The sequence below is a fragment of the Bradyrhizobium guangdongense genome (assembly GCF_006483445.1).
In the GTDB taxonomy this organism is placed as follows: Bacteria; Pseudomonadota; Alphaproteobacteria; order Rhizobiales; family Xanthobacteraceae; genus Bradyrhizobium; species Bradyrhizobium guangdongense_A.
In genome coordinates this window covers 1-52,440 of the sequence record NZ_PPPT01000034.1, presented here as the reverse complement: position 1 = coordinate 52,440, position 52,440 = coordinate 1, and the positions used below count along the sequence as shown (strand labels likewise).

The following is a 52,440-nucleotide window of genomic DNA, read 5'->3' as shown; positions in this document are numbered from 1 at the left end:
ACGGCCCGTTGCAAAAGGTGGACTTTGAAGCCACCGGCAATTGGGACATCGTCGCCAAGGATTTTGGCGGCATTGCCGACAAGCTGGGGTGCTAGACCGAAGGATGGGTCTTGCGAAGAGCTCAACCCATCCGGGCTGCTCTTAGGACTGACAGTCACTCCCTATGGAGCCGCGCTCCCGCGTAAGCCAGATCGACCGGCGCGCCCGAGGAGCCCGTCGCAAAGTAGCGCTCGACCATGTGTCGATCGGCCGGAAATGCAAATGCCGGCAGTTCTCCTCCGAGCGAAAACCACCCCAAGCGGTCGACGTCATCGCCGGCGCGCATCACGCCGCCGCGGATCTCGGCGAGTAACGCAATTGCAAGCGTATGAATGTCCGGGCGCAGGAAGTTGGATGCGACACTGAGCAGTCCGGTGATCTCGACGTCGAGCCCGGTCTCCTCCTTCACCTCGCGTCGGCCTGCGGTCAGGAAGTCTTCGTGATAATCCATGTAGCCGCAGGGCAGGCACCATTTGCCGCCCTCGAAGGTATCAGGCTTCCGCCGGCACAGAAGAAACCTGTCGCCGTCGACGATGAGGACCGCGACGATCGGAACCGGGTTTCGATAAAGCACGAAGTCGCAGTTGATCCTGGAGCATTTCCTCTCGGCCTCCCGGCCCGGTGCAAGCAGGGCTGATCCGCATGCCGGGCAGAACGTCCAGCTCTGCTTCGGCGCCAAGTCGTTGGGCGCCAGGTCCTTGGACGCCAGGTCGCGATCATAGGCGGTAAAGACTTGGCGGGCTTGCATCGAAGACCTCGTCAGCGCGCAAAGATGCAACAACCTATGCGAGAGACGTGCGACGCACAATCGCCCTTGCGCATCTAACCCATGCGCTGGACGAAGTGTCTGCGCGAAAAGGCAGGCTCGAAAGGATCGGCGAAATATTGGGTTTCGTGGCGGTAGATCTCATACTCCATCTCGAAATTGCTCGCGTCGGAAGCAGTCCAATAACGCTCGGGCGCCGACCTCGCGACCAACACGGTCGCCTCCTACCTTGGTCCCATATGCCCGGCCACACTTCCGGGGCTCAATTTGCTCTCGTCGCCTCCGCATTCGCAGAACGCCGGATGGCGCATGCGTGATGTCGGACGTTGTGTCAGCGGCCGCGCCCACAATGGAAGATCTGAGGTGCAAGATGGCCATGCTGTATTTGCCCGCACTGATCCTCGATACGGTTCTGAGCGCATTTGAACTGTTCATCAACTCGTCGGAGCCGCCCGTGCCGAGGCGCAATCCCGGCAAGCCGACCGTGATCATTCTGGAATAATGCATGCGCCGCAACTTCGCGGCCGCGCGCGAACAAGACCGGGCTCGCCGCTTTCGAACGGCAATGTCGCGCTGCTCACCAACATGGCGAAGTTCGCAGGGTTGCCCTGGGACCTCGTGATGTCGGCGGAGCTGTTCGAGCACTATAAGCCCGATGCCGAAACCTATCTCGGCGCCGCGCGTCTCCTGGGCTTGAAGCCCGAGGAAGTCATGATGGTCGCCGCCCACAACGGCGATCTCGCTGCCGCCCAGAAGAACGGCCTCAAGACCGCCTTCGTCGCGCGCCCGACCGAATACGGCCCGCTGCAGAAGGTGGACTTTGACGCCACCGGCAATTGGGACATCGTCGCGAAGGATTTTGGCGGGATCGCCGACCGGCTGGGATGTTAGAGCGCGATGAGTTCAGGTCGAACCGTCATCGCGCTTTGGCTCCTTGTCTGAGCAAGATCTCCGCGCAAACGCGTGCCGCGTTTGTCGCGCGGGAAAGTCGCTGCGCACTTTTCCGGAACATGCTTGAGCGCGGGCGACACATCGAAGGTCGCCCGCGCGACGTCCCGGCAAACCCCGCGGACGCCGCCAGGGCTTCACGCAATCGATCGGGTTCAGTACTTGGCGACGACGGGACCGCCGAAGAAATAGTTCACGCCCACGCGGACGGTATGGAAGGCGTCGTCTGCGGTGTTGAGATTCCGCGTGGTCGCGAAATTGACGCCCGTGGGATCGTACAAATCGTTCCGGCGCAGGTTGATGTATTGGTACTCGGCCTTCACCGACCAGGACGGCGTGAACTTGTACTCGAGGCCCGCGCCCGCAACGTAGCCGGTCGCGGTGCTGTTGTAGGTGAAATCGGTGGGAACGCCGCCGGTTGTGTACTTGTTCAGGCCGCCATAGGCGAAACCGCCGGTCGCGTAGAACAGTGCGTCTTGCACGGCGAAGCCGAGCCGCCCCCGCACGGTTCCGAACCAGTTCAACTTGTAGAACTGCGAACGTCCCCCGGTTGAGATGCCGCTGTCGGTGATGTTGCTGCCCTCGATATCCGTCTCCAGGCCGACGACGACGCTGTTGAACTGCCAGTTGTAGCCAAGCTGCCCGCCGCCGAAGCCGCCCTTTGGCGCCACACCGTTGAACACGCCGACATTGTTGTAGGAGAGCAGGCTGTCGTCCACGCTCCACGCGTAACCGCCATTCGCACCCAGGTAAAAGCCGGCCCAGTTATTGACCGGCGCTGCAACCGGTGGTGCCTTGGCGTAAGTGCGGGGCGCCATGTCGGCGGCCATCGCCGAGGTGCCGAAGATAACTGCAATGCCAAGAGCAGCGACGAACCGCTTCATCGAATGTCTCCGTCAAAATCAATTGTCCCTGCGTTCTTATAGAGCATTGCGGCCGGTCAGGCTGTTGCGCCGACGTCACAGATCGCCTCGCAAAGCTGGACAACGCCGCGCGATGGGCAGCCAACAACGGTAATCGGGTCTGTTGGAGTCCGAGCGAAAACCGTCCCGGCGGATCGGCATCATCGCCGGCCCGCATCACGCTGTCGCGGAATCGTTTCTAGCCCATGTGCTCGACAAGATGCGCGCGAGAGGGCCCGGGCTCGAACGGATCGGCAAAGTATTGGGTTTCGTGCGCCACGCGTCCGTCGCGAAATTCCATGATGCTGACCGCGTAGGAGGGGATGCCGTCATAGGCCAGCACGAATTCCGTGATCCAGAGATTGCCGCTGCCGATCATGCGTCGGACCGCAAAGCGCTTCTTGTTCGGCTGCAGGAAGCGGCTCGCCTGAATGTTTCGCCGGCCGCGTATCCGCTCGCCGGATTGCGGATATTCCAGCACGGCATCGTCGTGGTAGATCTCGTGCTCGCTCTCGAAATCGCTTGCATCCGAGGCGCTCCAATGGCGCTCCAGCGCCAGCCGCAGGGTTCGGTCGTCCATCTCGATCTCCCACTTTCGTGGTGCCGGCATACGATACCGGTCTCAGACTATATGGCCGAAGCGATGTTCGGGAAGCCCCTGCGCGATGCCGTGAATGGCGAGGAGATGACCTGCCTGCGGTTCCAAATCCAGTTGCTCGCGCGCCAGGAACTTTCGCGCCGTCGTCACGAACATCGTCTTCAGATCGTCGCCGCCGAAGCAGACGCAGGTCGGATTGGTCACCGGCAACGAGATAATCGTGTCGATCTCGCCATCCGGCCGATAGCGCACCACGCGGCCATGCGAGAAGAACGCCGTCCAGAGGCCGCCTTGATTATCGACGCAGGCGCCGTCCGGTCGTTGCTGCGCGGCCCGGTAATCCGCAAACAGCTGCCTGTTGGAAATCGTGCCGTCATCGAGATCGAAGTCGAACCGCCAGGTGCAATAACGCCGCGTATCCGTGAAATAGAGCGTGCGGTTGTCGGGTGAGAACGCGATGCCGTTGCTGACGATGACGTCGTCGAACAGGCGCGTCACCCCTCCGTCTCCGTCCACGCGATACAGCGATCCGTTCGGACGATGGAGCTGGTTGTCCATGGTGCCGATCCACAGGCGGCCGCGCGCGTCCACACGCCCGTCGTTGAGGCGGTTGTCGAGGCCGGCTTCGACCTCACAGAGCTGCCCCAGGAGGTCGCCATCGGGCGCGCGACGATGGATGGTCAGATCGCGCGCGAGCAGGTGGGAGCCGTCCGCAGTCAGAGCCTGGCTGCCGAGGAAATGGCAGTCATAGGAGCGGACCTCGTGCGCGCCCGTCGCGGGGTCAAGGGATTGATGCAGGTGCCCGTCGATGTCGACCCACCACAGCTTTCGGGAGCGGTCGCACCACAGCGGCGTCTCGCCGAGAATGTCGGCAGACGCAACCGCGGTCTCGACCTTGTGCGGGGGGATCGTGTTCGGCGTCATCCCAAAATCCGATTCCAGCCGCGCAAGCGATCAGCCGTCATTCCAGGAGGAGAGGGCGTAGGCGACGCAGCCATTGATGTGCTCGGTGAGCACGGCTCTCGCGCGCGTGATGTCGCGCGTCAGCGCGCAGTCCAGCAGCGCCTTGTGCTGGTTGACCGTCTCCGAGCCGCGATAGCGCAGCGCATAGCGGAAATATTTGTCGAACACGACGGCGTGGGCGTGCATCAACTCGCGCGAGCCGCAGCTCGAGATCAGCGCCTGGTGGAACTCGCCGTCATAGCGCTTGCGCAATTCGGGGTCGTCGCCTTCCGTGCGGATGGTGCGTTCGGTCGCCGCCAGCTTGTGATGCGCCGACACCACGCGGCCCTCCCACTCGACATCGCCGGCACGGAACGACTCGGTCATCGCGTGGTGTTCGAGCAGGATGCGCAAGTCCGCGAGCTCGCGCAGGTTCTGGATCGAGACCGGCGCCACCTCAAAACCGCGCTGGCCTTCGGCCACCACAAATCCTTCCGACGCGAGCCGGTTGAGGATCTCGCGCAGCGTCGAGATGCTGACGCCGTAATCCTCCTTCATCGCATCGAGCTTGAGGCGCACCGACGGCGTCAGCACGCCAAAGATGATGTCGGACCTGATGCGCTGATAGCCGCTGTCGCCCGCCGACAGGGGCCGTCCCTCCAGTGACGTCATGCCTTTTCGATCCCTTGGTCGGCCCGGCGCCATGGGCGGCCGAACCATCAATGATGCCAGCAATATAGCAGAGACGTTCGTCCTATGTATGCGAAAATATCATATGAAATTGTAATCCTCATTTGACTTGGAAATATATGTATGATTTTTGGTTAAGCTGAGGGTGCTGAAAATAATGGCTTAAGCCGCCGTTCGTGCCCGATCGAACAGGGAGGTAACAAATGAGCTTGTTGGTACGGGCGCTGTCTGCGACGGCGATCTTCGTGGCGCTGACGGTCGGCGCATCGGCCGCTGACGATGTTCAGGAGCGGACGATCAGGTGGGGCCACCTGAACAACACCGATCACCCCGTAAGCATGGGCGTGAAAAAATTCGCCGAGATCCTGCTGGCGAAGAGCGACGGCAAGATGAAGGTCCGCGAGTTTCCGGCCTCCCAGCTCGGCAACGAGCTGCAGCAGCAGTCCGCGCTGCGCGGCGGCACCCAGGAAATGCTGTCGGCCTCGACGACGTCGCTGGCGACCGTCGTTCCCGAATTCGGGCTGATCGACTTCCCGTTCCTCTTCAACACGGTCGAGCAGGCCGATGCGCTCGGCACCGGCGCCTACGGCAAGGCGATGATCGACACGCTGCCGTCGAAGGGGCTGGTCGCGCTCGGCTATTGGGGCCTGGGCTTCCGCAACGTCACCAACAGCACACGCCCGATCACGAAGCTCGAGGATTTCAGCGGCCTCAAGCTGCGCGTGATTCCGAACCCCGTCTATCTCGAGACCTTCGGCGCGTTCAAAGCCAATCCGGTCCCGATGGCGTTCGGCGAACTGTATTCGGCGCTGGAGACGCGCACCGTGGACGGGCAGGAGAATCCCTACACGGTGATCCTCTCCAACAAATTCTACGAGGTGCAGAAATACGTCTCGGCCACCAACCACACCTTCACGCTCAACATCATCCTGGTGAGCAAGGCGTTCTGGGACAAGCTGTCGCCGACCGAGCAGAAGCTGATGCGCGAGGCCTATGAGGAGAGCCGCGGCTACCAGAAAGACCAGACGCGCGTCCAGACCGAGAAGGCGCTTGCCGAATTGCAGGCCAAGGGCATGCAGTTCAACACGATTGCGCCTGAAGAGACCGACCGTTTGCGCAAGGCGGCCCAGCCCGTCGTCGACAAGATTTCGGCCAATCTGCGTCCGGAGACGGTAAAACTCTTCAACGAAGAGATCGAGCGCATCCGCAAGGATGTGAAGTAGCAGACCTTCGTCGTGACGCAGACGGCGGAGCCGGCCCATCGGGGGCCATGGGCCGGCTCTCGCCCTTCATTTGCCTGGACGGCTCGCTCACATGGCGCGATTTCTCGATCTCTATTGCTCGCTTCTCAAGGCCGTCATTGCCGCCTGTCTCCTGGTCATGGTGGTGCTAGTCTTCGGCAACGTGGTCTTGCGTTACGGCTTCAACTCCGGCATCGCGATCTCGGAGGAGCTGTCGCGCTGGCTGCTGGTCTGGCTGACCTTCCTCGGCGCCATCGTCGCGTTGCGCGGGCACGCCCATCTCGGCGTCGATACCCTGGTCCGCATGCTTCCGGCCACCGGCAAGCGAATCTGCTTCATCATCAACTACTGCCTGATGCTGTTCGCCGACTGGCTGCTGCTCTCGGGAAGCTGGCGCCAGACCATCATCAACCTGGGGGATCGGGCGCCGGCCACCGGTCTTTCGATGGCCATCTTCTACGCTGTCGGCGTGATCTTCGGCGTCTCCGCCGGGGTCATCCTGCTCTACGACCTGTACCGGGTGATCAGCGGGCAGGCGAGCGAAGACGATCTGGTGGCGGTCCGGGAATCGGAGGAGGTCTGATGTCCTCTGCCACAACAGCGCTCATGTCCTCCCTCCGCGCCATCAAGGTCACGCCATGACGATCGCCGTCTTCACCTTCTCGCTGCTCGGCGCCATGGCGCTGGGCATGCCGATCGCCTTCGCGCTGATCGTCTGCGGCGTCGCGCTGATGAGCACGATCGACATGTTCGATTCCCAGATCGTGGCGCAGAACGTGATCAACGGGGCGGACTCCTTTCCGCTGATGGCCATTCCCTTCTTCATGCTCGCCGGCGAGATCATGAACAAGGGTGGGCTTGCCAAGCGCATCGTCAACGTCGCCCTCGTCGCGGTCGGGCATTTCCGCGGCGGGCTTGGCTATGTCACGATCCTGGCCTCCTGCATCCTGGCATCGCTCTCGGGCTCTGCTGCCGCGGATGCCGCCGCACTCGCAGCCCTGCTGGTGCCGATGATGGTGGCGGCCGGCCACAAGAAGAAATATGCGGCCGGGCTGGTTGCGGCCGGCGGCATCATCGCGCCCGTCATTCCGCCCAGCATCGGGTTCGTGATCTTCGGCGTCGCCGCCGGCGTGTCGATCTCAAAACTGTTTCTGGCGGGCATCGTGCCGGGGCTGCTGCTGGGCGCCGGCCTCTGCATCGCGTGGTGGTGGGTGGTGCGGCTGGAGAACCTGACGCCGCCACCGCGGGCGTCGATGAAGGAGGTCCTGACGGCCGTGGTCGATGGCTTCTGGGCCTTGATGCTGCCCGTCATCATCATCGTCGGCCTTCGCTTCGGCATCTTTACCCCGACCGAGGCCGCCGTCGTCGTCGCCGTCTACTCGCTGTTCGTTGCGACCTGCATCTACCGGGAATTGAAGCCGTCTCAGCTCTACGACGTCTTCGTCTCCTCCGCCGTGACGACGAGCGTGGTCATGTTCCTGGTGGCCGCGGCGCTGGTGTCGTCCTGGCTGATCACGGTCTCCGAAATCTCGGCCCAGGTCGTCACCCTGCTAAAACCCTTCATGGGCAACCAGACGCTCCTGATGCTGGCGATCATGGTCGTCGTGGTGATCGTGGGCACCGCGCTCGACATGACGCCGACGATCCTCATTCTCACGCCGATCCTGATGCCGATCATCAAGGCGGCCGGCATCGATCCCGTCTATTTCGGCGTCCTCTTCATCATCAATAACGCCATCGGCCTGATCACGCCGCCGGTCGGCATCGTGCTCAACGTCGTCTGCGGCGTCTCCAGGATCAGCATGGAGGACATCATCAAGGGCGTCTGGCCGTTCATGATCGCGCAACTGATTGTGCTGTTTGCCATGGTACTGTTCCCGGGACTGGTGACGGTCCCGGCCAAATGGTTCGGCGGCTGATTGCCCCGCGTCGCGTCAGGAAGAACGGAAGGGAAGGGCGAAATGGCCGCAAGGATCATGATCCTCAATGGACCCAATCTCAATTTCCTCGGCATCCGCGAGCCGCACATCTACGGCACGACGACGCTGAAGCAGATCGAGGACAGTTGCCAGGCGCTGGCCAACCAGCTCGGCATATCTGTTACCTTCCATCAGTCCAACATGGAAGGCGAGCTCGTCAGCCTGATCCAGTCCGCTCACGGCAAGGCGGATGCGATCATCATGAACCCCGCGGCCTATTCCTTCACCTCGATCGCCCTGATCGACGCGCTGAAGATCTTTGACGGTATCAAGATCGAGGTCCACATCTCGAATATCCACGCGCGCGACGAGCTGCACCGCCACTCCATCACCTCGAGTGCCTGCACCTCCGTCATTTGCGGCATGGGCCCGTACGGCTATCTCGCCGCGATGTTGGCGGTCGTGCAGAAGCTCGGACAATTGCCTGCAACGATCCCGGCGGCGCTGCACGGGATCCCGGTGGGAAAAGCGTAAGCAGGAGGGTGGGATGCGCGGAGCGGGATTTCTCGCCATCTGGAGCGACGTCGAAACGTCCGACCTGACCGACTATCGGCACTGGCTGACGCGCGAGCACACGACCGAGCGCGTCACGACCAAGGGGTTCCTGGCGTCGCGCGTGTTCCGCGCCGCGCGGGACGACGTCAACCGCTTCTTCATCCTCTACGAGTTGGAGGCGCCCGAAGTGCTCGACGGCGAGGCCTATCTGGCGCGCCTCAACGCACCGACGCCGTGGTCGCAGCGCATCATGCCGAAGCTCGGCAATTTCATCCGCGGCGGTGGCGTCATGGCCGCGCGCGCCGGGCGCGGCGAGGGCGCCACGATCGCGGCGCTGCGGATTGAAAAGCTTCCCGATGATCGCGGGCAGTTGGCGAATGCGCTGGTGGCATGCGACGGCATCGCCGCCGTGCAGATCGGCGTAACCGACGAGGCGCGCACGTCGGTGCGGACGGCGGAAAAGGGCATGCGGAGGAACGAGGGGTTTTTCGCAGGCCTCCTGTTGATCGAGGCGCTCGATGTCGCCGCGCTGCGATCGGCCTTGCGCAAGGCCGACGAAATCGCGCCTGACGTCCTGGCGCTGGCGAGCGAGCCGGAGATCTATCAGGCGATGTTCGCGCTCGACGCGCGCATTGCGGATTTCGAGTGATGTCTGGTTTTTCGCTGGCCGCATTGACCGTGCTCGATCTCGCACCGCCCGCGATGATCGAGGTCGCGGCCCGCGTCGGCTACGGCAAGGTCGGCCTCAGGCTGCTGCCGGCAACGCCTGATGGCATTGCCTATCGCCTGATGGACGACGAACCGCTGCTCCGGGAGACGCTGGGGCGGATGCAGGCCACGGGCGTGACGGTTGCCGATCTCGAAGTCGTTGCCTTCAGGCCGGACACGGACGTCGCCGCATTCACCCCGTTCTTCGAAGCAGGCGCGCGGCTCGGCGCCAAGCACATTCTCGTTGCGGCCTACGATCCCGATCTGGCGCGGTTCTCCGATCGCTACCGGCAGTTTTGCGAGGCCGCGGCGAGATATGGCCTGACATCCGATCTCGAATTCATGCCCTGGACCAGCGTTCCCGACCTGAGGACCGCCATGCGCATCGTCGACGAGGTCGATCATCCCTGCGCCGGCATTTTGGTCGACGCGCTGCATTTCGACCGGTCGCGAAGCTCGCTTGCGGATATCGGCACCATCCCGGCAAAACGCCTGCACTACTGGCAGATCTGCGACGGCCCGGCCGAGCGCCCGGCGACGACGGAGGCGCTCATCCATGCCGCACGCGAGGAACGGATGCTTCCGGGCGAGGGCGGTATCGACCTCATTGGCCTGGCGCGTGCATTGCCTGATGACCTAACGATCAGCATCGAGGTCCCGACCGTTCAACTGGCAAAAACCGTTGACGCACAGACCCGGGCGCGCCGCGCGCTGGAGGCGGCGAAAGCCGTCGTCGCGAGGGCGCGCAGGTCGGCGTAAGGGGGCTCGCCGATGCCGGACGTCGATCGCGCCTTCGATATCGAGACCGATCTCCTGGTGATCGGTGCCGGCGCGGCCGGCATGACCGCCGCGCTGGTCGGCGCCCTCGAAGGCTTGCAGGTCACCCTCTGCGAAAAGTCCGATGTGGTCGGCGGCACCACCGCGACGTCAGCCGGGACCGTCTGGATCCCCGGCAGCCGGCAGAGCCAGCGTGCGGGCACGCCTGACACGCTCGAAACGGCCAAAACCTATCTCGCCGCGATCCTCGGCGCGCACGCGACCGACGAGCGCCTGGAGACGTTCCTCAAAGCCGGTCCGATCGTGCTCGATTATCTCGAGCAGAAGACGAGCGTGCAGTTCGCCGCGCCGCCTGTGCATCCCGATTACAAGAACCTGCCGGGCGCCTCGATCGGTGGCCGCGCCCTCGGCGCCAAGCCCTATGACGGCCGCAAGCTCGGCGCAGACTTCGGTCGCATCCGGCCGCCGCGCCGGGAGTTCATGGTTCTCGGTGGCATGATGGTCGGAAAGACCGACATCCCGGCGCTGCTCGCTCCGTTCCGCACCTGGACGAACTTCACGCATGTCCTCGGCCTTCTCGCCCGGCATGCGCTGGATCGCACCAGCTACCGGCGCGGGACGCGTCTGCTGATGGGCAACGCACTCGTCGCACGGCTGTTTGCCGATATCATCGGCGCCGGCGTCGACCTGCGGTTCGAGACAGCGCTCCGCGAGCTCGTCCGCGAGGGCGATGCGGTCATCGGCGCCGTTCTCAAGACTTCGGCCGGAGAGCTGGCGGTCCGCACCCGCAAGGGCGTCGTGCTGGCCACGGGTGGCATCGGCTGGAGCAGCGAGCTTCGCGAAAGACTGTTTCCGGATGCCGCGCGCCGCTATTCGCTCGCACCGCCGTCCAACAGCGGCGACGGCATTTTGGCAGGCGAACGTGCCGATGCCGTCATCACGCGCGATCTCGAAAGCCCGGGCCTCTGGATGCCCGTCTCGGTCATGACGCAGGACGACGGCCATGTCGCGGTCTTCCCCCACATCATGCTCGACCGCGCCAAGCCGGGACTGCTTGCGGTCAACAAGTCGGGCCGCCGCTTCGTCAACGAAGCCGATTCCTACCATGACTTCGTCGCCGCGATGCTGCGCTCGAACGCCTTGGCCGCGTCAACGGCGCCGGCGCATCTGGTCTGCGATCGCAGCTTCATCAGGGATTTTGGCATCGGGCTGGTTCATCCCGGCACCAGGAATCTGGAGCGGTTCCTTCAGGCCAAATATCTCATCGAAGGCGAGACGATCGAGGCGCTCGCAAAAAAGATCGGCGTCGATGGCGACGAGCTCCCCCAGACAATCGCGCGCTACAACCGCTACGCCGAGACCGGCGTGGACGAAGACTTTGGCCGCGGCTCCAGCGAACTCAACCGCTTCAACGGCGACCCCGACACGAAGCCCAACCCCTGCCTGCGCTCCGTCGGCCCCGGCCCATACTACGCCGTGGCGGTCTGGCCATCCGATCTCGCCAGCAGCGCCGGCTTGCGCACGGATGCCGCGGCGCGCGTGCTGGCCCGCGACGGGACAGTCATCCCGGGCCTGTATGCCGTCGGCACCGACGCCTCCTCGATCTTCCGCGGCACCTATCCGGGACCCGGCACGATGATCGGCCCGGCCATCGTGTTTGGCTGGTGCGCGGCGATGGATGCTGCGGGAGGCTTGCGCACGTATCTCGGCTAGGCGTCGCGAAAAGGCCCCGCCGAAGCGAGGCCTGCCGACTTACCGTGTGTTGTTCCCTCGCGGAGAATAAAGAATCGCGCCAGCGCCATCGCGGCGTAACCACCAGCGCTACTTCACCAGGGTTTCACCGCGGCGAGCCCGCTTGCCTGCCCGTCCGCGATTGAAGAATTGGACCCCCACGAATTCACCGTTCACCCAGGAGAGTTCGCAATGCCGGTAGGCAAGGCCGGTCTCCGAGAGCACGAGGAAGAACTCCTTTTGAATATCCGTGATCGAACCATCGACTACCAACTTTGCGCTCGTCTCGGATACATCGTGGATCTTGCACGCGCGTTGCCACGTTCCGTCGATCGCCATCAAGCGCGCCTCGAGAGGCCGCTCGAATACGACGCGCTTGCCATCCTGTTCTGGTGCTTCACTCATGAATCCACCCCGGCTTCAGGAGCAGGGCTAAAAGGCTAAGCGCAGAAAATTGATACTTGGTGAATGCAGCGGCCCCGGCCACAATGGAATTCCCAGGGCGTCGGAACCTCGTTGCTGCTGTCTCGCTGAACGGTTCGAACGCAGCGAGGGAGGTTCTCGTTCCCTGCAACTCAGGCGCGCTTTCCTCCGTGCCGTGCCATAGGTGCCTTCCGCCGCTGGCGCTTGCCTCGGGCGATTTCCGTTGCCAGTGCATCCAGCTTCGGCTCCCAAAAATCGCGGAACCGGGCCACCCATTCGTTGACGACCAGGAATCCCGCAGGATCGATCGAATATAGCCGCCGCTGCGCGTCGGGCCGGACTTTTGCAAATCCGGCCTCGCGCAAGACTTTCAGATGCTGCGATACCGCAGCCTGCGTGATGCCGAACTCGGCGCCGATCGCGTTCACGACATCGCCGGAGGCGATCTCGCCTCGAGCGAGCAATTCGACAATGCGCCGGCGAACCGGATCGCCAAGAACATCGAAATGATGCATCAGCTCCCCGTACCCGGATGCGCGATGTCTGGCGGCGGTTCGCCGCGGAAGAATGCGATCGTGCGGTCCGAGCGCTCCTTGGCCGAAGCCGGATCTTCTCCGCTGGCCACATGCGCCGCACGCCAGCGCTCGCCGCTCTCACCCATGAAGTCCTTGCCGTTCGCCGAGCCCATCCAGGCCATGGCCTCCGCCTGATCGACCGCCGCCCGCGACGCCAGATGTAGCTCGAGCCCGGCAAGCGCGAGGTCCCAGCCGATGCCGACTGCGCCGGGGCCGAACTGCTTCCAATGGTCCTCGATGATCGCCGTGTGCTCAAGGGTCAATCTGGCCTGCGCGCCCACGGCAGCCACACTCACATCGATCCAGCTTACGCCGCCGCCGAATTCCCAGGTCGCGGCAAAATGCTTTGGCGGCGTGCAGGCGGTGATCGTTCCGCCGGCATTACCTTTGAGCTGGTACCTGCCGCCCAGCTTCAGCTCGCCCTCGACAGGGAGGAACCAGCGCGGAATACGCTCGGCGCTCGTCACGGCATCCCAGAGATCGTCGACATCGGTATCGTAGAGGCGACTCAGCGTCACCGTGCTCGCAGGCTTGCCGTCTTTTTCGAAGTTTTTCACCGCGCGCGTGACCAGGCCGAGCACCTTTGCGACGTCGAATTCCATGCGCATTCTCCCAACGGCTATCGGGAGTAATTTAAGTTATTACTTATATAAGTCAATACTTGATATTCGAGTGCGTCAAATGCAGCCGCGGAACCCTACCTGGCTTCGACGATCTCGCCGTCTTCCTTGACGAAGCGGCCCACGGGACCATCCAGCAGGTCGATCACGTCTTCCGAGGGCCGGCACAGGCGCACGCCCTTTGGTGTGACCACGATCGGACGGTTGATGAGGATGGGATGCGCCAACATAAAATCCAGCAGCTCGTCGTCGGTCCATTTGGGATCGCCCAAACCCAGGTCCTTGTACGGCGTTCCCTTCTCGCGCAGCAGCGCGCGGGGCGTGATCCCCATTGCGGCGATCAACTCTCTCAGCTTCTCGCGCGATGGTGGCGTCTTGAGGTATTCGATGACGACGGGCTCGACGCCGCTCTGGCGGATCATCGCGAGCGTGTTGCGCGAGGTTCCGCAAGCCGGATTGTGATAGATCGTGACGCTCATGATCGGGTCTCCGCAATGGCGACGGAGTCGCGCGCATCGGCACGCCCCAGCAGCCAGTTCATCAGCACCATGCCGGCGATCGCCCCGCAAAACTCCGCGAGAATGAAGCCGGGAAGGTCAGCCGGCCGAATGCCGGAAAAGCTGTTCGTCAGCGAGCGCGCAATCGCGACCGCCGGATTGGCAAATGAGGTCGACGCGGTGAACCAGTACGCAGCGGTGATGTAGAGCCCGACCAGCCAGGGAACGGCCGCGCGCTGAAAGCGAATGCCGGCAAGGATGGTAGCGACCAGTCCGAAGGCGGCGACGGCTTCTGCGAACCATTGCGCTCCGCCGGTCCGGACCTTCATCGACAGCTCGATCAGGGGGAGCGCAAACATCAGGTGGGCCACCATCGTTCCGATCGCGCCGCCGGCGATCTGGGCGATGATGTAGAGGACGGCCTCGTTCACCGGCAACTCCCGCCTGCCGGTGAAGACCAGCGTCACGGCTGGGTTGAAATGCGCACCCGAGATCGGGCCGAACACGGTGATCAGGACGACCAGGATGGCCCCGGTCGGCAAGGTATTGCAGAGAAGCGCAAGCGCGACATCCTTGGTCAGCGTTTCCGCCATGATGCCGGAGCCGACGACAGTGGCGACCAGAATGGCCGTGCCGAGGGCCTCGGCCGCCAGCCGTCGCGGAAGGTCGAAAATATCCATTAGCCGGCCTTCGGCGCGGGGCGTGTCGCACCATCGGAGCGGCCGATCTCCCGCAGCCTGGTGCCAAGCGAAAGCTGGTCGATGCTTCGGAGCGGCAGGCTGACGAAGGTGTCGATCCGATTCTTGAGGTAGCGGAACGCGGTGACAAACGCCGCCTGCTTCTCCAGATCGGTGCCTTCGGCGGAGGCGGGGTCCTCGATCCCCCAATGTGCGGTCATCGGCTGTCCCGGCCAGATCGGACAGGCCTCGCCGGCCGCGTTGTCGCAAACAGTGAAGACGAAATCCATCACCGGCGCATCGGGCGCAGCGAACTCGAGCCAGCTCTTCGAACGCATCCCGTCGGCGGGATAGTCCATGCTTTCCAGCGTGCGCAGCGCCAGCGGGTGGACCGCGCCTTTCGGGGTGCTGCCGGCGGAGAAAGACTGAAATCGGCCGGCGCCGTCCTTGCGCAGGATCGACTCGGCGAGGATCGAGCGCGCCGAATTGCCGGTGCACAGGAAGAGCACGTTGTAGATCTGATCAGGCACGGACGCGCCCCTTTCGTTTTGGAGTGCAACGGCTTTGGAGGCTCTCGACGACAGGCGCGCAAACCTCCGGCCGCCCGCCGCAGCAATCTCTCAGCAGGAAGACCGCGACGTCGCGGAATTCGGCGAGGTTGGCGCGATACACGATCGAGCGGCTGTGCCGCTCGGACGTCACGAGGCGCGCCCGCGTCAGGATCGACAGATGGGCCGACAGGGTGTTCGACGGCACCTCCAGCAGGCGCGCAAGGTCGCCCGCCGCAAGCCCATCGGGCTCGTGCCTGACCAGCGTCCGGAACGCCTCCAGACGGGTCGATTGGGACAGCGCGGCGAGCGCGAGAACGGCTTCTTCAGTTTCCATATATCCAGATTTATGGAATTATGAGAAGCCCGTCAATATGAAATCGAGAGAGGCCGCCTCGCGTCAGAGACCATGGCGAGTTGGCGCCAATGGTGGCCAGAGAAGCGCGCGAACCAGCAGCGGAAGGCCGATCGCGAACGGTACCAACCAATACGTGAAGTGAGGCAGATCCTTCCAAACCGGAAGCTGCTTTCCGTTGTCGACGTAGAAGGCAACCAGCATCAGAATATACGACAGACCCATCCCCGCGATATGGCAGCGGAGCCAATGCCACCAGCGCCGGCGCAGCGCAGCGCGCCCGAGCCAGGCACAGGTGAATGACAATGCGCCGAGAACGAACAGGTGACTGTTTTCGGTCCAGCGCAAGAGCGACAGCAACGTTGCCGAGGCGAAGAGCCCCAGCAGGCACCAGAAATAGGTCGTTCCAAGCATCGAATGATATCCGCGACGTTTCTGACTCAACATCGCGATTGCGCCGATCGTAACGCAGGCAAGACCCAGGGGAATATGCACCCCGAAGACCACCGCCAGAAAGAACGGGTTGGACGACGGGACTTCGATGCCCGCCACGATGGTCGTTTCTCCGCCTGTCATCGCATCACTCCCGGCTTGTGGCCGGCGAGGACGGTCGACTGACGGCAAAAGCTCCGGCGCCGCCGACGAGGCAAAGCGCGCAGCAGCCGGTCAGGACGGCCGCATAACCTCCGGTCCAGTCGGCGCTCGCCGCAAACGGCAACGGGCCGAACGCTGCGCCGGCAATTCCGAAGACAAACGATGCGCCCCTGATCGCGCCGAGATGGTCGCGGCCGAAATACTGCGCGTAGCCCGCAGCGTTGATCGCCTGCTGGGTGCCGTACGCCCCGCCCACGTTCAGTGCATACAGCACGCTGATGGCGCTGCCGTTGCCGAACGCCGGGAGGGCTGACGCCAGCGCAAGCATGAACATCGACAGCGGCACCAGGTGCCGCGGTTCGTAACGATCGACCAGAAATCCGGTCCCGAGCGTGGCAATAGCTTGAACGCCGGCAAGGAGTGACAGGAGCAACAAGGCGTCGCCGTGTCCGATGCTTGCGGTCCGCATGATCGAGAAGTGATTGAGCAAGAGTGCGGTGCCGATGGCGTTGGTCAGAAAGCCTGCCGCGCACAGCAGCCAGAACACGCCGGTGCGGAGTGCTTGCGCACGCGTAAACGAGGGTTCCTCCCTGAGAGGTTCTGCCATCGGCAGCAACCCCGCATCCGGAGTGAGGCCGAACTTCTCCGGCCGATCGCGAAACAGCGCGGCCGCGATCGGAAGGATGGTGAGTGCGACGAATCCGGCGAGGGCGAGATAGGCGCCGCGCCAACCGTAGAGCGAGATGAGGGCGTCGATGCACTTCGGAAAGATCATCGAACCGGCCGCGAGCCCCAGACTGGCCGCCGCCGCGGCGATCCCGCGCCGGCGCACGAACCAGAGATTGACGACCTGCTGACTGACGAGGCTGAGGCCGCCGATAGCCGCGCCGCGCAGGAGCGCGAAACCGATGAGCAGCATCATGACGGATTGAACCGTCGCCATCAGAGCGCAAGCCACAGCGAGAGCGCCGGCGATGATGGTCGCCGTCAGTCGGGGTCCGCGCCGGTCGATCCAGCGACCGATGATCGGGGCCGGCAGAATTCCCGCAAGAGTTCCGATTGCATAAGCGATCGAGGCCGCTGTGCGCGAGATACCGAGGTCGGCGGTGATGGGATCGAAGAAAACCGAAACGCCTGCCGTTTGGCCGGGCAGGGTCATGAAAGAACCGAAGGTGCCTGCGCCCAGAATGATCCAGCCATAGTGGAGAGCCGACGTTTTGGGGCTCACCATCCGCAAGGGATCAACTCGCGCGCCGCGCTAGTGGCGCTACGAGGTCGCTGTCAAATCCCTCGCAACAATGTTCGCGCAGGAATGTGACGACTCCGTCCATTCGCTCATACTGAGCGCGGCAGATCACCGTGCGGCCCTTCTTCTCCTGGGTGACCAGCCCTGCGCCGACCAGCCCGCGCAGATGAAAGGCGAGGGTGGAGGCCGGCACATCGAGACGGGTCTGGATGTCGGTGATGTTGAGGCCGGGCGGCCCGGCCCGCACCAGCAGCCGATAAATGTCCAGGCGGGTTAAATTGCCCAATTCGGCCAGGCAGCGTGCAGCGATCTTGCGGTTCATGGTTCCCACATGCGGCAATCTCACAATACAACTATAAATCTAGTTTTCTGGTTGTAAAGGCAATCCGGTGGCGATCGCCGGCCGGCACTCGCCGGTGATACTATTTCGAATATTCTAGAAATACCGTTGACAGAGGGGGCGGGCGGGGGCAATATGTCGGCCATGAAAATCGACGATGCAGCAGCCCGTTTGGAAGCACTCGGTAACCGGACGCGGCTTCAGATCTATCGGGCCCTGGTCCGGGCCGGACATGCCGGCATGCCCGTCGGTCGGTTGCAGGAGAAGCTGAAAATCCCGGCATCGACGCTGTCCCATCACATCAAGTCTCTGGTCGCGGTCGGGCTCGTGAGTCAGGTCCGCGAATCCACGACGCTGATGTGCCATGCGAATTTCGACGCGATGCGGGGCCTGGTCGCTTTCCTGGCGGCGGAGTGCTGCGCGGACGAAACTGAATGCAAGGCCGCGCAATCGGCGGCCTGATTTTTTGGGTCAATTATTCGATGATTCTAGAATGATGGGAGTAGTGGAATGAGCGACGGAAAGACAGTTGCCATCATCGGGGCAGGGCCCGTCGGCCTCGCAGCCGCTGCCCATGTGCTGGAGCGCGGCATGTCGCCCGTCGTGCTGGAGGCGGGGCCGGAGGCCGGACACGCCATCCGTCAATGGCAGCACGTCCAGCTCTTCTCCCCCTGGGAATACAATATCGACAAGGCCGCAGCTCGCCTGCTCGCGCCGACGGGATGGAATTCGCCGGATCCCCAGTCCTATCCGACCGGCGGCGAACTGCGCGAGCGATATCTCACCCCGCTCGCAATGAAGACGCCGTTGCGCGAGGCGATCCGAACCAACAGCCGCGTCTCGGCCATCAGCCGTGTCGGCTTCGACAAGGCGAAGACGAAAGGACGCGAGCAGGCGCCGTTCGAAATCCGCTACCAGAACGGCAAGGGACCCGAGGTTCTGCGCGCCGACGCGGTGATCGATACATCAGGCACATGGTTCTCCCCCAATCCGGCCGGCAGCAATGGCCTGCCGGCGATCGGCGAGCCCGACTGTGCTGACCGGATCGCCTACGGCATGCCCGACGTGCGGGGCGCCGCTCGGTCCAGATATGCCGGCAAGACCGTTGCTGTCCTGGGTGCCGGCCATTCCGCAATGGGCACGCTGATCGATCTCGTGCATCTCGCCGGGGAGGTGCCGGGCACGCAACCCGTCTGGCTGTTGCGCGGCGCCGACCCGACCAGGGCTTTCGGCGGTGGCCGCAACGACAAGCTCGCTGCGCGCGGTGAGCTTGGCGCTGTCTTCGCCGCGCTCGTTGCCTCCGGGAAGATCAAGGTCGAGACCGAATTCGGCGTCACGCATCTTTCGAAGTCCGAAGGTCGCCTCAAAATCGCAACGGGCGCAGGTTGCGGTGCCCGAAGTGTTGTCGCCGACGAATTGATCGTGGCGACGGGTTTCCGTCCCGACTTTTCGTTCCTCTCGGAGCTGCGCTTGCGGCTCGATCCCGCCATCGAGGCGCCGGTCGCGTTGGCGCCGCTCATCGACCCGAACGAACATAGCTGCGGGACGGTCCGCCCGCACGGCGCGCGCGAGCTCGCGCATGACGAGCCGGGCTTCTACCTCGCCGGCATGAAGTCCTACGGTCGTGCTCCGACCTTCCTCATGATGACCGGCTATGAGCAGGTCCGCTCGATCGCAGCCGATATCGCCGGCGACAAGAAGGCCGCGGCGAGGGTTGAGCTTGTGCTGCCTGAGACCGGCGTCTGCACGCGCAGCGCGGTTCAACCTGCCGGGGCCTCAGGGTGCTGCGGCGGGCCGGCCAAGGAAGATGTCTCGGCCTGCTGCGCTGCCGATGAGACCGCCAAGAAGGCCGGCGCTTCAGGGTGCGGATGTTCATGAGGCTGCTTCCTGCGAGCTGGGCTTCGGGCCCGCTCGCCGTCGTCATTGGGCTCGGCACCACGCAAACTATTGCGTGGGCGTCGAGCTACTATCTTCCGGCTGTCCTCGCCGCTCCCATCGCGCGGGATCTCGATCTTGCGCCGACCTATGTGTTCGCGGCGCTGTCAGGTGCGCTCATCCTTTCCGGTCTCCTCGGACCACGTGTCGGTCATGCCATCGACAGGTTCGGCGGGCGTAGCCTGCTCGCAAGCTCCAACATCGTCTTTGCCGCAGGCTTGTTGCTGCTGTCCGCTGCTCACGGTGCGGCGTTGTTAATTGCCGCGTGGATGCTGCTCGGGATCGGCATGGGCCTGGGTCTTTACGAAGCGGCGTTCGCGACGCTCACGCGCATCTACGGCACGGGCGCGCGACGGTCGATCACCGGCATCACCCTGATCGCCGGCTTTGCGAGCACCGTTGGCTGGCCGCTCACGACCTGGTTGGATGCCGAATATGGCTGGCGGGCGGCGTGCCAGATATGGGCAGTCATCCACGTCTGCCTCGCTTTGCCGCTCAATCTCTTACTGCCGCGCGCCACGCCACTCGATCAGGTCTCCCAACCGGCGTCTGGCGCGAGCCTGCATTCCGCAGGCCAGAGCGAGACGTTCGCGATGGGGGTGCTGGCCTACATGTTTGCGGCAGCAAGCTTCGTCAGTTCGGGCGTTTCGGCCATTCTGCCGTCGATGCTGGTCGCGTTCGGAGCGACACCGGCGCAGGCTTTGCTCGCGGGAACGTTGGTCGGCCCTGCCCAGGTCGGCGCGCGTCTGCTCGAAGCTGGCTTTCTCGCCCGGTTTCATCCGCTGCTATCGGCGCGGCTCGCCATGCTCTTGAACCCGATCGGGGTGGTCACGTTGATCGCAGGGGGCTCGCTCTTTGCACCGGTGTTCGCCGTTCTCTACGGAGCCGGCAACGGCATCATCACGATCGCGCGTGGTACGCTGCCACTGGTGTTGTTTGGACCGGTCGGATTCGGCAAACGGGTCGGCATGATTTCGCTTCCGTCCCGGCTGACGGGCGCCGCCGCGCCGCTGGTGCTGGGGCTGATGGTGGAGCATATCGGGCGCGGTGCGCTGTGGATCTGCGCGCTCACCTCGGTCTCCGCCTTCTTCGCGCTTCTGCTTCTTCATGCGACCCCGTCGCCAATTAGGCCGCTCCCGGTGGGAGGACAAAATTCATAGCCTGAGCGGACGTTCCCTGATTGCGGTGATGTGCATCGGCCAGGTCGGCAACCTGCTGCCGCATGTCACGCTATCCGCAAACCTGGCGCAGCATCTGATGCCGGCGTGGGGGCTGTCTGCTGCGGAAGGTGGGCTGATGGCGAGCGGCTATGCGTTCGGCTACATGCTTGCAGTGCCTCTCTTGACGACGCTGACCGACCGCATCGATGCGCGACTGGTCCTGCTCTGCGGCTCGATCGTCAGTGGGCTTGCGACGGTGGCCTTCGGGATCTTCGCGCAAGGCTTCTGGTCGGGGACATTGATCTGGTCGCTGGCAGGATTGGGATTTGCCGGCGCCTACATGCCCGGCCTGAAGGCGCTGACGGACCGGTTGCCTGCCGGCGATACCTCCCGGGCCGTCACGCTCTACACCTCGAGCTTCTCGGTCGGCGTCGGCCTCTCGTTTCTGGTCGCGCAGGTCATTGCTGATCGTTGGGGATGGCGGTCCGCCTTCCTCGTGACCGGCCTTGGCCCCATCGCGATGGTGGCGGCGTGTCTTCTGATCGAGGTGCGAAAACCTGCACCGAAATGCACTCATTTGCTGAATTTTGCACCGGTTTTCGCCAATCGCGAGGCTCTCGGCTACATCCTGGGTTACGGCGCTCACTGCTTCGAGCTCTACGGTATTCGGACCTGGCTGGTCGGATTCTGGACGTTCGTCGTCGCACATCAAGGCGCACCTTCCTGGCTGACCCCGGTCGTGTTGAGCTTCTGCTTTGCGGTCATCTCGATGCCGGCCAGCATCCTCGGCAACGAGGCGGCGCTGAAGTTCGGCCGCCACCGGGCGATCACGGTCGTGATGATTGCGTCCGCCTGCGTGGCGCTGGTCATCGGCCTCAATGCGACCGCCCCGGCATGGGTGCTGGCGCTGCTGCTGGTCGTCTATGGCCTGACCGTGCCGGCAGATTCAGGCGCGCTGACCGCGGGCATGTCGGGCGCGGCTGTGTCTGACCACCGTGGCGCGACGCTCGCCCTGCATTCCACTGTGGGCTTTGGCTTGTCGGCGGTCGGGGCCTGGGGGACGGGCGTGGCACTGGATATTGCGGGCGGACCGCAGAGCGCGAGCGGCTGGCTGCTGGTGTTCATCGTGCTCGCGGCCGGGATCGCGCTGGGTCCGCTCGCGCTGCTGTGGGCGAGGAACACGCGAGCGTAACGCGTGTAGCCCTCGGGGCGCGCCAGCCAACCCCGCCTACTGTGCATGGGGTTGTTTTCGACGCTTTTTACGGGAGGCCGGTTTCAGGCCCCGCAGACGATCACGCCGTACCAGCCCAGCCCCCGATAGGTCTCGTAGCCGGGGGTGGCGTGGAAGGCCACGAGGGCGCCGCTGCGGTCGTGGTAGAAGCCCGAGCGCTGGCCGTTGGCGGCGAGCGTCAGGCGTTCGCTGAGGATGCCCTGGCCGTCGGAGGCGGCGATGACGCGGAAATTGGAGTCGACCAGCAGCACGCGCGCCTTGTCGCTGTCGCCGACGCGTACGCCCTGGACGATGGCGCGGGCCTGCGGCTCCCAGTCGAAATGGATCGCGAGCACGCCGATCGGGGCACCATTGGCCTGGCCGCCGGCGCGCACGCTGGCGCAATAGGTCGCGACCTGGGCATTGCCGAGCAGCGGCTGGTTCTCGACGTCGCCGGCGACATAGTCGTCGCCGGAACGGAGCGTCTTGGCCTCGCGAAACCATTTCGTGTTGGCGACATTCTGGCCAACCACGCGAAACCGGTCGGCGCGGCCGTTGGCGATGACGTTGCCGTCGAGATCGCAGAGCCAGAGATCGAGATAGACCGTGTAGGCGCCGAGGATAACGGCAAGTCGCTCCGACGCATGGGTGACCGCGGCAGCGCCGGGGGAGGCCGCGCAATCGACCACGGCGGAATCGGTCGCCCACCAGCGCACGTCGCAGGTGCGCTCATAGAGGTTACGGTCGATCAGCTCGATGGCGTTGAGCGACATGTCGACCATGCGCTCGCCGCGCGAGCGCTGGCTCATGCGCTCGATCGAGGAGACGAGATCGCCGGTGCGCTTGGTCAATTGTGTTTCCAGCTCGCGCGCGATGGTCTCGACCTGCTGGCCGACGCCGCGCACCTCCTGCGCCACGAGCGCGAAGCCCGCGCCTTGCGCGCCGGCGCGCGACGATTCGATCAGCGCGTTCAGCGCCAGCATCTTCATCTGGTTGGTGATCTGCTGGATCGACTTGGTCTTGTCGACCGCGATCTGGTTGACCTCGGCGGTGAGCCGGTTGATCAGTGCGGAGATATCGGATTCGTCGTCGGCCTCGGGATTAGCAGTTTCGTTTGCAATCGGCCTGGCCTTCAGACCCAACGCAGCAGACATCGAGGGGCTTCCCATGCAAGAGGTCTGATCTGCAATGACGCGGAACCAAAAAACTACAGATCGAATACGATTCTTTTTCGAGGATTCCGCCTAACGCCCACTTAATTTGCTGTCTTGCCGACTGCTCAAATGGTAGTCAGGTCGCACACGAAAACGGCAATCCACTGCTTTGTTCTGTCAGGACATTGCAATCAGCGCAGCTTTCCCGCCGAATCCGACCTTGTGCGACCGCCCGCCGCGGGATGTCTGCCTCGTGCGAGTTAAGCCCAGCGAATCGAACATGAGCCCGCCCGCCATCGCCTTGCCCGTCGAAACGCCCCAAGCGTTTCTCGGCGTTGCGCAATCCCTGACCGGCAAGCGCTGGCGCGACCGGCTGGACGGGCGCGGCGCGGCCAAGGCGCTCGCCATCGTGCAGCGCTATCAATTGCCGGAACTTCTGGCGCGGGTGCTGGCCGGACGCGGCGTCGAGAGCGACGCGGTCGAGGATTTTCTTGACCCGACCATCCGCAAGCTGATGCCGGACCCCTTTACGGTGACGCAGATGGAGGCCGCCGCCAAGCGGATCGCGGATGCGGCCGTGCGCGGCGAGAAGGTCGCGATCTTCGGCGACTATGACGTCGACGGCGCGACCTCGGCCGCGCTGCTCGCCTGGCACCTGCGCCATTGCGGGCTCGATCCGCTGATCCACATCCCCGACCGGATTTTTGAGGGCTACGGCCCCAACACGGAAGCCGTCCGGGCGCTGGCCGGGAAGGGCGCGACGCTGCTCGTCACCGTTGACTGCGGCACCACCAGCATCGAGCCGCTGGCTGAGGCCAAGCGGCTCGGCATGTCCGTGGTCGTGATCGACCATCACCAGGCCGGCACGGACCTTCCCGAGGTCGATGCGCTGGTCAACCCGAACCGGCTCGACGACATCTCCGGCCTCGGCCATCTCGCCGCCGTCGGCCTCGTGCTGGTGACGCTGGTTGCCGTCAACCGTGAGCTGCGCCAGCGCGGCTTCTGGACCGGTGAAATGCCCGAGCCCGATCTGCTCGGCATGCTGCACCACGTGGCGCTCGGCACGGTTGCCGACGTCGCACCTCTGATCGGCCTCAATCGCGCCTTCGTTGCAAAGGGGTTGATCGCGATGCGCCGGCGCGACCATGTCGGCCACACCGCACTGATGGACGTGGCGCGGCTCAACGGGCCGCCGGAAGCCTGGCACCTCGGCTTCATGCTGGGGCCGCGTATCAATGCGGGTGGCCGCATCGGCCGCGCCGATCTCGGCGTGCGGCTGCTGCTCGAAGGCGACCCGGTCGAGGCCGCACGCATCGCTGCCGAGCTCGACCGCCTCAACGCGGAGCGCCGTGTCATCGAGCAGGCCGCCGAAGCCCAGGCCGAAGCCGAGGCGCTGGCCTCGATTGGCCTTGAGGACAAGCTCGGCGTCATCGTCACGGCCTCCGAAGGCTGGCATCCCGGCGTGGTCGGGCTCGTCGCTTCCAGGCTGAAGGAAAAGTTCTCGCGGCCAGCCTTTGCCATTGCGCTCGAGCCCGGCGGAATCGGCACGGGATCGGGCCGTTCGATCGCCGGCGTCGATCTCGGCAAGGCGGTCCGGCAAGCGGTTGCCGACGGCATTCTGCTCAAAGGCGGCGGGCATGCGATGGCGGCCGGCGTGACGCTGCGCAAGGAAAAGCTCGCCGAGTTCCGCGCCTATCTCGAAAACGCACTGGCCCGCGATGTCAGCGAAGCGCGGCACGTCAACGAGCTCTTCATCGACGGCGCGGTCGCCGCACGCGCGGTGACGCCGGAGCTCGCGACCACGCTCAACCGCGCCGGTCCTTTCGGCAGCGGCAATCCCGAGCCGGTGCTGGCGCTGCCGTCGCACCAGCTCGTCTATGCCGACGAGGTCGGCCAGGCGCATCTGCGGCTGCGCTTCAAGTCGGGCGATGGTGCGATCGTCAACGGCATCGCGTTCCGCTCGATCGGCCAAAAGCTCGGCAATGCGCTGGTCGCCAATCGCGGCCAGGCTCTGCATGTGGCGGGATCGCTGTCGGTCGATCGCTACCAGGGCGCCGAGCGCGTGCAATTGCGCGTCATCGATGTCGCATTGCCTGATCAGGGCCCATCGGTCATCAGATAAGTTCAAAACAAGAAAAGGGAGTCGAAATGGCAGGGCAGGTTGAAGGCAAGGTCGTGCTCGTGACCGGTGGAGCCTCAGGCATCGGCGAGGCGATCGTCGAATTGCTGGCGAAGGAGGGCGCGACCGTGATCGCGACCGACGTCGACGATCTCCGCGGCCCAGAAGTGGTGGCGCGCGTTACCAAGGCCGGCGGCAAGGCGATCTTCCTGGAGCAGGACGTCACCAGCGAGGAGCGCTGGGCCGAAATCGTCGCCGAGATCACAAAGCGCTATGGCAGGCTCGACGTGATGGTGTCGAATGCCGGCATCGGTATCGCCGTGCCCCTGATATCAGACATGACGCTCGCCGACTGGCGCAAGCAGAACGCCATCAATCTCGACGGCGTGTTTCTCTCCGTGAAATACAGTCTGCCGCTGATGCGCAAGCATGGCGGCGGCTCGATCATCATGATGTCCTCGCTGGCAGGCCTGCGGGGCGCGGCAGGACTTGCCGGCTATTCGGCGACCAAGGGCGGCGTGCGGCTGTTCGCAAAGTCCATTGCGATGGAATGTGCGGCGGTCGGTGACGGCATCCGCGTCAACTCCGTGCATCCCGGCATCATCGACACGCCGATCTGGGGCAAGATCCCGACGGGTGCGACCGGCGCCGGCCAGAACGCGCCGATCGATCCCGAGGAGCGCGCGAAGATGGCCACGCCGCTCGGCCGTGCCGGTCAGGCCGCGGAGATCGCCTCCGGCGTGCTCTATCTGGCGTCCGACGCCTCACGCTACGTCACCGGCACCGAGCTCGTGATCGATGGCGGCATGAACGCGGGCCAGGTACCGCGGCGAGTGTGACCCGGCGCCGCGCAGCGGGAAGGGCAGGGTGGCGATCGCAGGGGCTGACGCGCTGGCGTCGCCCCTGTAAAACGCGAGCCATCAGCTCAAGAGGTTCTTCGCCATGGCGCACAGCCTGTCTCACGCCACGTCATCTGCGTCCGCATCGGCTTCAGCGGGCTCGAACCGCCCGGATCTCGCCACCGACGCGATCCGCACGGCGCGCGAAGACCTTGCCGCCTGCTTCCGCATGGCTGCGCGCAATGGCTTTGAGGAAGGCATCTGCAATCACTTCTCGGCCGTGGTGCCCGGGCATGACGATCTCTTCCTGGTCAACCCCTATGGCTACGCCTTCCGCGAGCTCACCGCATCAAAGCTCCTGATCTGCGACTTCCACGGCAACGTGCGCGATGGCGCCGGCGTGCCCGAGGCGACCGCGTTCTACATCCACGCCGAGATCCACAAACGTGTGCCGCGCGCGAAGGTCGCGTTCCACACGCACATGCCGAACGCCACGGCGCTGTCGATGACCGAAGGCGATCCCCTGATCTGGGCCGGCCAGACCGCGCTCAAATTCTACGGCCGCACTGCCGTTGACCGCGACTACAACGGCCTGGCGCTCGACAACCGCGAAGGCGCCCGCATCGCCTCTGCCGTCGGCGATGCCGACATTGTCTTCATGAAGCATCATGGCGTGATGGTGCTGGCCCCGACCATCGCGGAAGCCTGGGACGATCTCTACTATCTCGAACGGGCCGCCGAGGTGCAGATGCTGGCGATGTCGACGGGGCGCAAGGTGCTGCCGGTAGACAAGGCGATTGCGGAAGCAACCTACAGGCAGATGCGCGAGGGCGATTCCGAATCCGCCCGGCTGCATCTCGCCGCGATCCGCCGCCAGCTCGATGCGGAGGAGCCGCAGTATCGGCACTGACTGGCGCTACCCGCCCTGCCGCAGCTTCGCCAGCACCTTCAAACCGCCATAGCCATCGGCAGGTGCGATCCCGGCCTTCTGCTGAAAATCCTTGATCGCCTTCATGGTGTCGTTGCCGACGCGGCCGTCGGTGCCGCCGGTGTCGAAGCCGGCTTTGGTCAGCCGCGTCTGCATCTCCTGCACTTCGGCAAGGGTCAGCGCGCGCTCGGATCCGGGGAAGGGCTGGATGAAGGGCGGCATGCCGAGGCAGCGGTCGCCGAGGTGGCAGATCGCGAGTGCGTAGTTCATCGACGGGTTGTAGCTCTTCACCGAGTAGAAGTTCGGCCCGAGCAGGAATGTCGGCCCGCCCGCAACCGGCGTCCACATCTGTGCTGATGCGTTGGGCTGTGGAAACGGTTGGCCGTCGGCGCGCGTGACGCCGGCCGCCTGCCAGGCCGCATAGGTCTTGCTGCCGCTCATATTGCCGCTCGCGCGCACTTCGTAGCCCCAGTGCTCGCCGCGATGCCATTTGCCGCGATTGACGAGGTATTTTGCCGTCGAGCCCAGCGCGTCGTCGGGGCGGCCGAACGGCGAGACCTTGCCGTCGCCGTCATAGTCGATGCCGACATTGAGCCAGACCTCCGGCATCCATTGCGAATGCCCCATCGCGCCGGCCCAGGATCCCCGCATCTCGTCCGGCGTGCCCCAGCCCTTGTCGACGATCTTGAGCGCGTTGATCAGCTCGGTCTCCCAATAGGCTTTCCGGCGCGGCTCGTTCCAGGCGAGCGCCGCAAGCGAGGGGAAGATCGGCTTCATGTGGTTCTGCTGCACCAGGGGATCGCCGTAGGCCGATTCCACGCCCCACAGCGCCAGCAGCGTGCCGCGCTCGACCCCAAAATCCTTCTCGATGCGCGCAAACAACTGCTCGTTGTTCTTCAGCGCGATCTTGCCGTTGACGACGCGCCAGTCCGAGACGCGGCGGTTGATGTACTGCCAAACCTGCTCGTTGAACTCCGGCTGGTTGCGCATCTGCTTGAACACGCTCATGTCGGGCTCGACGCGCCCCATCGCCCGCGTCCAGGTTGCGGCCGAAATGCCCTTGGCCATTGCGCGAGCGCGAAACGTCTCACGCCACTCGTCGAAGCCGGGCGGCGCTGCGGCAAGTGCCGGGATCGGCGCGGCGATCAGGGCGGCGCCGAGAGCGGATTGAACGACGGCGCGGCGGGTTGGGCGTGCGGAGGAATCAGGCTGGGTCATAGGGTTAATCTACCCTGAAGCGGGCATGCCTTGCATTGGCGAAAGCTGTCCGCCGTAACGCGGCTTTTGGCCCCCCGGATTTACGGAACTTTCGCAGCTCTGTGTGCAGAGTGGGGCCATGCAGGAGCTTCTCGACCTCATCCGCACCAATCCCTGGCCGTTTGCAGCCGGGCTCATCGCCGTGGTCGTAGCGATCCTCGCGGAGAACTTTGGCAGCGCACGTCGGGACGGCGCGTCCGGCGGCGATTTTCCGGACTTCGGCAGTTGGGATTCGTCGGACTGCGGCGGCGACTAGCCGTCCTGCATCTCCGTTGCGATTTGAGCTAGCCAACGCCGGATGGCGGCTTCGGTCTTGCCATCGAGCCCCGCGCTGAGGCGCGCCTCCACGTCCAAGACCCGTTGCCGGCATCCCCGGAGCAGCGTTGCGCCATGCGGTGTCAGCGACCATTGCAAAATGCGGCCGTGCACGGGATGGCGCGCTTTTCGGATTGCGCCGTCGCGTTCGAGGTTACGAATGATCAGGCCGACCGTCTGCGGCGTCAGAAAGGTGAGGCGGGCGACGTCCGCGCCCGACAGCCCGGGATAGGCTTTCAGCATCGTCAGCACCGCAAATTGCGGTGGCGTAACCCCGAGCTCGGTCAGCGAGCGGTCCATGGTCAGCCGCACCGCGGCCTGGGCCTGGCGCAGGAGATAACCGAGATAGCCCTTTTCACCACGTTTGCCTTCGCCCACCGAAGGGGGACGGGCGGGAAGACCGCCGGCTCCGCCGTCGCTGGTTGCCGCCCGGCGGCCCGGCGGGTTCTGCATTGCTGCCTTCCGGTCCGGTCGTGGGTTTGTGATGCCTTCAGCCTTGCGCGCCATATCAGAGCTCTTATACGGTATAAGTGCTCTTATAATAACACGAGGTGAAGGCATGTCACATGCCCGCAGCGAATATGAAGACTTCAAGGCATTGGCCCCCGATGTCTTCGATACGGTGCTCACGCTCGGCCAGCTTGCCGCCAAGGCCGGCCTCGACAAGCAGCTTGTCGAGCTGATCAAGCTGCGGGCGTCGCAGATCAACGGTTGCGCCTTCTGCGTGCAGCACCATATCCTGCTGTCCGAGCGCATCGGCGTGCCCGTGGACAAGCTCAATCTGGTCGCGGTGTGGCGGGAGGCGCCGATCTTCTCTGCGCGCGAACGGGCGGCCCTAGCCTGGACCGAGGCGCTCACGCATCTGCCAGATGGCGTCAGCGACGAGGTCTATGCGGAGGTGTCCCGCGAATTCTCCGAGAAGGAGCTAACCTATCTGACGTCGGCCATCGCCTCGATCAACGTCTGGAACCGCTTTGGCGCTGCCTTCCGCTGGACGCCGACCAAGCGCCCCGCGGCCGCCAACGCAGCGGCGTCGTAAGACAACGTTACTCCGGGAGAATTTTACGATGATTTCGGTTGCTGCATTTCCACAATCCCGTTCGCAGACATTTGCGCTCGCCGTGGTGGGCGGGCTGGTTTGTGCGCTCGCCATCGGCAAGGCGTTGCCGCCGACGATGGACGCGATCTCTGCTGCAATGGCGCCGGTCTGCGCGTCGGCGGCCGAGGGATCACCGCTCGACAAGGTCGAGCCGATCGGCTCCTACGCGCTGCCCAACGTGCCGGGCAAGCGCGTCACCATCGTACGGGTGTTTTATGGTCCGGGTGGCTTTACACGCCCGCACAAGCACGCGGGATCGGTGACCGCCTACATCACCAAGGGCGAGATCCGCTCCCAGCTCGGCGGCGGGCCGGTCGAGACCTTCAAGGTCGGCCAGTCCTTCTTCGAGCCGCCGGGCTCGACGCATCTGGTGTCGGCCAATGCGAGCGCGACGGAGCCCGCAGAATTGATCGCGGTGTTCGTGGCGGATGAAGGCGCCCAGCTCACGACATTCATCGATTAACGCGAGAGCGGCCGTGTTCGGGGAACGCGGCCGCTCCCATATTGATCAAGCTCGGTCAGCCGCCGTAGGAGGCTGGGTCCGGGTTGTCGGACGGGCTCTGGAAGGACTTCTTCATCGAAGCCGGCATCGGCACGTGGAAGTTCAGGCCGCGCGGCGGCACCGGCTCCATGAACCATTTGTCGTAGATCTTATCGATGTCGGGGCTCTTGTAGAGCTTTGCAGTTGCGCGGTCGACCACTGCCTTGAACGGTGCATCGTCCTTGCGCAACATGATGCCGTAAGGTTCGGGATCGGAGAAGGCGCCAGAGCTGATTGCGTAGAGCGACGGATCCTTGGCGGAAGCGATCATGGCCGCGAGCTGAATGTCGTCCATGACGAAGGCCTGGGCGCGGTCGGTCTCAACCATCAGGAACGCCTCGGGGGTGTCCTTGGCATTCATCACGGTGATGCCGAGCGAGCGGGCGGCGTTGACCTTGTTGAGCTGGACCAGATTGGTCGAGCCCGAGACGGACACGACGGCCTTGCCCTTGAGATCATCGATCTGATCGAGCTTCTCCGCCTTCTTGGACACGAAGCGGCTCGCGGTGAGGAAATGCGTGTTGGTGAACCACACCTGTTTCTGGCGTTCAGCATTGTTGGTCGTCGAGCCGCATTCGAGATCGACGGTGCCGTTGGCCATCAGCGGAATGCGGTTGGACGAGGTGACGACGTTTTCATTGACCTCGATCTTGGCCAGCTTGAGCTCGGCCTTGATCTCGTCGACGATCTTCATGCAGATGTCGATGGCGTAGCCAACGGTCTTCTGCTTGTCATCGATATAGCTGAAGGGCGGTGCAGCGTCGCGCACCCCGAGTGTGATCGCGCCGGTGTCCTTGATCTTCTTCAACGTGCCGGTCAATTCCTGCGCATGAACCGGCACGACGAACGCGACGGCCAGCACGGCCGTCGAAGCGAAAAAACGCATATGCTTCCCTTCGTTTGATCTCGATGCAACGTTCACTAAGGCCGGGCCTGGGGTGACCTTGCCTGCTCGCAATCAAGCAATTCTGGGGCCAGAAGAGACAGTCCCGGGCGCCTGCATCCGAGATGGTTGGAGATTGAGGCAAAAGGGGTCGCGAGTTTGCGAATCTTCACGCGTAAGCGCGGACAAAATCGCCCTGAGCGGCCCTCAGTTGTCCTCGCTGCTGCCTTCGCGCTGGTCCGGCTTGACGACATCCTCAGGCAGCGCGTGGGCGACCGGCTGGTGCGTTGTCGTGCCGGCGATCTCCGGGCCGATCTCGCGGCCGCGGGCGCGGATCAGGCGCTCATAGGCCGAGATGAGCGTGGCGTAGGGGCTGACCCAGATCCAGCCGTCGCGGGTGAACACCTGCACGTCAAAATGCAGATGGCGCGACGTGCCGGCGGGATGATCGAGATAGTTGGAGACGAGGCCAATGCGCTCGCCTTCAGTGACGAGGCGGCCGTTGACGAGGCCGTCGGCATTCATCGCCGACGGGTTCATGTGCATGTAGCGGAACCGGATATGCTCGGTGCGGCTGTTGATCTGCAGCGTGGCAGCCTGGTCTTTCACTCCGCGGATCACGGTCGCATCGCGCACGGCGACGACGCCCTGCTGCTTGGGATCGCAGCGTTCGCTGCCCTCGCTGCCGGGCGGGCAGTCGCCGGCAACGATGTCCTCGCCCTGGTGGCCGTAGCCGCCGCCGCATTGCCAGACTTCAAAACTGCGGGACTCGCAGAAATTATCCCGCCAGACGTAGCCGCGCGTCGGCGCCTCCGACTTATCGCGCTTGGCATAGGACTGCGAGCGGACGATCGCCGGAAACTTCTCCAGCGGAAAACGCATCTGCGAATAGGCGATGCCGTCGGCGTGTCCGGTCTGCTTGCGATAGCCGGAATTCGGAATGATGTCGCCGCTGGGACGGTAGGTGAATTCGGCGGATCGCTCCGCCGGCCGTTCCAACGCATCGGAGGCAACATCCATCAGCGGTCGTGTCCGCGATCCGCCTGCGACGCGCAGGGCCTTCAGAAAACGCTCGGCGACCGGATAGGCCTCCTTGCAGGCGAGCCGCCGGGGTTTCGCGACGCTGTCCAGGCACTGGATCGACACGACATAGGCGACGCCGAACCGCGTGAAGGCGTAGCGCACATAGCCTTCGCGGATGAATTTGCGCAGATCAGGGTATTGGGCGCTGAACGCCTTGACCGGCTCGCCCTTGCCCCCGGTGGGATCGGCGATGTCGTAAAGCAACGCCGAACCCGTGATCTGCACTTCGACCGGTCTTGCGAAGACGCGCGTCGGCATACCGTCGCCGGCACCGGGTTCGAGCGAGAAGGTCGCGCTGTAACCTGCGGGGCCAGCGTCGAACATGTCGACCGGATTGAAATCGGCCTGGTAGCGGGCAATCGACAGGCTCGACGGCGCGCCAATGTGCTGCGCATCCAGATAGGCGCCCGCGTCGAACGGCAGCAGCACCGGCACGGAGCTGCGCGAAATACCCCGGAAGAATTGCGAGGTGACGCCATTGAGCTGGAGCAGCGCCGGCATCGCGCGAGAATCGAAGCGGGAGACCGTGCGACGCGGCACGAAGACGAAATCGCCCGCAATTGACGGGCGCGCAGTGATCTCCGTGCGCAACTGGTCGATGGCCGCGCGCCACTCGATGCGCGGCGCAGACAGCGAGGGTGAGCGGAACTCGTCGGCGGCGACGGGATAGACTGCGAGAGGCAACAGCGAGGCCAGAGTCCGCCAGACGAAGCGTTTGGCCTTCCTGCTCACTGTCTCGCCCCCCGGCGTTCCCGTCTGCCCCGATCGTCAGCCCATCTTAGTCCTTGGCGCGCTCGGAGTAAGAGCCGTCTTCGGTCATGACCACGATGCGGGTGCCGACCGAGATGTGCGGCGGCACGGTGGTGCGCACGCCGTTGGAGAGCACGGCGGGCTTGTAGGAGGAGGAGGCGGTCTGGCCTTTGGTCACCGGCTCGGTCTCGACCACTTCCAGCGTCACGCGCTGCGGCAGCGCGAGCGACACCACGTTGACGTCGTGCGTCGACAGCTTGACGGTCATGTCCGGTTGAAGATACGCGGCGGCGTCGCCGACCACGTCCTTGGAGACCTGGACCTGGTCGTAGGTCTCGGGGTTCATGAAGTGGAAGCCGTCGCCGTCTTCATACAGGAAGGTGTAGTTGCGCTCTTCGATCGTGGCCTTCTCGACCTGGTCGGTGGTCTTGTACCGCTCGGAGATCTTTACGCCGTCGCTGATTCGGCGCATTTCGATCTGGCTGACCGGGGTGCCCTTGCCGGGATGGATGTTCTCGGCGCTCACGACGACGTACAGCTTGCCGTCTTGCTCGATCACGTTGCCTTTGCGAATAGAACTGGCGATGACTCTCAAAGCTATAATTCCTGCTTGCCCGACCCGGCTCCGGCCAGGACACGGTCGTGTTGATGGGGGACTTTTGGACCGGTCTCCGGCCCCGATCGGGGCCCTGGCGGCCGCTTCGGGCCGCAACATACTGATTTTGCCGGTGGATGCCAGCGTTTTGCACAGAGCCGGGGTGGTCGGTTAATGGCTGGGGACAAGCCGGTTTCACCGTTCTGGTCGCCCGATCGCCATGTCGACCGCCGGCCCTTCCTGCAGGCCAGGGGGGCCATTACGGCCGCGGTCAGGGCCTTTTTCGCCGAACAGGGGTTCGTGGAGGTCGAAACCTCCGTCCTGCAGGTCTCCCCCGGTAATGAGACCCATCTGCACGCCCCGCGGACCGAGGTTTTGCGGCCCGATGGCAGCCGCGCGACACGGTATTTGCGGACATCCCCGGAATTCGCCTGCAAGAAGCTGCTGGCCGCGGGCGAGCCAAAAATCTTCGAGCTGGCGCGGGTGTTTCGCGACCGGGAGCGGGGCGACCTGCATCTGCCCGAATTCACCATGCTGGAATGGTACCGGGCGGGCGCCCCCTACGACGCCATCATGGCCGACTGCATCGTGGTGATCGCCCATGCCGCGCAGGCGACCGGGATCGGCACGTTCTCGTTCCGGGGCCGCACCGCCGACCCCTTTGCCGAGCCGGAACTGCTGACGGTCGGTTATGCCTTCGAGCAGTTTGCCGGCATCGACCTGCTTGCGACGATTCACGGCGGCGAGGGCGATCGCGCGGCGCTTGCCGCTGCCGCTACCGGAAAAGTACGGGTGGCCGATGACGACACTTGGTCCGACATCTTCAGCAAGGTGCTGGTCGAGCATGTCGAACCGAGGCTCGGGCAGGGGCGTTTGACCATCCTGTTCGAATACCCATCTCCAGAGGCAGCACTGGCACGGGTCAAGGCGGACGATCCGCGCGTCGCTGAACGGTTCGAGGTCTATGCCTGCGGCGTCGAACTTGCGAACGGATTTGGCGAGCTGACGGATGCACCGGAGCAACGCCGCCGCTTCGCCGCGGCGATGACGGAGAAGCAGCGCCGTTATGGTGAGGCCTATCCGCTGGACGAGGATTTTTTGGCCGCGGTCGGCGAAATGCCGGAGGCGAGCGGCGTCGCGCTCGGCTTCGACCGGCTGGTGATGCTGGCGAGCGGCGCATCCAGGATCGATCAGGTGGTGTGGACACCGCCTGCAGATGAAACGTTTAGTGAGACATGACGAAGACCAATCTCGCACGCACCTTGCGCGATCCGGCCGAGCTGGTGGGCGCGGGCCTTGCACCGGCATCGGAACTGGCCGCGCTTGAGCGCGTCGCATCGCGCTACGCGGTCGCGATCACCCCTGCGCTGGTCGAGCTCATCGATACGTCGGATGCAGATGATCCGATCGCACGCCAGTTCGTTCCGACCGCAGCGGAGCTGGAGGTCCAGCCTGGTGAAAACGCCGATCCGATCGGCGATCACCCGCATTCGCCGGTATCCGGCATCGTACATCGCTATCCCGACCGCGTGCTGTTCAAGCTCGTCCATGTCTGCGCCGTCTATTGCCGGTTCTGCTTCCGCCGCGAGATGGTGGGCCCCGGCAAGGAGAACGCGCTCTCGGACGACGCATATCGTGCTGCAGTCGAGTACATCCGGACGCATAACGAGATCTGGGAGGTCATCCTGACCGGCGGCGATCCCTTGATGCTGTCGCCGCGACGGCTGAGCGAGATCATGGCCGATCTCGCTGACATAGATCACGTCAAGATCATCCGTCTTCACACCCGCGTGCCCGTCGCCGATCCCACACGGGTCAGCGATGAGATGGTTGCGGCGCTGAAAGTGACGGGTGCAACGACCTGGGTCGCGCTGCATGCCAACCACGCGCGCGAACTGACGGACGGCGCGCGGGCCGCCTGCGCGCGGCTGGTCGATGCGGGCATTCCCATGGTCAGCCAGTCCGTGCTGCTGCGCGGCGTCAATGACGACATCGCGGCACTGTCGGATTTGATGCGCGCTTTCGTCGAGTGCCGGATCAAGCCGTATTATCTGCACCACGGCGATCTCGCGCCGGGCACCGCGCATTTGCGCACGACGCTTGCTGCCGGACAGGACTTGATGCGCCAGTTGCGCGGACGGGTCTCGGGACTGTGCCAGCCTGACTATGTCATCGACATTCCCGGCGGCGCGGGAAAGTCGCCGGTCGGTCCGAACTACGTCACGGCGGTGCAAAATACCGCAGCCGGCGACGGTGATCGGGATATGGAAACGCGCTATCGTATCGTCGATTATTGCGGCGACGTTCATCTCTATCCGCCGGAGGCTTGATGGCGAGATGAGAGCGGATCGTCAGCTCAGGGAATGGAGGAGCAGAATGAAAAGCATCGTCGTGGCACTATCGCTCCTGGTGATGTTCGGCGGCGTCGCCGTCGCCCAGACCGGGACCAAGGGATCGACGACATCGGGGCAATCGGCGGGGTCGGTCCCGTCAGCGCCGGTCGGCCATCGCCAGCCGCGCGCCTCCGACGTGCCAAGCGAGAAGAATCTGAGCGACCCCAATGATCCCCTGAGCAAGGAGAACATGGCGCTCGATAAGAAGATCAAGAGCATCTGCCGCGGTTGCTAGAACCGAAGATGTAGCGGGCGGGGCGCGACAGCTCGCCCCGCCCGCGATCAGTCCGCTTAAGCCGAACGTTCCTGCAGGCCCGCGCGTTGCGCCTGTCGCCTTGCTTGCACGGCGTCCGCGAGTTCCTTCAGCACCGTCGCCGTGGTGTCCCAATCGATGCACCCATCGGTGATGCTCTGACCGTAGGTCAGCGCCGTTCCCGGCACCACATCCTGACGGCCCGCCACGAGATTGCTCTCGATCATCACGCCCATGATGTGCTGCTCACCGCGAGCGATCTGGCCGGCGATATCAGCGGTGACCTTGGGCTGGTTCTCCGGCTTCTTGCTCGAATTGGCGTGGCTCGCATCGACCATCAGGCGCTGTCCGACGCCAGCCTTGGCGAGATCGGCACAGGCCGCAGCGACGCTCGCGGCGTCGTAGTTCGGCTTGCTGCCGCCGCGCAGGATGATGTGGCAGTCCTCATTGCCCGCAGTCGAAGCGATGGCCGAGCGTCCGCGTTTGGTCACCACCATGAAGTGATGCGGGTGCGACGCCGACTTCACGGCATCAGCGGCGATGCGCACATTGCCGTCGGTGCCGTTCTTGAAGCCGACCGGGCAGGACAGACCCGAAGCCAGCTCGCGGTGAATCTGGCTCTCGGTCGTGCGCGCGCCGATCGCGGCCCATGAGACGAGATCGGCGATGTATTGCGGCGTGGTCATGTCGAGGAATTCGGTGCCCGCCGGCAGGCCGAGATTGTTCACGGCCGAGAGCACGTTGCGCGCAAGCCGCAGGCCCTTGTTGATATCGAAGCTGCCGTCGAGATCGGGATCGTTGATGAGGCCCTTCCAGCCGACGGTCGTGCGCGGCTTCTCGAAATAGACCCGCATCACGATCTCGAGCTCGTCGGCGAGATCCTCGCGGATCGAGACCAGCCGTTCGGCGTAGTCGATCGCGGCCTTGGGATCGTGGACCGAGCAGGGGCCGACCACGACCAGGAGACGGTCGTCATGGCCGTTGAGAATGGCGTGGATGGCGTTGCGAGCCGCCATCACCACGCGCGTGGCGGTGAGGGTGCGCGGGATCTCCCGCATCACCTCTTCAGGCGTACTCAGCTCTTTCAGTTCGCGGATACGAAGATCGTCGGTCGTGCTCAGCACGGCGGGCTCCTGTCGTTTGAGAACCTGCCGGCCAATAAAAAAGCCGCCAGGTCTGGCGGCTGTTTCGGACTGTTTGCTTCAATGTTTCAGATTGAGCGCGATCCTCCTGCCGCCAGCGAGCTGTCGTAGCTAAAGTACCAAAAATAGCTGGTGACGAGGGTGATCATGGGCGGGGTCTATAGCGCAGCGCCTCTGCTTTGTCACCCCCAAAACAAGGCGGGCGGCGACGAAGGCGGTCAGGTGTTGCTATTTCGCGCCGCCATCGCGATCCCGATCAGCGTGGCGCCGCCGAACAGCAGGTTGATACCGACGAGAATTCCGATCGCCCAGTCGGCCGAGCTCGGCAGTCCCGTGATGACCAGGAACGAGATCACGATGTCGACGAGGCCCGAGATCACGAGCCAGGACGCGCGGTTGGTCAATTCGCGGCGATGCTCCAGCGCATACATGATGGTGGCGACGCCTTCGGCGAGGAAATAGGCGCCGAGGATGATCGTCAGCGTCAGCACGGCTTGCGCGGGACGCGCCAACAGGATCATGCCGGCGAGGACGGCGAGTGCCGCAGAGATTAGCGACCACCAGAAGCCCGGCATGTTGCGTGCCCAGAAGGTCACGATGAGGCCGCCGATGCCGCTGATCAAGAACATCCAGCCGAGGAAGATGGTGATTGCGAGGCTCGCGAGCGGCGGCAGGATCAGCGCCGCGACGCCGAGAATGGCGAGCAAAATGCCTTCGAGGAGAAAGGCCTTCCAGTTCTGCTTCACCGCGCGGTTCATGGCGGATTGCAGCTTCGAGAAATCCCCCGGAGAGGTCATGCAAGTCTCCTTGGCGCCAGCGTACCGCCAATCTAGCGATCACGCGCCGCGATCGCTAGCCGCCCGGCGCGGACGAAAAGCCGTCCGCCGTAGTGCGGATACGGTTGCGGCCGAGAACATAGATCGCCGTTGTGACAACCAGTAGGGCGATGCCGAGCAGGATCGAGGTGAGACCGATCGGGATCAGCACCAGCGTTACGTTGCGATCGGGATTGGTGAGCCAGTGATGGATCGAGGTCAGCACGAAGGCGAGACCGACGAAGCCGACACCGCCACCGGCGAGCAGCAGCGCCCACATGCGGCGGAGCTGGCTCAGCCGCTCCCGCGCAACGTCGGTGCGCGGCGCATGATGGCGCGCAACCCGCCGCACCAGGCGAATGGCAAAACCGATCGAGCTGAAGCCGATCAGCAGGCTTATCGCACCGAGCCACATCCGTATCGTCGGGTCGAGATCCGGCATCCGCTGCAGCGTCAGCAGCGGGAAGTCGAAGGCCGAATGCAGCGCGACCGGGCCTGCCAGGATCAGGAGCCTGCTGGAGAGGCGCGCCCAGTCGCGATGATGGCGGTTGGCGCCGAGCGCCGTACCGGCGCGCGCGATCGTCAAATATGCGCCGGCGATGATGCCGAGCGCGCCATGGAAGGGAACGGTGAGTACGCTGCGAAGCGCGGCGAGCGAGCGCCACATGTCGGCGTGCTGCACGAGATAGGCGAGGTTCTCGTAGGCGGCGAAGCCAAGGCCGACGGCGGCGCCATAGACCACCGTGTCCATGGGATTGGCAAAGGTCCGCCGCTTGGTCGAGGAGACCAGCACGATAGCGAGCACCTTGACCGCTTCCTCCGGCAGCGACACGCCGAAGATCGAGTGCATGGCGAGCGCGGTCCAGGGATTGTCGGGCGCAGCAACCATCTTGGCGAAGGGCGCACGCGCCAATCCCAGCACGGAGATGCTGGCGGCGCCGAGCAGAAAGGCGGTCCAGACCTGGGCCGGGGGCCCCGGTCGCTCCTCGGCCGCGATCACGAGCCAAAGCAGCAGCAGCGCCGGCGCGATGGCGGCGGTTCCGATGACGGTGGGGAGCGCTTCGAGAAGGTGCATCACGGCAGAGAATAGGTTCCCTTGATCGGCTTATCCACTCGCACCGATGCGACGATCTGTCGTTTCAGCAACCGCGGCAGATGCCGTTGATCTTTGCGCGCATCGCGGCGTCCTCGGCATCGAGCGACTCGGCGGACTTCTCGGGCTCGACCTTCGCCTTCTGGGTTGGCGCAGATGCGGGCCTCTGACGCTTCTGGGCCGGTGCCGGCGCCGCGTCATTGTTGTAGCAGGCAAGCTGGGCGGTGGGATCGGCGATCGCGCGGCAATCCCGGGTCTGGGCAGATGCGCCGCTCGATGCGGCAGCAAAAAGCATGAGCGCAATCAATCGCATGAGCGATCCTGTTGGAAGATCATCGCAACAATCGCAGCCCTTGCGAGAAGGGTGCGATTAACGAGCTAAATCAAGGGAGTATGAAGGGTTCTTCGATTCACGATGCACGTATTCCCGGCCCGAGTCCATAAGCGATATCGCAAGCTCGGGTGAGCCGCAGAGGGGTGTTGTCGGGAATATTCGCTCTCACGCAGCGTTTTTCCTGGTGCCGGACCATTGCTGCTGCTTTTCGGGGCAGGGCAATTGGAAGTGGGCTGGCGGGGGCCGCTGGGATTGATCTAACCGGCGGCCCCACTGCGGGGGCGCCATCTCACATGCGGTCCGAGCGCGACCTCCGGGCAACGCGGCGTGAGCGGACCTGCTCAAGCTGCCAGAAGACTCGCACGAAGCACGAGCCCAGAAGGCAGGCGATAAGCAGCAGCAGGAAGGCCTGGTCGGCGGCGGAAAGAACGGTCATGCCGCTAATAAAGCAACGGCTATGCCATCTGTTCCCGCGCCGACCTGCGTTCGACGCAACCGCTCCTTACGCCGCGCGCACGCTGTCGAGGAAGCGTCCGACTTCCTGCTGAAGCCGGCTCGAATCGTTGGACAGCGACTGAGCGGAGGCGAGCAGTTGCGACGAGGCCGAGCCGGTCGCAGTGGCGCCGCGCTGCACCTCGGCGATCCGCGAGGAGACCTCCTGCGTGCCGTGCGCGGCCTGTTGCACGTTACGCGCGATCTCCTGGGTTGCGGCACCCTGTTCCTCCACCGCGGCTGCAATGGTCGAAGCGATCTCCGACAGCGACTGGATGGTATCGCTGATGTGGGTGATCGCGCCGACGGATTGCTGGGTTGCGGACTGGATCGCGGTGATCTGCTGACCGATCTCGCCGGTGGCCTTTGCGGTCTGCTCGGCGAGCGCCTTCACCTCTGACGCAACGACGGCAAAGCCGCGGCCGGCTTCGCCGGCACGCGCGGCCTCGATGGTCGCGTTGAGTGCGAGCAAATTGGTCTGGCCCGCAATGGTGTTGATGAGCTCGACGACGTCGCCGATGCGGCCTGCCGCCTTCGAGAGCTCGCTGACCTGCTCGGTGGTGGTGCGGGCCTGGCCGACCGCGTCGGCGGCCATGCGAGCGGATTCTTGCACCTGGCGGCTGATCTCGTTGACGGAGGACGACAGCTCTTCCGTCGCCGTTGCGACCGACTGGACGTTGGTCGAGGCTTCCTCGGAGGCGGACGCGACGACGGTCGTGGTCTGCTTTGCGCTTTGCGCGGTGGTGGCGAGGGCGCTCGCCGAGCCCTCGAGCTGGTTGGAGGCCGACGATACTGCGGTGACGATCTCGCCGACCGCGCTTTCGAACGCGTCGGCGAGCTTGATCATCTCGCCGCGGCGCTGCTGGGCTGCGATCTGGTCCTGGCGGTGCTTGGTCTCGGCTTCCGCCTGCGCCTTCTCCTCGGCCTTGATCTTGAAGTTCTCTACCGCTTGCGCGACCGCGCCGATCTCGTCCTTGCGGCCGACGCCGGGCAGCAGCACCTCGAAATTGCCGTTGGCAAGCTCGGCCATGGCGCCGCTCAGACGCTGCATCGGTTTTGCGATGGTGATGATCGAGACCACGCTGGTGGCGATCAGGAGCAGGGCGGCGAGTACGCCGATGCCGAGCGAAGTTCGCTCGGATGAGGCCGACTGCTGGTCGGCGAGGGCGACTTGCTCGGCCATGGCCTTCTTGGCGCGCTCGACGATGGCGTTGGCGCCGGCCTCCAACTGGCCAGCCAGCGGCAGCAGCACATCGACCGAGATCTTGCGGGCTTCACCATTGAGCTTCGCCGCATTGGCCTGGGCTTCCGCGGTCAGGGTCAACCCGGAGGATTCGACGGCCGCGATCTCGAGCAGCTCGGTCTTGATGGCCGCGAGCTTCTCGGTGGCCGCCACGTAGCTCGCAGCGACGGCCTTGCCCTTCTCGACCTGGGTGCGGGTCTCGGCGGAGGACGTCAGCTTGGCGATCTCATCGGCAAAGCCGCCGAACGCCTTGGCGCGCTCTGACAGATACTCCTTGGCCTTCGCGAGTTCTTCGTCGCCGTTTGCGAGCCGGATGTTGAGTGAGCCGATCTGCAGGCCGCGGGCGGCCGCCTTGGCCTCGATCGCCGCGCGCGCGGTGCCGGCCTCATCGAGCGTGCTGCGATGGGTGCGGTTGACCGTGCTGGTGCCCATCAGCTGGTTGGCGATCATCAGCGCGACGAAGACCACGCCCAATCCCGATGCCAGGCCCAGCTTGGCCCCGATCCGCAAGTTCTGAAAAATCTTGATCATGCTCGCCCCTTCGCCGAATCCCAGTCGATTCCATCAGCCGGGGTGACGCTAGGAGGAGGCTTGTTTATTGCGGGTTAATGCAGCCCGATCGCATCCGCATCGCTGTATGCGTTGAAGGAATGCGATTGTGCGTCGGGCGAAATATCGAAGGCGCCGAGGTGGAATTCGTCGCCGATCACCTCGCCCGCTGCGGCGTGTTCGAGCAGCGTGAAGGCGGCACCCGGATACTGCTTCCATATCTCGAGGTCACCGTCGGTGATCGTCAGCCAGCCGAACGTGTACATGTAGCGCCCGGGCTCGGTGACCCGGCCAACCCTGTCCCAGGTGATCTTGTTGACAGCCATCCCCAGTCTCCGATCGCACGCGAACCATGACAGCGAGGCCCGTGCTCAGGGCGCGGTTGAGCAAATTTGGCTCCGCAATTTGGGCCAAGAGATGGCGGCACAGACAGGAGCCCTGGCGGCCCTAGCCGGCCGTCGGCCTGACGTCTGCGTCCGGCGCGGCTTCGGCCAGATGGCGGCTGGAGGCGTGGAAGACGTCGTGCACGAGTCCGAGCTTTTCCAGGCCGAGGATGACCAGGCCGTTGAGGTCGAACTCGTACCAGGCATGCGAGATGTAGGCGTCGCGGGGGAAGCGGTGGTGGTTGTTGTGAAGCCCCTCGCCGAAGGTGATGATCGTGGTGATGAACTCGTTGGTCGAGGCATCGTCGACCTCATAGCGGCGGTAGCCGTAGTTGTGGCAGACCGATCCTGTGAGCGAGGACACGAGGATCAGCACGTAGCAGCGGAACAGGCCCGAAAACAGCACGCAGCCGATCATCGCTTGCACGCCGCCCAGCGCATAGCCGAGCGCGCCGGGAATGAAGACGCCGGACATGCCGTACCAGAACCAGCGCGTGCGCACGAAAAACATCGCGATGGGATCGGCGAGGATGTCCTTGGCATAGTACTCGTTGTCGGTCGTCGCCTGGTCGAAGGCCCAGCCGCCGTGCGCATGCATCATGCCCTTCAGCACGCTGACATAGGGCGCACCGAAGCCGTCGTAATGCGGGCTGTGGGGATCGCCGGCGTCATCGGCATAGAGATGATGGCGGCGGTGGTTGCCGACCCATTTCAGGATCGAGCCCTGCACGGCCATCTGCGCAATCGCGCAGAAGACCACGCGCATCGCGGGCCCGCAGCGAAAGCTCCGGTGCACGAGCAGGCGATGCATGCCGGCGCCGATCCCGAAGGTCGTCAGCGCGAACATGCCGGCGAATACGGAGAGCTCGATCCAGCCGATGCCTTGCACAACCGCCCAGACCATGGCCGCGATCGTGCCCGCATAGAGGATGCCGAGCAGCAGATAGGTCTCGCGGAGCTTTGCTCTTACGGCCGGTCCGCCGACAATCACCCCGGGTGGAAGTTGCGGCGGGACCTGTGGCGTCCCGGCCGGGGCGAACTCAGCGTCTGCGACGGACATTCCAAACTCCAATCCCGCAATGATTGCGGGCACATTCCGACACACCCTACAACGCGCGCCACGGACCTTCCAAGGGATCTATTTGCGGAAAATTAAGGGAGCGGCGGAACTGGCGACGCCGCTTGTGCAACGGCAGCGAAGTCGCATGATCGCTGAGGGCGGTGAACGAGAGTTGCTGGACTAGGCCGGCTGCAACTGCGCGGAACGCACGATCAGGCGCTCCAGATGATCGCGGTTCTGCCTTTCGGCGAACTTGACCGCGAAGCCATGCGCGAACTTCCGGACGACGCGGCCGACGCAGGCGCCGACGGCGAGCGGCGTGCCGATCTCAGGGTCGTATTCGGCCGAGATGGCGACGCCCGCGGTCGACATGTCGATGATCAGACAGGTGTGCACGCTGCCGTCGGCGAGCGTCAGCAGCGTGTGCGAGACCTTCGGCACGAAACGCGCGTCGCGCCGCAATTCGGCGACACTGTCGTCCTTCTGCTTCTTCTCGAGCCAGGTCAGCTTTTCCGACATCCAGGCGCGCCGCGCGCGCGTCATCTCGAGCTCCATCAGGAAGCCCGACTTCATCGTCTCGCTGATCGTGCCTTCGAACTCGCCAAAGTCCTGGAAGTAGGACGTCAGGCGCTCACCGATCTTGCCGACGACGGGGACGTCCACGATCATGCGGAACGGCGAGACGCGCTTGGTCCGACAGGCGAAGGTGCGGAGCTTGCCCTCGCAGTCGTACCAGCGAGGCAGCGAATAGCTGCCGCCAACGTTCAAGTCCACTGCACGCTGCCTGAGGAAGTCGTTGACGGACATGAGGGCCAATCGGTTCGGATCGTTTCCGTTGCCCTTCTCTAACCGAGAATGTCTAAAGCAATTGATACCGCTGCGTTTGATCAGGTGTGAATTTCAGGTTAACGCGGCGCGCCGTACGATATCGGAAATTGGAACCCTCACGACTTCGTGCGCCTACTCAACGCGGAGGATGTTGCTGACGGGCTGAGCGCCCAACGGATCCCGGAACTATCTGCACGGCCAGCGCATTTCGATTTGGGCAGAGATCGTGGAGAGATGTCGATGGGTATGCTCGACCCTGGTCGTTTCCTGATTTCCTGTCCGGAGTGCGACGCTTGGCCCATGGCGGCCAGGGTCCGGAAATCGGCATGGGCGACGCCAAACGAGGTGACGTTCGTCTGTAGCGGATGCGGCTTCCAGGAAGTGGCGATCATCTCGGCATCAGGTCAATTGGCGAAGATCGAGAGGCTGCCCAAGCTGCAGCGGCGCGTGCGTCCGGTCCGCGGCCGTTATCGCAGCGGGTACCAGGCGGACAAGACTCCCAGCTAGCCGGCTGTCCGTCATCCAACTGCGGCCATATCCTGCTTGCGCTGGTTCCAGCCTTGACTCGCTGGCCTCCATGAAAAAGGCCGCTGGTTTTGACCAGCGGCCGTCCGGGTTCAAAATTGACTAAGATGAAACGGCCTCCCTGTCCCGGTGGCCGTGTCTTAATCACTCTTCACCGCAGCGTATGTCCACAAGTGCACACGGCATAATCCAAATTGGCGAGGTATGCGGCTGGTGGCGTTAACGTAAGCGGTCGGAGCCGGTTGACGGGCGCAGTCAGTGTCCTACGCTGGGGCCATTGCAGGTCGAGTTATTTTCAGGGGGCTGTTGTGTCCAGTGCAATGGAATTGATCGTGGAAGGCTTCACGCGTCTGAAGGATCGTCAGTCGCTCGAGAACCTCAGAATGCATCGCCGTCGTCTTGCCGTGGACCTCAAGGCGATGAAGGGCCTCGATTGCCGGTCGTCGATCGCGCAGGTCGACGAGGATATCGCGATCATCGAAGCCGGATTGAATGCTCTCGCCGATGGTGCGGTGGACGCCGGCGAGACGAATTCGCCGCATTAGCAGCGCGCGCTGCCAAAGCTATCCCGCCTGCGATCGCCTTCGACGCATGACGATTTGCGTGAGCAGGACGCCGGCGAGGCCGCCGATGGCCTTTTGCAGGGCGTGCGGAAGATAGGGATCGCGGTCGGGCTGCAGGGTCTGCAGAAACTCCAGCAGGAACGCCGCGCCGACCACGAGGAGGCAGGCCGTCAGACGGCGATCGGGAAGCACCAGCGCGACAAGGCCGCCGAGCAGGCCGTAGGCGCAGAGGCGTTCGGCGGCCGCGACCAGCAGCGGTTCACGAAGGCTGATGAACACGGGGCGCCCCGCCATCGGCACCAGCGTGGCGTAGACGATCAGGCCGAGACAGGCGATGGCTGCCATGAGCGCGACTTTTCGGTTCATGCCCCAGCAATAGCCGAGCGCGCCGCCCGGCGCCCTTGAAAGCGGCGAATATCGTTAAACGTGCGGGACGCGCGCCCGCAGGCCCGGTTCACCGCTCCCACGGACGCAGTGTCGGCGGGAAGGTTGAAAACAACCCCATGCACAGTAGAAAACGGCGGCGGGCGGGTGTTTGCGGATTTTACGAAATAGTGCTTGACCCGTCGGGCAAATCAGGTGTATATTGCCATCATGAGAAAGGTGGGGGCGACCCGTTGCTTCAGGCAACGCACGCTCTCCAGGTCATCATGATGCTTGGCTGAATCGCCTGCGGCGCCAACGCAACCTCATCTCATCACGCTTTTTTCCGGATCATGCTCTAGCGACCTTCGAGCCAGACCGAGACGATCGAGGTCGAATAGTCGAGCCCGGCAAGCAATGCCAGCACGCCGAGGGCGATCAAAAACTTCGCCGTCTTTCGTCCAAGGCCTTCGTCCGTTGCCTCATCCTTTGCGCGTGGGGCCAATAACCCCGCGATCACGGCGGCAATGGCCGCCGTCGCGGCCATCAGGACAGCCGCGCGCGCGAAGAATGGCCAGGGCGCCTTTGGCGGCAGCATCGGCTCGAGCCAGGAGGGCGCGGAGTCGCGCCAGGATCCGAGCAGCAAGCCCCAGCCGAAAGTGAAGACGAAGAACTTGATGAACTCCGGCCCGGGGGCGTGGGGAACGAAGCGGATGCCCGTCGTCTCCAGTACCCATTCGACGAAATCGTCTGACGTGAAGAACAGGAACAGCCCAAGGCAAACCGGAAACAGCGACGAGGCGAGCACGCCGATGAAGCCGAAGAACACCATGGTGGCGATGAACTTCGCCAGGAAGGCGAGGGCCCGCGGAGGGTCTTCGGATGAACCGGGGGCCGGTCGCTTGGCGACGAATTTGTACCGCGCCATGTGCTCCAGCATGCGGCGGCGCCGGTCCGGTACGAGCTGAGTGGCCGGTCGCAACCAGGCGGGCGGGAGCGGCGCAGGCGAGGGCGTGTCGGCCCTGCCGTCCATGTTCGACCCGCCTTGCTCCATGTGCCCCTCCAGGCCGCTCCATGCGGCCGCGCGCCATCATTGGTCGTGGCCAGGGGCATGTCAGGTTCAAGGCGGGCTGGCGGCAACGCCGCTCGCCCGATCAGCAATGTCGAGAGGATTGCGGTGTTCCCTATCGGTCAAGCATTTCCGATAGGCACAAATAAAAAGCACCCAGGGCCCTGGGTGCTTTTGGTGCCTTTGCTACGACACCTGGCGAAGGTAGCAAGCCCTCACCAAATCTTTCGCGTACGGATGGCTTCGGTGATCGTCTTAAGCATCCCCAGTCTGACCCTCTAGCGCCGCGATAGCATTCCGATGAGCGGCCCAAATCCGCAATTCGGCGACGATAGTCTCGTCGACCTCGATGCATCCCGGTAGGCTCATCCGAATGGCATGACCTGGCCATTCGGCATCTTCGCCCAGTATCCAAACCGAACGTGTCGTGTCTGCTGCAACTCCTCTGGTAACAGGTCGACAAAGATGGGTAACCCGGCTACCGGTTGCGTAAACTTCGAACTCAAATGAACGGTCATCATTTCGAAGAAGATCGGCAACGCGGTGAGCAGTTCTTCCATTAGGGATGACACCGACGTGCGAGGCAACACGCTCTTGCGGAAGTTCAATTCTAGCGTTGGAGGAGCGATGGTTCCGTCAGTGTCCACGGTGAAGTCTCTGACAGTTACGGTCTTATTTTGATGTTCGAGTGCATCCCGCAGATTCAGGACCAATTTCAAGTTGGGCACAACTTCCTCAATCAGCGTCGAAAACGGGTCACTTGGCCCAAACCGCTGATGAATCGTATCACTGATTTCGTCCCAATTGGGCGCACGCGGCATAAAGAGCTTTGCAATCGCGAGCATAGCCCTGCCGAAGTAATGCGCTTTTTGCGAGAACGTCTTACAGTGCGTATCTACCCCTCCAACCGATGGCAGAGTTAGAGATCGGGGCTGCTGTTGTGTCCGGTTGTAGGCTTCAATTTCTCTGGCCTCTGCGTTCTTGAAGATCTTCGCCGCCTGATCCATAGCCGCGAATTCCTGGAGGGCGTCCAGCGCAAGCCTCTGCGCTAAATTGACGTCGATCGTTAGGTGTTCCTGCTTGAGTAGCATCCGGGCTTGAAGCAGAATTCTTTGAAGCGCCTCCGATTGAATTCCATAGTCGAACAATTTGCGCTGAAAGTTATGAGGAAGGTCCGGATTCTTTCGCTCTGGGTCGATTTGATCTGCGACCTGAACCTCGTACGTGCATTTCTCGGTGATCAGCAGAAGCCGGTCCTTGAAAGAGAACATTTCTTTAATCGGCGTGGCGTCGTCGGGATTTTCAATCTGAAATGATCCGCCGCCGTCACGCATCGGCAAGAAGGGGCGTCTTGGCTTTTGCCTATGATCGTTCACGGATGCCTCGCCGGCCAGCTTCGACTCGAAGATTGCATCGGCCGCTTGGCGGTAAGTCCAGCGCGACCGACTCTGTGCATTCCGAGCCAGGTCAAGGTCACAGAGTGCAGCTTGATCTAGGCAAATCCGTTCCACTGCGACGAGTTTGGCCTCGATGGCTTGGTCCGTTCGTGGAGTCCACGCCCACACACGGGACATTCGTTGGACAGAACGCGCAACGCGACTGATAAGTGATTGATATTAATGGCGCTCCCTAGCGGAATCGAACCGCTCTCTCCACCGTGAAAGGGTGGCGTCCTAACCGATAGACGAAGGGAGCAAACTGCGCCGTGCCGCCAGGCCCAATCGAGTCGTGCGAGGGGTCCGCGGCGGCCGAACGTATAGTGGCCTTTGGGCTGACGGGCAAGCCGTTCGGGACCGGAGTTTTGGGCCTGTGGGAACCCCCGTCCCCGGGAAGTTTCGGGGGTGAATTCAACGGTTTGTTAGCGTTCCCTGCGGTAGCGCTGGAGCTGGAGATTTTCAACCGATGGCTCTGACCAAGAAGCGGGACGCGCGCAAGCTCCTGTCCCAGCACGCCTGGATTACGCTCGAGGGCGGCTTTGCCGCGCGGCACTGCCTGGTGCAGGACATCTCGAAGTCGGGCGCGAAGATCACGCTCGACGAGGACACGAGCCAGTTGCCCGGCGTTGTCAGGATGGCGTTTTCGCGCGACGCGCGCACCGGCCAGAGCTGCCAGGTGGTGTGGCGTCGCGGCAAGTCGGCCGGGATCAGATTCATCTGACATCGTGCCGGCCTCGGCCGGATGGAAACGGGCAGGCCGGCAGGCTACAAGGCCGGATGCGCGCAGCCCTCATCCTCATCGGATTTTTCGCCGCCATGCCGGCTCAGGCGGAGACACCGTCGCGGACGGCGCCCGCAGCCTCCTCGTCACCGACGACCAAGGTACTGCCCCTCAAGGGCACCAGCGGCGTCAATCCGTGCAGTGCCTATGGTGCGGGCTTCATCAGGGTCGAGAGCACCGGCACCTGCGTGAAGGTCGGCGGCTCCGTGGATGTCGGCACGTCGGTGCGGCGCTAGAGCTTTTTCCGTTCCGATGGAATCGGAACGGAAAAAGCTCTAGATTCTTATTTTGACGCGTTTTCTTGACGCGAACCGGTGTCCACTTCGCTGGAAAACGCTCTACCTCCGCATGCCGAGCCATCTGCTTCAGACCGACATCGTCATTCCCGCGCTGACCTATTGCGCGCTGCTGTGGTGGGTCAGCCGCGGCATGAGCTGGACGCGGCGTCTGATCGCCGCCGCGGTCACGCTCGCGCTGATCGCCTGGATCGTGATCGCCGAGCGCGGCTGGAATTAAGACATCGGCGGCGCGACATAGGTCGCAAATCCCTCGCGGCTTGCGAACTGCGCGAACCAGCGATCGAGGTTGGACAGAGCGGGGCGGACGATGCCTTCGACGCCAAGCCAGCGGCGCGCATAGGCGCCGAGGGCGATATCGGCGATGGTGAAGTCATCGCCTTCGACGAAGCGGCGGGTGGCGAGCTGGCGATCAAGGACCTGCCAGACCGCGGCGGCCGCGTCGGCGTGCTTCTGAAGCTGCACCATGTCGCGATCGGCGGGCGGCGTGCGCACCAGGCCCCAGAACACGGGACGATCGACGGGCTGCAGCGTCGCCAGCGTCCAGTCGAGCCAGCGGTCGACGCCGGCGCGCTGTTTCGGCGCGGACGGATAGATCGGCATGCCCTGGCCATGAGCGAGGCAGAGATAGCGCATGATGGAATTGGATTCCCACAGCACGAAGTCGCCCTCGACCAGCGTCGGGACCCCCGCGTTCGGATTCATTGCGAGATAATCGGCCTCGCGCGTGCGGCCATATTGCATGCCGGCATCGATGCGCGTGAAGGGCAGGCCGAGCTCCGTTGCGCACCACAGCACTTTCTGCACGTTGACCGAGTTGGCGCGGCCCCAGATCGTTCGTTGCGGCTGCGTGTCGCTGGGCATGTTGATCCTCCCGCCTCTTGGTTTCGGGCGGTGATAGCGGAATTTCCTGCGATGCGCGACGCGATTGCGCCGATGGGCCTCATGCAAAAAGCTCCGCCATCGGCGGAGCTTTCACGCAAGGCTGCGAGTCCCTTGATCCGTTAGTGGCCGAAGAACAGCCACAGCAACAGGATCACCGGGATCGGCACGCCCAGCAACCAAAGCAAGATTCCGCGTCCCATCGTCTCCTCCTCCAATAGTCTCGTGAGGAGTGAACCCGGCAGGACGGGGCTTGTTCCAGAAGGCGAAGGCCTACCAGTGGCCGGTGTTGGGCATCGAGAGCCAGGGCTCCTGCGGCGGCTTGGGATCGCCCTTCTGCAGCAGCTCGATCGAGTGCAGATCGGGCGAGCGGACGAAGGCCATGTTGCCGTCGCGCGGCGGGCGGTTGATGGTGACGCCGGCCTTCATCAGCTTCTCGCAGGTCGCGTAGATGTCGTCGACCTCATAGGCGAGATGGCCGAAGAAGCGGTCCTCGCCGTACTTCTCCTCGTCCCAATTATAGGTGAGCTCGACCAATGGCGCGCCGCGCGTCTTGGGCTGGTTCTTCAGCGCGTCGAGGTCGTCGGAGGAGCAGAGAAACACCAGCGTGAAGCGGCCCTTGTCGTTCTCGATCCGCCGTACCTCCTTCAGACCCATCGCATCCTGGTAGAACTTCAGCGCAACATCGAGGTTGCGCACGCGCAGCATGGTGTGGAGGTAACGCATGTCTTGTTCTCCCTGATGGGGCTTGGTCTTGTTTGGGCCGTGATCAGTCTTTCGGGCGGCATGAGATAGCAGCAAAATGCGGTGGGGGGCAGGGGCTGGACGTGCGGGGCACGTCAGCGTTCCCGGATGGCAGATATCGCGACAAGGAAAACCCCGCTGCAGCGGGTGCGCGGGGTTCTCTCAAGCCGACCGGGGCTGGATGGTCGGCACCATCAGATGTTTTTGCCGCGTCGTGTCTCTGCAACGCGGGTCTGCCGGTTTCGTTCCGCGCGGGACGGGAGCTATTTTGGTTTTTGCTCGACGATCGAGACGTCGAAACAGCCGGCCTCACGCAGCTCGGCAGCCTTCTTCTCGGCCGCGTCCCGGGTCTCCCGCCGCAGCACCACCAGCCCCGCACCGTCGCGGGCATAAATGAAATAGGCCATTCCAAAAATCCTGTCTCATCTGCTTACCCACCGTTTTCCGCGCTCACAACACTTGCATTCATGTTCCTCTTTTGTTCTAATCGAAACATTCGATGGAGGATGGCTCATGGACGTCGAGAAACAGCGCGAATTGATCCGGCTTTGGAATCGCCTGCGGAAAGTCGAGGGACCGGCCGCGGAAGAGATCCGCATTCAGATCCTCGAGATGTTCGGCGCGCGGGGCGGTGCGAAACGGGCTGCGTGACGCGACGGATGCCGCGACGTCTCACATTGCATACGGTTCGTCAGCGGCGACTTGTGATTTGTTAAGAATCGCTCCGAGCCCGATTCCGGGATTCCGATTCGTTCCTTGAGAACGAAATGGAGTCAGATGCAGAACATCAGACAACGCCGACGGTGGCGTCGATGATCTCGTGCGATGTGACGCGATGCTGAGGCGTTGCACGCCTTCGCAGGCGGCAAAGCCTAACCAAAGCTTGCGCGAACGGAGGTAATCCTACTCGGTTAGGTTAAAAGCCGGATCGCGTTGCAGTCGCGGCGGGTTGGGATAGGTGTGCGTGGCTTACAGGCCAACACAATAAGAACAACCATGACACCGATTTCAGCACCGTCATTTTATCAGGCCGATCGACAGACCTACCGGCGCGTTGCGCTCGTCGGCACGCTGTTCTGCCTTGCCTTCGTGGTGATCAGTTTTTCGTTGCGGCCGCAGGTCGAGGAAACCCGCGTTCTGGTAAAGGCCGACCGGCTGGTCCGCACCGCACATCAGGCGCCACTGGCGCGCTAAACCCGTCGCAGATCCGCGAAGCGCGGCATGCGCGTCACGGCTTGGTGCCGCTGACGCGATCGTCGCTGGCGCGGCCGCGCCTGCTGCTGCGGGCGGCAAGCGCCAGGAAGCCGGCGAGGCCGCCGACATTGAGCAACATTTCCAGCCAGACGGGCATGGCACGCACCCCACTTCCGGGAAGAAGAGAACTAACCCAGAAGTTGTAAAGATTGTTCCCTTCTCCTGCGGGATTTTTTTCAAAGTCCGGAGGAGGGGTCGAGCCGCCGGCCGAGAGTGCCGATGGACTCCGCCGAGGGGGCGTCCTTGAGAAAATCCGCGATGGCGCGGGCGAGTTCCTTGTCGCTCATCGGTCCCAGCGGCGGATGCAGCGTGCCGAGGCCGAAGCCGCGGACGATTTCCTCGTAATGATCGTCATTCCCTGAGGGGATCAGCTTGCGGATGCG

The 52,440-nt window shown here is 63.8% G+C and carries 66 protein-coding genes, 1 tRNA gene and 1 pseudogene (1 of these 68 only partly in view); 30 read left to right on the top strand and 38 right to left on the bottom strand.

Annotated elements, in window-relative coordinates; translation table 11 throughout:
* Positions 1-95, top strand: partial view of a haloacid dehalogenase type II gene (locus C2U70_RS05560; protein WP_140976908.1) — the 3' portion only. The gene continues 625 nt to the left of window position 1, outside the view; 95 of the gene's 720 nt are visible here — the last part of the coding sequence; the start codon falls outside the window, past its left edge; it ends in the stop codon at positions 93-95.
* A gap of 59 nt (positions 96-154) precedes the next feature.
* On the opposite strand, the gene C2U70_RS05555 is transcribed toward C2U70_RS05560, so the two are convergent.
* Positions 155-817, bottom strand: a complete 663-nt coding sequence (locus C2U70_RS05555) for a nucleotide triphosphate diphosphatase NUDT15 (RefSeq protein WP_246666667.1) — start codon at positions 815-817, stop codon at positions 155-157.
* A gap of 358 nt (positions 818-1,175) precedes the next feature.
* Between C2U70_RS05555 and C2U70_RS33650 the strand changes: the two genes are divergently transcribed.
* Both C2U70_RS33650 and C2U70_RS05550 read left to right on the top strand, forming a co-directional pair.
* On the top strand, positions 1,176-1,307 hold the full coding sequence (locus C2U70_RS33650) for a hypothetical protein (RefSeq protein ID WP_283810349.1): 132 nt from the start codon (positions 1,176-1,178) through the stop codon (positions 1,305-1,307).
* A 44-nt stretch (positions 1,308-1,351) separates the two neighbouring features.
* Positions 1,352-1,696, top strand: a pseudogene (locus C2U70_RS05550) (HAD-IA family hydrolase); the annotation flags it as partial.
* 212 nt (positions 1,697-1,908) lie between these two features.
* Here the strand turns inward: C2U70_RS05550 and C2U70_RS05545 are convergent.
* From C2U70_RS05545 to C2U70_RS05530, 4 genes are all read right to left on the bottom strand, one after another.
* Positions 1,909-2,637 carry an outer membrane protein gene (locus C2U70_RS05545; protein WP_140976907.1) on the bottom strand — a complete coding sequence of 243 codons (729 nt, stop codon included), beginning with the start codon at positions 2,635-2,637 and terminating at the stop codon, positions 1,909-1,911.
* 217 nt (positions 2,638-2,854) lie between these two features.
* Positions 2,855-3,235, bottom strand: a complete 381-nt coding sequence (locus C2U70_RS05540; protein WP_140976906.1) for a nuclear transport factor 2 family protein — start codon at positions 3,233-3,235, stop codon at positions 2,855-2,857.
* A 42-nt stretch (positions 3,236-3,277) separates the two neighbouring features.
* On the bottom strand, positions 3,278-4,177 hold the full coding sequence (locus C2U70_RS05535; RefSeq protein WP_140976905.1) for an SMP-30/gluconolactonase/LRE family protein: 900 nt from the start codon (positions 4,175-4,177) through the stop codon (positions 3,278-3,280).
* Between the two features lie 30 nt (positions 4,178-4,207).
* Positions 4,208-4,867, bottom strand: coding sequence for a GntR family transcriptional regulator (locus tag C2U70_RS05530; RefSeq protein ID WP_140976904.1), 660 nt, complete (start codon positions 4,865-4,867; stop codon positions 4,208-4,210).
* Between the two features lie 221 nt (positions 4,868-5,088).
* On the opposite strand from C2U70_RS05530, the gene C2U70_RS05525 reads away from it, so the two are divergent.
* The 7 genes from C2U70_RS05525 (at position 5,089) to C2U70_RS05495 (ending at position 11,798) form a co-directional block, all read left to right on the top strand.
* Complete coding sequence (locus C2U70_RS05525) at positions 5,089-6,108, top strand: TRAP transporter substrate-binding protein (RefSeq protein ID WP_140976903.1); 1,020 nt, start codon at positions 5,089-5,091, stop codon at positions 6,106-6,108.
* Positions 6,109-6,199: 91 nt separating this feature from the next.
* Positions 6,200-6,709: a TRAP transporter small permease gene (locus C2U70_RS05520; RefSeq protein WP_140976902.1), complete on the top strand. Its 510-nt coding sequence runs from the start codon at positions 6,200-6,202 to the stop codon at positions 6,707-6,709.
* A gap of 55 nt (positions 6,710-6,764) precedes the next feature.
* Positions 6,765-8,045: a TRAP transporter large permease gene (locus C2U70_RS05515; RefSeq protein ID WP_140976901.1), complete on the top strand. Its 1,281-nt coding sequence runs from the start codon at positions 6,765-6,767 to the stop codon at positions 8,043-8,045.
* Positions 8,046-8,087: 42 nt separating this feature from the next.
* Positions 8,088-8,579, top strand: coding sequence for a type II 3-dehydroquinate dehydratase (locus tag C2U70_RS05510; protein ID WP_140976900.1), 492 nt, complete (start codon positions 8,088-8,090; stop codon positions 8,577-8,579).
* A 13-nt stretch (positions 8,580-8,592) separates the two neighbouring features.
* Positions 8,593-9,249, top strand: a complete 657-nt coding sequence (locus tag C2U70_RS05505) for a hypothetical protein (RefSeq protein ID WP_140976899.1) — start codon at positions 8,593-8,595, stop codon at positions 9,247-9,249.
* Positions 9,249-10,067 carry a sugar phosphate isomerase/epimerase family protein gene (locus tag C2U70_RS05500; RefSeq protein ID WP_140976898.1) on the top strand — a complete coding sequence of 273 codons (819 nt, stop codon included), beginning with the start codon at positions 9,249-9,251 and terminating at the stop codon, positions 10,065-10,067. Before C2U70_RS05505 ends, C2U70_RS05500 begins: the two co-directional genes overlap by 1 nt.
* 12 nt (positions 10,068-10,079) lie before the next feature.
* Positions 10,080-11,798, top strand: a complete 1,719-nt coding sequence (locus C2U70_RS05495) for an FAD-dependent oxidoreductase (RefSeq protein ID WP_140976897.1) — start codon at positions 10,080-10,082, stop codon at positions 11,796-11,798.
* A gap of 108 nt (positions 11,799-11,906) precedes the next feature.
* Here the strand turns inward: C2U70_RS05495 and C2U70_RS05490 are convergent, their stop codons facing one another.
* From C2U70_RS05490 to C2U70_RS05445, 10 genes are all read right to left on the bottom strand, one after another.
* Positions 11,907-12,221: a PilZ domain-containing protein gene (locus C2U70_RS05490; protein ID WP_140976896.1), complete on the bottom strand. Its 315-nt coding sequence runs from the start codon at positions 12,219-12,221 to the stop codon at positions 11,907-11,909.
* 170 nt (positions 12,222-12,391) lie between these two features.
* Positions 12,392-12,754, bottom strand: coding sequence for an ArsR/SmtB family transcription factor (locus C2U70_RS05485; protein WP_140976895.1), 363 nt, complete (start codon positions 12,752-12,754; stop codon positions 12,392-12,394).
* On the bottom strand, positions 12,754-13,416 hold the full coding sequence (locus C2U70_RS05480) for an SRPBCC family protein (protein WP_140976894.1): 663 nt from the start codon (positions 13,414-13,416) through the stop codon (positions 12,754-12,756). Before C2U70_RS05480 ends, C2U70_RS05485 begins: the two co-directional genes overlap by 1 nt.
* Positions 13,417-13,511: 95 nt before the next feature.
* Positions 13,512-13,913: an arsenate reductase (glutaredoxin) gene (gene arsC / locus C2U70_RS05475; RefSeq protein ID WP_140976893.1), complete on the bottom strand. Its 402-nt coding sequence runs from the start codon at positions 13,911-13,913 to the stop codon at positions 13,512-13,514.
* Positions 13,910-14,611, bottom strand: coding sequence for an aquaporin (locus C2U70_RS05470; protein ID WP_140976892.1), 702 nt, complete (start codon positions 14,609-14,611; stop codon positions 13,910-13,912). The genes arsC and C2U70_RS05470 overlap by 4 nt, the downstream gene beginning before the upstream one ends.
* Entirely contained in the window at positions 14,611-15,138 is a 528-nt protein-coding gene (locus C2U70_RS05465; protein ID WP_140976891.1) for an arsenate reductase ArsC, read from the bottom strand. Before C2U70_RS05465 ends, C2U70_RS05470 begins: the two co-directional genes overlap by 1 nt.
* Positions 15,131-15,493, bottom strand: coding sequence for an ArsR/SmtB family transcription factor (locus C2U70_RS05460; protein WP_140976890.1), 363 nt, complete (start codon positions 15,491-15,493; stop codon positions 15,131-15,133). The genes C2U70_RS05465 and C2U70_RS05460 overlap by 8 nt, the downstream gene beginning before the upstream one ends.
* A 63-nt stretch (positions 15,494-15,556) precedes the next feature.
* Positions 15,557-16,087 (bottom strand): DUF2306 domain-containing protein, encoded by a 531-nt coding sequence (locus tag C2U70_RS05455; RefSeq protein WP_140976889.1) that lies wholly within the window; start codon positions 16,085-16,087, stop codon positions 15,557-15,559.
* 4 nt (positions 16,088-16,091) lie between these two features.
* The gene (locus tag C2U70_RS05450; RefSeq protein ID WP_246666669.1) at positions 16,092-17,264 is read right to left on the bottom strand and encodes an MFS transporter; all 1,173 of its coding nucleotides are present in this window, start codon (positions 17,262-17,264) and stop codon (positions 16,092-16,094) included.
* Positions 17,265-17,346: 82 nt separating this feature from the next.
* Positions 17,347-17,673, bottom strand: a complete 327-nt coding sequence (locus C2U70_RS05445; protein WP_186294079.1) for an ArsR/SmtB family transcription factor — start codon at positions 17,671-17,673, stop codon at positions 17,347-17,349.
* A gap of 162 nt (positions 17,674-17,835) precedes the next feature.
* Here C2U70_RS05445 and C2U70_RS05440 point away from each other — a divergent pair, with 162 nt between their 5' ends.
* From C2U70_RS05440 to C2U70_RS05425, 4 genes are read left to right on the top strand one after another with little or no spacing between them, the layout of a single operon-like run.
* Positions 17,836-18,153, top strand: coding sequence for an ArsR/SmtB family transcription factor (locus C2U70_RS05440; protein WP_140976886.1), 318 nt, complete (start codon positions 17,836-17,838; stop codon positions 18,151-18,153).
* A gap of 48 nt (positions 18,154-18,201) precedes the next feature.
* On the top strand, positions 18,202-19,569 hold the full coding sequence (locus tag C2U70_RS05435; RefSeq protein ID WP_140976885.1) for an NAD(P)-binding domain-containing protein: 1,368 nt from the start codon (positions 18,202-18,204) through the stop codon (positions 19,567-19,569).
* Positions 19,566-20,786: an MFS transporter gene (locus C2U70_RS05430; RefSeq protein ID WP_140976884.1), complete on the top strand. Its 1,221-nt coding sequence runs from the start codon at positions 19,566-19,568 to the stop codon at positions 20,784-20,786. Before C2U70_RS05435 ends, C2U70_RS05430 begins: the two co-directional genes overlap by 4 nt.
* Positions 20,787-20,814: 28 nt before the next feature.
* The gene (locus tag C2U70_RS05425; RefSeq protein WP_140976883.1) at positions 20,815-21,978 is read left to right on the top strand and encodes an MFS transporter; all 1,164 of its coding nucleotides are present in this window, start codon (positions 20,815-20,817) and stop codon (positions 21,976-21,978) included.
* A gap of 83 nt (positions 21,979-22,061) precedes the next feature.
* Here the strand turns inward: C2U70_RS05425 and C2U70_RS05420 are convergent, their stop codons facing one another.
* Positions 22,062-23,150 (bottom strand): methyl-accepting chemotaxis protein, encoded by a 1,089-nt coding sequence (locus C2U70_RS05420; protein ID WP_140976882.1) that lies wholly within the window; start codon positions 23,148-23,150, stop codon positions 22,062-22,064.
* Between the two features lie 280 nt (positions 23,151-23,430).
* On the opposite strand from C2U70_RS05420, the gene recJ reads away from it, so the two are divergent.
* The 3 genes from recJ (at position 23,431) to C2U70_RS05405 (ending at position 27,018) form a co-directional block, all read left to right on the top strand.
* Positions 23,431-25,272 (top strand): single-stranded-DNA-specific exonuclease RecJ, encoded by a 1,842-nt coding sequence (gene recJ, locus C2U70_RS05415; protein ID WP_140976881.1) that lies wholly within the window; start codon positions 23,431-23,433, stop codon positions 25,270-25,272.
* Between the two features lie 26 nt (positions 25,273-25,298).
* The gene (locus C2U70_RS05410) at positions 25,299-26,108 is read left to right on the top strand and encodes an SDR family NAD(P)-dependent oxidoreductase (RefSeq protein WP_140976880.1); all 810 of its coding nucleotides are present in this window, start codon (positions 25,299-25,301) and stop codon (positions 26,106-26,108) included.
* Positions 26,109-26,211: 103 nt separating this feature from the next.
* On the top strand, positions 26,212-27,018 hold the full coding sequence (locus C2U70_RS05405; protein WP_140976879.1) for an aldolase: 807 nt from the start codon (positions 26,212-26,214) through the stop codon (positions 27,016-27,018).
* A gap of 6 nt (positions 27,019-27,024) precedes the next feature.
* On the opposite strand, the gene C2U70_RS05400 is transcribed toward C2U70_RS05405, so the two are convergent.
* Entirely contained in the window at positions 27,025-28,254 is a 1,230-nt protein-coding gene (locus tag C2U70_RS05400; protein WP_140976878.1) for a lytic murein transglycosylase, read from the bottom strand.
* 118 nt (positions 28,255-28,372) lie between these two features.
* Between C2U70_RS05400 and C2U70_RS32840 the strand changes: the two genes are divergently transcribed.
* Entirely contained in the window at positions 28,373-28,549 is a 177-nt protein-coding gene (locus C2U70_RS32840; RefSeq protein ID WP_186294078.1) for a hypothetical protein, read from the top strand.
* On the opposite strand, the gene C2U70_RS05395 is transcribed toward C2U70_RS32840, so the two are convergent.
* Positions 28,546-29,115 carry a MarR family winged helix-turn-helix transcriptional regulator gene (locus tag C2U70_RS05395; protein WP_246666666.1) on the bottom strand — a complete coding sequence of 190 codons (570 nt, stop codon included), beginning with the start codon at positions 29,113-29,115 and terminating at the stop codon, positions 28,546-28,548. The two genes, C2U70_RS32840 and C2U70_RS05395, sit on opposite strands and share 4 nt — an antisense overlap.
* Positions 29,116-29,167: 52 nt before the next feature.
* On the opposite strand from C2U70_RS05395, the gene C2U70_RS05390 reads away from it, so the two are divergent.
* Positions 29,168-29,647, top strand: coding sequence for a carboxymuconolactone decarboxylase family protein (locus C2U70_RS05390; RefSeq protein ID WP_140976877.1), 480 nt, complete (start codon positions 29,168-29,170; stop codon positions 29,645-29,647).
* Positions 29,648-29,675: 28 nt separating this feature from the next.
* Positions 29,676-30,170: a cupin domain-containing protein gene (locus C2U70_RS05385; RefSeq protein ID WP_140976876.1), complete on the top strand. Its 495-nt coding sequence runs from the start codon at positions 29,676-29,678 to the stop codon at positions 30,168-30,170.
* A 55-nt stretch (positions 30,171-30,225) separates the two neighbouring features.
* Here the strand turns inward: C2U70_RS05385 and C2U70_RS05380 are convergent, their stop codons facing one another.
* From C2U70_RS05380 to efp, 3 genes are all read right to left on the bottom strand, one after another.
* Complete coding sequence (locus tag C2U70_RS05380) at positions 30,226-31,134, bottom strand: amino acid ABC transporter substrate-binding protein (RefSeq protein WP_140976875.1); 909 nt, start codon at positions 31,132-31,134, stop codon at positions 30,226-30,228.
* Positions 31,135-31,338: 204 nt separating this feature from the next.
* Positions 31,339-32,946, bottom strand: a complete 1,608-nt coding sequence (locus tag C2U70_RS05375; RefSeq protein WP_140976874.1) for a DUF4397 domain-containing protein — start codon at positions 32,944-32,946, stop codon at positions 31,339-31,341.
* Positions 32,947-32,992: 46 nt separating this feature from the next.
* Complete coding sequence (gene efp / locus C2U70_RS05370; protein ID WP_027557928.1) at positions 32,993-33,559, bottom strand: elongation factor P; 567 nt, start codon at positions 33,557-33,559, stop codon at positions 32,993-32,995.
* Between the two features lie 174 nt (positions 33,560-33,733).
* Between efp and epmA the strand changes: the two genes are divergently transcribed.
* Genes epmA through C2U70_RS05355 form a run of 3 tightly spaced genes read left to right on the top strand, consistent with a single transcriptional unit; the run spans position 33,734 to position 36,187 of the window.
* Positions 33,734-34,798: an EF-P lysine aminoacylase EpmA gene (epmA, locus tag C2U70_RS05365; protein ID WP_140976873.1), complete on the top strand. Its 1,065-nt coding sequence runs from the start codon at positions 33,734-33,736 to the stop codon at positions 34,796-34,798.
* On the top strand, positions 34,795-35,889 hold the full coding sequence (locus C2U70_RS05360) for a lysine-2,3-aminomutase-like protein (RefSeq protein ID WP_140976872.1): 1,095 nt from the start codon (positions 34,795-34,797) through the stop codon (positions 35,887-35,889). Before epmA ends, C2U70_RS05360 begins: the two co-directional genes overlap by 4 nt.
* Positions 35,890-35,935: 46 nt before the next feature.
* Complete coding sequence (locus tag C2U70_RS05355; protein WP_140976871.1) at positions 35,936-36,187, top strand: hypothetical protein; 252 nt, start codon at positions 35,936-35,938, stop codon at positions 36,185-36,187.
* A 56-nt stretch (positions 36,188-36,243) separates the two neighbouring features.
* Here C2U70_RS05355 and C2U70_RS05350 read toward each other — a convergent pair whose 3' ends face one another.
* From C2U70_RS05350 to C2U70_RS05315, 8 genes are all read right to left on the bottom strand, one after another.
* On the bottom strand, positions 36,244-37,329 hold the full coding sequence (locus C2U70_RS05350; RefSeq protein WP_140976870.1) for a 3-deoxy-7-phosphoheptulonate synthase: 1,086 nt from the start codon (positions 37,327-37,329) through the stop codon (positions 36,244-36,246).
* 236 nt (positions 37,330-37,565) lie between these two features.
* Entirely contained in the window at positions 37,566-38,144 is a 579-nt protein-coding gene (locus C2U70_RS05345) for an HdeD family acid-resistance protein (protein WP_140976869.1), read from the bottom strand.
* A gap of 55 nt (positions 38,145-38,199) precedes the next feature.
* On the bottom strand, positions 38,200-39,237 hold the full coding sequence (locus C2U70_RS05340; RefSeq protein WP_140976915.1) for a PrsW family intramembrane metalloprotease: 1,038 nt from the start codon (positions 39,235-39,237) through the stop codon (positions 38,200-38,202).
* A gap of 64 nt (positions 39,238-39,301) precedes the next feature.
* Positions 39,302-39,550, bottom strand: coding sequence for a hypothetical protein (locus C2U70_RS05335; RefSeq protein WP_140976868.1), 249 nt, complete (start codon positions 39,548-39,550; stop codon positions 39,302-39,304).
* Positions 39,551-40,091: 541 nt separating this feature from the next.
* On the bottom strand, positions 40,092-41,855 hold the full coding sequence (locus tag C2U70_RS05330) for a methyl-accepting chemotaxis protein (protein ID WP_140976867.1): 1,764 nt from the start codon (positions 41,853-41,855) through the stop codon (positions 40,092-40,094).
* 74 nt (positions 41,856-41,929) lie between these two features.
* Entirely contained in the window at positions 41,930-42,199 is a 270-nt protein-coding gene (locus C2U70_RS05325) for a hypothetical protein (RefSeq protein WP_140976866.1), read from the bottom strand.
* A gap of 121 nt (positions 42,200-42,320) precedes the next feature.
* Positions 42,321-43,316, bottom strand: coding sequence for an acyl-CoA desaturase (locus C2U70_RS05320; protein ID WP_140976865.1), 996 nt, complete (start codon positions 43,314-43,316; stop codon positions 42,321-42,323).
* A 180-nt stretch (positions 43,317-43,496) separates the two neighbouring features.
* Positions 43,497-44,123, bottom strand: a complete 627-nt coding sequence (locus C2U70_RS05315; RefSeq protein ID WP_140976864.1) for a PilZ domain-containing protein — start codon at positions 44,121-44,123, stop codon at positions 43,497-43,499.
* A 261-nt stretch (positions 44,124-44,384) separates the two neighbouring features.
* On the opposite strand from C2U70_RS05315, the gene C2U70_RS05310 reads away from it, so the two are divergent.
* Both C2U70_RS05310 and C2U70_RS05305 read left to right on the top strand, forming a co-directional pair.
* The gene (locus C2U70_RS05310) at positions 44,385-44,651 is read left to right on the top strand and encodes a hypothetical protein (protein ID WP_140976863.1); all 267 of its coding nucleotides are present in this window, start codon (positions 44,385-44,387) and stop codon (positions 44,649-44,651) included.
* Between the two features lie 326 nt (positions 44,652-44,977).
* The gene (locus C2U70_RS05305; RefSeq protein ID WP_140976860.1) at positions 44,978-45,214 is read left to right on the top strand and encodes a hypothetical protein; all 237 of its coding nucleotides are present in this window, start codon (positions 44,978-44,980) and stop codon (positions 45,212-45,214) included.
* 18 nt (positions 45,215-45,232) lie between these two features.
* Here C2U70_RS05305 and C2U70_RS05300 read toward each other — a convergent pair whose 3' ends face one another.
* The 4 genes from C2U70_RS05300 to C2U70_RS05285 all read right to left on the bottom strand — a co-directional run bounded on the left by C2U70_RS05300 (position 45,233) and on the right by C2U70_RS05285 (position 48,359).
* Positions 45,233-45,577 (bottom strand): VanZ family protein, encoded by a 345-nt coding sequence (locus C2U70_RS05300; RefSeq protein WP_140976858.1) that lies wholly within the window; start codon positions 45,575-45,577, stop codon positions 45,233-45,235.
* 376 nt (positions 45,578-45,953) lie between these two features.
* Entirely contained in the window at positions 45,954-46,649 is a 696-nt protein-coding gene (locus tag C2U70_RS05295) for a hypothetical protein (protein ID WP_140976856.1), read from the bottom strand.
* 380 nt (positions 46,650-47,029) lie between these two features.
* Entirely contained in the window at positions 47,030-48,040 is a 1,011-nt protein-coding gene (locus C2U70_RS05290; protein ID WP_140976853.1) for a hypothetical protein, read from the bottom strand.
* A gap of 244 nt (positions 48,041-48,284) precedes the next feature.
* Positions 48,285-48,359: transfer RNA gene (locus tag C2U70_RS05285), tRNA-Glu, on the bottom strand.
* A 207-nt stretch (positions 48,360-48,566) separates the two neighbouring features.
* Between C2U70_RS05285 and C2U70_RS05280 the strand changes: the two genes are divergently transcribed.
* From C2U70_RS05280 to C2U70_RS32835, 3 genes are all read left to right on the top strand, one after another.
* Entirely contained in the window at positions 48,567-48,821 is a 255-nt protein-coding gene (locus tag C2U70_RS05280) for a PilZ domain-containing protein (RefSeq protein ID WP_140976851.1), read from the top strand.
* 56 nt (positions 48,822-48,877) lie between these two features.
* Entirely contained in the window at positions 48,878-49,117 is a 240-nt protein-coding gene (locus tag C2U70_RS05275) for a hypothetical protein (RefSeq protein WP_140976849.1), read from the top strand.
* Between the two features lie 112 nt (positions 49,118-49,229).
* Positions 49,230-49,397 carry a hypothetical protein gene (locus C2U70_RS32835; protein WP_186294077.1) on the top strand — a complete coding sequence of 56 codons (168 nt, stop codon included), beginning with the start codon at positions 49,230-49,232 and terminating at the stop codon, positions 49,395-49,397.
* Here C2U70_RS32835 and C2U70_RS05270 read toward each other — a convergent pair.
* The 3 genes from C2U70_RS05270 to C2U70_RS32830 all read right to left on the bottom strand — a co-directional run bounded on the left by C2U70_RS05270 (position 49,394) and on the right by C2U70_RS32830 (position 51,210).
* A complete protein-coding gene (locus C2U70_RS05270) occupies positions 49,394-50,041 on the bottom strand; it encodes a glutathione S-transferase family protein (RefSeq protein ID WP_140976847.1) in 648 nt (215 codons plus the stop codon). The two genes, C2U70_RS32835 and C2U70_RS05270, sit on opposite strands and share 4 nt — an antisense overlap.
* A 291-nt stretch (positions 50,042-50,332) precedes the next feature.
* Positions 50,333-50,785, bottom strand: a complete 453-nt coding sequence (locus tag C2U70_RS05265; RefSeq protein ID WP_140976845.1) for a VOC family protein — start codon at positions 50,783-50,785, stop codon at positions 50,333-50,335.
* Between the two features lie 281 nt (positions 50,786-51,066).
* Positions 51,067-51,210 carry a hypothetical protein gene (locus tag C2U70_RS32830; protein WP_186294076.1) on the bottom strand — a complete coding sequence of 48 codons (144 nt, stop codon included), beginning with the start codon at positions 51,208-51,210 and terminating at the stop codon, positions 51,067-51,069.
* Between the two features lie 106 nt (positions 51,211-51,316).
* On the opposite strand from C2U70_RS32830, the gene C2U70_RS32825 reads away from it, so the two are divergent.
* Together C2U70_RS32825 and C2U70_RS05260 are read left to right on the top strand one after the other, a co-directional pair.
* The gene (locus tag C2U70_RS32825) at positions 51,317-51,454 is read left to right on the top strand and encodes a hypothetical protein (protein WP_186294075.1); all 138 of its coding nucleotides are present in this window, start codon (positions 51,317-51,319) and stop codon (positions 51,452-51,454) included.
* 345 nt (positions 51,455-51,799) lie between these two features.
* Entirely contained in the window at positions 51,800-51,997 is a 198-nt protein-coding gene (locus C2U70_RS05260; protein ID WP_140976843.1) for a hypothetical protein, read from the top strand.
* Positions 51,998-52,031: 34 nt separating this feature from the next.
* Here the strand turns inward: C2U70_RS05260 and C2U70_RS33645 are convergent, their stop codons facing one another.
* Positions 52,032-52,154, bottom strand: coding sequence for a hypothetical protein (locus C2U70_RS33645; RefSeq protein WP_283810348.1), 123 nt, complete (start codon positions 52,152-52,154; stop codon positions 52,032-52,034).
* Between the two features lie 79 nt (positions 52,155-52,233).
* Positions 52,234-52,440: hypothetical protein (locus C2U70_RS05255; RefSeq protein ID WP_140976841.1), on the bottom strand; the 207-nt coding region annotated here is incomplete at its 5' end.

Coding starts and splice junctions, on each gene's coding strand:
- C2U70_RS05500 (WP_140976898.1), top strand. CDS start 9,249: ATGTCTGGTTTTTCGCTGGCCGCATTGACCGTGCTCGATCTCGCACCG.
- C2U70_RS05380 (WP_140976875.1), bottom strand. CDS start 31,134: ATGCGTTTTTTCGCTTCGACGGCCGTGCTGGCCGTCGCGTTCGTCGTG.
- C2U70_RS05360 (WP_140976872.1), top strand. CDS start 34,795: ATGACGAAGACCAATCTCGCACGCACCTTGCGCGATCCGGCCGAGCTG.
- C2U70_RS05420 (WP_140976882.1), bottom strand. CDS start 23,150: ATGTCTGCTGCGTTGGGTCTGAAGGCCAGGCCGATTGCAAACGAAACT.
- C2U70_RS05505 (WP_140976899.1), top strand. CDS start 8,593: ATGCGCGGAGCGGGATTTCTCGCCATCTGGAGCGACGTCGAAACGTCC.
- C2U70_RS05395 (WP_246666666.1), bottom strand. CDS start 29,115: ATGGCGCGCAAGGCTGAAGGCATCACAAACCCACGACCGGACCGGAAG.
- C2U70_RS05515 (WP_140976901.1), top strand. CDS start 6,765: ATGACGATCGCCGTCTTCACCTTCTCGCTGCTCGGCGCCATGGCGCTG.
- C2U70_RS05275 (WP_140976849.1), top strand. CDS start 48,878: ATGCGCGCAGCCCTCATCCTCATCGGATTTTTCGCCGCCATGCCGGCT.
- C2U70_RS05260 (WP_140976843.1), top strand. CDS start 51,800: ATGACACCGATTTCAGCACCGTCATTTTATCAGGCCGATCGACAGACC.
- C2U70_RS05445 (WP_186294079.1), bottom strand. CDS start 17,673: ATGAACCGCAAGATCGCTGCACGCTGCCTGGCCGAATTGGGCAATTTA.
- C2U70_RS05470 (WP_140976892.1), bottom strand. CDS start 14,611: ATGGATATTTTCGACCTTCCGCGACGGCTGGCGGCCGAGGCCCTCGGC.
- C2U70_RS05330 (WP_140976867.1), bottom strand. CDS start 41,855: ATGATCAAGATTTTTCAGAACTTGCGGATCGGGGCCAAGCTGGGCCTG.
- arsC (WP_140976893.1), bottom strand. CDS start 13,913: ATGAGCGTCACGATCTATCACAATCCGGCTTGCGGAACCTCGCGCAAC.
- C2U70_RS05450 (WP_246666669.1), bottom strand. CDS start 17,264: ATGACCCTGCCCGGCCAAACGGCAGGCGTTTCGGTTTTCTTCGATCCC.
- C2U70_RS05300 (WP_140976858.1), bottom strand. CDS start 45,577: ATGGCAGCCATCGCCTGTCTCGGCCTGATCGTCTACGCCACGCTGGTG.
- C2U70_RS05530 (WP_140976904.1), bottom strand. CDS start 4,867: ATGACGTCACTGGAGGGACGGCCCCTGTCGGCGGGCGACAGCGGCTAT.
- C2U70_RS05355 (WP_140976871.1), top strand. CDS start 35,936: ATGAAAAGCATCGTCGTGGCACTATCGCTCCTGGTGATGTTCGGCGGC.
- C2U70_RS05335 (WP_140976868.1), bottom strand. CDS start 39,550: ATGCTTTTTGCTGCCGCATCGAGCGGCGCATCTGCCCAGACCCGGGAT.
- C2U70_RS05430 (WP_140976884.1), top strand. CDS start 19,566: ATGAGGCTGCTTCCTGCGAGCTGGGCTTCGGGCCCGCTCGCCGTCGTC.
- C2U70_RS05265 (WP_140976845.1), bottom strand. CDS start 50,785: ATGCGTTACCTCCACACCATGCTGCGCGTGCGCAACCTCGATGTTGCG.
- C2U70_RS05270 (WP_140976847.1), bottom strand. CDS start 50,041: ATGCCCAGCGACACGCAGCCGCAACGAACGATCTGGGGCCGCGCCAAC.
- C2U70_RS05485 (WP_140976895.1), bottom strand. CDS start 12,754: ATGCATCATTTCGATGTTCTTGGCGATCCGGTTCGCCGGCGCATTGTC.
- C2U70_RS05525 (WP_140976903.1), top strand. CDS start 5,089: ATGAGCTTGTTGGTACGGGCGCTGTCTGCGACGGCGATCTTCGTGGCG.
- C2U70_RS32830 (WP_186294076.1), bottom strand. CDS start 51,210: ATGGCCTATTTCATTTATGCCCGCGACGGTGCGGGGCTGGTGGTGCTG.
- C2U70_RS05310 (WP_140976863.1), top strand. CDS start 44,385: ATGGGTATGCTCGACCCTGGTCGTTTCCTGATTTCCTGTCCGGAGTGC.
- C2U70_RS05345 (WP_140976869.1), bottom strand. CDS start 38,144: ATGACCTCTCCGGGGGATTTCTCGAAGCTGCAATCCGCCATGAACCGC.
- C2U70_RS05340 (WP_140976915.1), bottom strand. CDS start 39,237: ATGCACCTTCTCGAAGCGCTCCCCACCGTCATCGGAACCGCCGCCATC.
- recJ (WP_140976881.1), top strand. CDS start 23,431: ATGAGCCCGCCCGCCATCGCCTTGCCCGTCGAAACGCCCCAAGCGTTT.
- C2U70_RS05435 (WP_140976885.1), top strand. CDS start 18,202: ATGAGCGACGGAAAGACAGTTGCCATCATCGGGGCAGGGCCCGTCGGC.
- C2U70_RS05520 (WP_140976902.1), top strand. CDS start 6,200: ATGGCGCGATTTCTCGATCTCTATTGCTCGCTTCTCAAGGCCGTCATT.
- C2U70_RS05405 (WP_140976879.1), top strand. CDS start 26,212: ATGGCGCACAGCCTGTCTCACGCCACGTCATCTGCGTCCGCATCGGCT.
- C2U70_RS33645 (WP_283810348.1), bottom strand. CDS start 52,154: ATGCCCGTCTGGCTGGAAATGTTGCTCAATGTCGGCGGCCTCGCCGGC.
- C2U70_RS05545 (WP_140976907.1), bottom strand. CDS start 2,637: ATGAAGCGGTTCGTCGCTGCTCTTGGCATTGCAGTTATCTTCGGCACC.
- C2U70_RS05425 (WP_140976883.1), top strand. CDS start 20,815: ATGTGCATCGGCCAGGTCGGCAACCTGCTGCCGCATGTCACGCTATCC.
- C2U70_RS33650 (WP_283810349.1), top strand. CDS start 1,176: ATGGCCATGCTGTATTTGCCCGCACTGATCCTCGATACGGTTCTGAGC.
- C2U70_RS05480 (WP_140976894.1), bottom strand. CDS start 13,416: ATGGAATTCGACGTCGCAAAGGTGCTCGGCCTGGTCACGCGCGCGGTG.
- C2U70_RS05495 (WP_140976897.1), top strand. CDS start 10,080: ATGCCGGACGTCGATCGCGCCTTCGATATCGAGACCGATCTCCTGGTG.
- C2U70_RS05455 (WP_140976889.1), bottom strand. CDS start 16,087: ATGACAGGCGGAGAAACGACCATCGTGGCGGGCATCGAAGTCCCGTCG.
- C2U70_RS32840 (WP_186294078.1), top strand. CDS start 28,373: ATGCAGGAGCTTCTCGACCTCATCCGCACCAATCCCTGGCCGTTTGCA.
- C2U70_RS05540 (WP_140976906.1), bottom strand. CDS start 3,235: ATGGACGACCGAACCCTGCGGCTGGCGCTGGAGCGCCATTGGAGCGCC.
- C2U70_RS32825 (WP_186294075.1), top strand. CDS start 51,317: ATGGACGTCGAGAAACAGCGCGAATTGATCCGGCTTTGGAATCGCCTG.
- C2U70_RS05410 (WP_140976880.1), top strand. CDS start 25,299: ATGGCAGGGCAGGTTGAAGGCAAGGTCGTGCTCGTGACCGGTGGAGCC.
- C2U70_RS05390 (WP_140976877.1), top strand. CDS start 29,168: ATGTCACATGCCCGCAGCGAATATGAAGACTTCAAGGCATTGGCCCCC.
- epmA (WP_140976873.1), top strand. CDS start 33,734: ATGGCTGGGGACAAGCCGGTTTCACCGTTCTGGTCGCCCGATCGCCAT.
- C2U70_RS05325 (WP_140976866.1), bottom strand. CDS start 42,199: ATGGCTGTCAACAAGATCACCTGGGACAGGGTTGGCCGGGTCACCGAG.
- C2U70_RS05385 (WP_140976876.1), top strand. CDS start 29,676: ATGATTTCGGTTGCTGCATTTCCACAATCCCGTTCGCAGACATTTGCG.
- C2U70_RS05315 (WP_140976864.1), bottom strand. CDS start 44,123: ATGTCCGTCAACGACTTCCTCAGGCAGCGTGCAGTGGACTTGAACGTT.
- C2U70_RS05320 (WP_140976865.1), bottom strand. CDS start 43,316: ATGTCCGTCGCAGACGCTGAGTTCGCCCCGGCCGGGACGCCACAGGTC.
- C2U70_RS05460 (WP_140976890.1), bottom strand. CDS start 15,493: ATGGAAACTGAAGAAGCCGTTCTCGCGCTCGCCGCGCTGTCCCAATCG.
- C2U70_RS05490 (WP_140976896.1), bottom strand. CDS start 12,221: ATGAGTGAAGCACCAGAACAGGATGGCAAGCGCGTCGTATTCGAGCGG.
- C2U70_RS05535 (WP_140976905.1), bottom strand. CDS start 4,177: ATGACGCCGAACACGATCCCCCCGCACAAGGTCGAGACCGCGGTTGCG.
- C2U70_RS05510 (WP_140976900.1), top strand. CDS start 8,088: ATGGCCGCAAGGATCATGATCCTCAATGGACCCAATCTCAATTTCCTC.
- C2U70_RS05440 (WP_140976886.1), top strand. CDS start 17,836: ATGAAAATCGACGATGCAGCAGCCCGTTTGGAAGCACTCGGTAACCGG.
- C2U70_RS05295 (WP_140976856.1), bottom strand. CDS start 46,649: ATGGAGCAAGGCGGGTCGAACATGGACGGCAGGGCCGACACGCCCTCG.
- C2U70_RS32835 (WP_186294077.1), top strand. CDS start 49,230: ATGCCGAGCCATCTGCTTCAGACCGACATCGTCATTCCCGCGCTGACC.
- C2U70_RS05280 (WP_140976851.1), top strand. CDS start 48,567: ATGGCTCTGACCAAGAAGCGGGACGCGCGCAAGCTCCTGTCCCAGCAC.
- C2U70_RS05400 (WP_140976878.1), bottom strand. CDS start 28,254: ATGACCCAGCCTGATTCCTCCGCACGCCCAACCCGCCGCGCCGTCGTT.